General features: G+C 44.0%; 42 protein-coding genes and 1 pseudogene (1 of these 43 running past the window's edge). 28 read left to right on the top strand and 15 right to left on the bottom strand.

Annotated elements, in window-relative coordinates; translation table 11 throughout:
• Nucleotides 1-340: the 3' portion of a D-alanine--D-alanine ligase gene (locus tag AC5RDS_RS09090; protein WP_013613435.1), read on the top strand. The gene continues 641 nt to the left of window position 1, outside the view; 340 of the gene's 981 nt are visible here — the last part of the coding sequence; its start codon lies beyond the left edge, outside the window; it ends in the stop codon at nucleotides 338-340.
• A 17-nt stretch (nucleotides 341-357) separates the two neighbouring features.
• Here AC5RDS_RS09090 and mnmA read toward each other — a convergent pair whose 3' ends face one another.
• The 4 genes from mnmA to AC5RDS_RS09070 are packed head-to-tail and all read right to left on the bottom strand — an operon-like array spanning nucleotide 358 to nucleotide 3,628.
• Nucleotides 358-1,452, bottom strand: a complete 1,095-nt coding sequence (gene mnmA, locus AC5RDS_RS09085) for a tRNA 2-thiouridine(34) synthase MnmA (RefSeq protein ID WP_013613436.1) — start codon at nucleotides 1,450-1,452, stop codon at nucleotides 358-360.
• A gap of 2 nt (nucleotides 1,453-1,454) precedes the next feature.
• A complete protein-coding gene (gene trmB, locus AC5RDS_RS09080) occupies nucleotides 1,455-2,231 on the bottom strand; it encodes a tRNA (guanosine(46)-N7)-methyltransferase TrmB (protein ID WP_118102835.1) in 777 nt (258 codons plus the stop codon).
• Between the two features lie 26 nt (nucleotides 2,232-2,257).
• The gene (locus tag AC5RDS_RS09075; protein WP_195203365.1) at nucleotides 2,258-2,719 is read right to left on the bottom strand and encodes a gliding motility lipoprotein GldH; all 462 of its coding nucleotides are present in this window, start codon (nucleotides 2,717-2,719) and stop codon (nucleotides 2,258-2,260) included.
• Nucleotides 2,720-2,731: 12 nt separating this feature from the next.
• The gene (locus AC5RDS_RS09070) at nucleotides 2,732-3,628 is read right to left on the bottom strand and encodes a S66 peptidase family protein (protein WP_118121958.1); all 897 of its coding nucleotides are present in this window, start codon (nucleotides 3,626-3,628) and stop codon (nucleotides 2,732-2,734) included.
• 180 nt (nucleotides 3,629-3,808) lie between these two features.
• Between AC5RDS_RS09070 and metG the strand changes: the two genes are divergently transcribed.
• The 3 genes and pseudogenes from metG (at nucleotide 3,809) to AC5RDS_RS09055 (ending at nucleotide 11,344) form a co-directional block, all read left to right on the top strand.
• Entirely contained in the window at nucleotides 3,809-5,839 is a 2,031-nt protein-coding gene (gene metG, locus AC5RDS_RS09065; protein ID WP_118102841.1) for a methionine--tRNA ligase, read from the top strand.
• Between the two features lie 846 nt (nucleotides 5,840-6,685).
• Nucleotides 6,686-9,371, top strand: a pseudogene (locus AC5RDS_RS09060) (TonB-dependent receptor).
• Between the two features lie 32 nt (nucleotides 9,372-9,403).
• Nucleotides 9,404-11,344: a choice-of-anchor J domain-containing protein gene (locus AC5RDS_RS09055; RefSeq protein ID WP_195457709.1), complete on the top strand. Its 1,941-nt coding sequence runs from the start codon at nucleotides 9,404-9,406 to the stop codon at nucleotides 11,342-11,344.
• Between the two features lie 83 nt (nucleotides 11,345-11,427).
• On the opposite strand, the gene AC5RDS_RS09050 is transcribed toward AC5RDS_RS09055, so the two are convergent.
• Nucleotides 11,428-13,197, bottom strand: coding sequence for a bifunctional metallophosphatase/5'-nucleotidase (locus AC5RDS_RS09050; RefSeq protein WP_013613443.1), 1,770 nt, complete (start codon nucleotides 13,195-13,197; stop codon nucleotides 11,428-11,430).
• A gap of 122 nt (nucleotides 13,198-13,319) precedes the next feature.
• On the opposite strand from AC5RDS_RS09050, the gene AC5RDS_RS09045 reads away from it, so the two are divergent.
• Nucleotides 13,320-14,726: a NupC/NupG family nucleoside CNT transporter gene (locus AC5RDS_RS09045; protein WP_013613444.1), complete on the top strand. Its 1,407-nt coding sequence runs from the start codon at nucleotides 13,320-13,322 to the stop codon at nucleotides 14,724-14,726.
• On the opposite strand, the gene AC5RDS_RS09040 is transcribed toward AC5RDS_RS09045, so the two are convergent.
• The 6 genes from AC5RDS_RS09040 to prmC form a co-directional block, all read right to left on the bottom strand.
• Entirely contained in the window at nucleotides 14,691-16,016 is a 1,326-nt protein-coding gene (locus AC5RDS_RS09040; protein WP_013613445.1) for an MFS transporter, read from the bottom strand. The genes AC5RDS_RS09045 and AC5RDS_RS09040 overlap by 36 nt on opposite strands.
• Nucleotides 16,009-17,331 (bottom strand): SpoIID/LytB domain-containing protein, encoded by a 1,323-nt coding sequence (locus AC5RDS_RS09035; protein ID WP_013613446.1) that lies wholly within the window; start codon nucleotides 17,329-17,331, stop codon nucleotides 16,009-16,011. The genes AC5RDS_RS09040 and AC5RDS_RS09035 overlap by 8 nt, the downstream gene beginning before the upstream one ends.
• Before the next feature lie 13 nt (nucleotides 17,332-17,344).
• On the bottom strand, nucleotides 17,345-18,283 hold the full coding sequence (locus tag AC5RDS_RS09030) for a DUF4922 domain-containing protein (RefSeq protein ID WP_022159846.1): 939 nt from the start codon (nucleotides 18,281-18,283) through the stop codon (nucleotides 17,345-17,347).
• A gap of 21 nt (nucleotides 18,284-18,304) precedes the next feature.
• A complete protein-coding gene (locus AC5RDS_RS09025) occupies nucleotides 18,305-19,678 on the bottom strand; it encodes a glycosyltransferase family 2 protein (protein ID WP_118102847.1) in 1,374 nt (457 codons plus the stop codon).
• 264 nt (nucleotides 19,679-19,942) lie between these two features.
• Nucleotides 19,943-20,425, bottom strand: a complete 483-nt coding sequence (locus AC5RDS_RS09020; RefSeq protein ID WP_013613449.1) for a regulatory protein RecX — start codon at nucleotides 20,423-20,425, stop codon at nucleotides 19,943-19,945.
• 12 nt (nucleotides 20,426-20,437) lie between these two features.
• Nucleotides 20,438-21,310, bottom strand: a complete 873-nt coding sequence (prmC, locus tag AC5RDS_RS09015) for a peptide chain release factor N(5)-glutamine methyltransferase (RefSeq protein WP_202194649.1) — start codon at nucleotides 21,308-21,310, stop codon at nucleotides 20,438-20,440.
• 63 nt (nucleotides 21,311-21,373) lie between these two features.
• Here prmC and cls point away from each other — a divergent pair, with 63 nt between their 5' ends.
• The 4 genes from cls (at nucleotide 21,374) to AC5RDS_RS08995 (ending at nucleotide 27,671) form a co-directional block, all read left to right on the top strand.
• Entirely contained in the window at nucleotides 21,374-22,828 is a 1,455-nt protein-coding gene (gene cls / locus AC5RDS_RS09010) for a cardiolipin synthase (protein ID WP_013613451.1), read from the top strand.
• 53 nt (nucleotides 22,829-22,881) lie between these two features.
• On the top strand, nucleotides 22,882-25,359 hold the full coding sequence (locus AC5RDS_RS09005) for a bifunctional UDP-N-acetylmuramoyl-tripeptide:D-alanyl-D-alanine ligase/alanine racemase (RefSeq protein ID WP_118108250.1): 2,478 nt from the start codon (nucleotides 22,882-22,884) through the stop codon (nucleotides 25,357-25,359).
• 204 nt (nucleotides 25,360-25,563) lie between these two features.
• Nucleotides 25,564-26,700, top strand: coding sequence for a hypothetical protein (locus AC5RDS_RS09000; RefSeq protein ID WP_147379261.1), 1,137 nt, complete (start codon nucleotides 25,564-25,566; stop codon nucleotides 26,698-26,700).
• Entirely contained in the window at nucleotides 26,697-27,671 is a 975-nt protein-coding gene (locus AC5RDS_RS08995; RefSeq protein WP_118113201.1) for a Kelch repeat-containing protein, read from the top strand. The genes AC5RDS_RS09000 and AC5RDS_RS08995 overlap by 4 nt, the downstream gene beginning before the upstream one ends.
• A gap of 44 nt (nucleotides 27,672-27,715) precedes the next feature.
• Here AC5RDS_RS08995 and AC5RDS_RS08990 read toward each other — a convergent pair whose 3' ends face one another.
• Nucleotides 27,716-27,886 (bottom strand): TlpA family protein disulfide reductase, encoded by a 171-nt coding sequence (locus tag AC5RDS_RS08990; RefSeq protein WP_175315724.1) that lies wholly within the window; start codon nucleotides 27,884-27,886, stop codon nucleotides 27,716-27,718.
• A 189-nt stretch (nucleotides 27,887-28,075) separates the two neighbouring features.
• Complete coding sequence (locus tag AC5RDS_RS08985; protein ID WP_118102855.1) at nucleotides 28,076-29,020, bottom strand: 2-hydroxyacid dehydrogenase; 945 nt, start codon at nucleotides 29,018-29,020, stop codon at nucleotides 28,076-28,078.
• Between the two features lie 209 nt (nucleotides 29,021-29,229).
• On the opposite strand from AC5RDS_RS08985, the gene AC5RDS_RS08980 reads away from it, so the two are divergent.
• The 4 genes from AC5RDS_RS08980 (at nucleotide 29,230) to AC5RDS_RS08965 (ending at nucleotide 34,030) form a co-directional block, all read left to right on the top strand.
• The gene (locus AC5RDS_RS08980) at nucleotides 29,230-30,795 is read left to right on the top strand and encodes a glycerol-3-phosphate dehydrogenase/oxidase (protein WP_013613468.1); all 1,566 of its coding nucleotides are present in this window, start codon (nucleotides 29,230-29,232) and stop codon (nucleotides 30,793-30,795) included.
• A gap of 108 nt (nucleotides 30,796-30,903) precedes the next feature.
• On the top strand, nucleotides 30,904-32,391 hold the full coding sequence (glpK, locus tag AC5RDS_RS08975) for a glycerol kinase GlpK (protein ID WP_113028585.1): 1,488 nt from the start codon (nucleotides 30,904-30,906) through the stop codon (nucleotides 32,389-32,391).
• A 17-nt stretch (nucleotides 32,392-32,408) separates the two neighbouring features.
• Nucleotides 32,409-33,146, top strand: a complete 738-nt coding sequence (locus AC5RDS_RS08970) for an MIP/aquaporin family protein (protein WP_022160619.1) — start codon at nucleotides 32,409-32,411, stop codon at nucleotides 33,144-33,146.
• A 110-nt stretch (nucleotides 33,147-33,256) separates the two neighbouring features.
• Entirely contained in the window at nucleotides 33,257-34,030 is a 774-nt protein-coding gene (locus AC5RDS_RS08965) for a DeoR/GlpR family DNA-binding transcription regulator (RefSeq protein WP_013613471.1), read from the top strand.
• Nucleotides 34,031-34,065: 35 nt separating this feature from the next.
• Here the strand turns inward: AC5RDS_RS08965 and AC5RDS_RS08960 are convergent, their stop codons facing one another.
• Entirely contained in the window at nucleotides 34,066-34,833 is a 768-nt protein-coding gene (locus tag AC5RDS_RS08960) for a YaaA family protein (protein WP_013613472.1), read from the bottom strand.
• A 231-nt stretch (nucleotides 34,834-35,064) separates the two neighbouring features.
• Here AC5RDS_RS08960 and glpA point away from each other — a divergent pair, with 231 nt between their 5' ends.
• The 10 genes from glpA to AC5RDS_RS08910 all read left to right on the top strand — a co-directional run bounded on the left by glpA (nucleotide 35,065) and on the right by AC5RDS_RS08910 (nucleotide 48,718).
• The gene (gene glpA / locus AC5RDS_RS08955; protein ID WP_022160621.1) at nucleotides 35,065-36,696 is read left to right on the top strand and encodes an anaerobic glycerol-3-phosphate dehydrogenase subunit A; all 1,632 of its coding nucleotides are present in this window, start codon (nucleotides 35,065-35,067) and stop codon (nucleotides 36,694-36,696) included.
• Nucleotide 36,697: 1 nt separating this feature from the next.
• Nucleotides 36,698-37,954 (top strand): glycerol-3-phosphate dehydrogenase subunit GlpB, encoded by a 1,257-nt coding sequence (glpB, locus tag AC5RDS_RS08950; RefSeq protein ID WP_046402317.1) that lies wholly within the window; start codon nucleotides 36,698-36,700, stop codon nucleotides 37,952-37,954.
• A gap of 8 nt (nucleotides 37,955-37,962) precedes the next feature.
• Nucleotides 37,963-39,183 (top strand): anaerobic glycerol-3-phosphate dehydrogenase subunit GlpC, encoded by a 1,221-nt coding sequence (gene glpC / locus AC5RDS_RS08945; protein ID WP_013613475.1) that lies wholly within the window; start codon nucleotides 37,963-37,965, stop codon nucleotides 39,181-39,183.
• 354 nt (nucleotides 39,184-39,537) lie between these two features.
• On the top strand, nucleotides 39,538-40,878 hold the full coding sequence (gene glpT / locus AC5RDS_RS08940; RefSeq protein WP_013613477.1) for a glycerol-3-phosphate transporter: 1,341 nt from the start codon (nucleotides 39,538-39,540) through the stop codon (nucleotides 40,876-40,878).
• 8 nt (nucleotides 40,879-40,886) lie between these two features.
• A complete protein-coding gene (locus AC5RDS_RS08935) occupies nucleotides 40,887-41,828 on the top strand; it encodes an HAD family hydrolase (RefSeq protein WP_013613478.1) in 942 nt (313 codons plus the stop codon).
• Nucleotides 41,829-41,881: 53 nt separating this feature from the next.
• The gene (locus tag AC5RDS_RS08930) at nucleotides 41,882-43,033 is read left to right on the top strand and encodes a porin (protein WP_041557022.1); all 1,152 of its coding nucleotides are present in this window, start codon (nucleotides 41,882-41,884) and stop codon (nucleotides 43,031-43,033) included.
• Nucleotides 43,034-43,073: 40 nt separating this feature from the next.
• Nucleotides 43,074-44,042 (top strand): YncE family protein, encoded by a 969-nt coding sequence (locus AC5RDS_RS08925; RefSeq protein ID WP_013613480.1) that lies wholly within the window; start codon nucleotides 43,074-43,076, stop codon nucleotides 44,040-44,042.
• A 457-nt stretch (nucleotides 44,043-44,499) separates the two neighbouring features.
• Nucleotides 44,500-45,843: a glycerol-3-phosphate transporter gene (gene glpT / locus AC5RDS_RS08920; protein WP_202194645.1), complete on the top strand. Its 1,344-nt coding sequence runs from the start codon at nucleotides 44,500-44,502 to the stop codon at nucleotides 45,841-45,843.
• A 24-nt stretch (nucleotides 45,844-45,867) separates the two neighbouring features.
• Nucleotides 45,868-47,322 carry a glycerophosphodiester phosphodiesterase family protein gene (locus AC5RDS_RS08915; RefSeq protein ID WP_494222309.1) on the top strand — a complete coding sequence of 485 codons (1,455 nt, stop codon included), beginning with the start codon at nucleotides 45,868-45,870 and terminating at the stop codon, nucleotides 47,320-47,322.
• A 37-nt stretch (nucleotides 47,323-47,359) separates the two neighbouring features.
• The gene (locus AC5RDS_RS08910) at nucleotides 47,360-48,718 is read left to right on the top strand and encodes a porin (RefSeq protein ID WP_046403010.1); all 1,359 of its coding nucleotides are present in this window, start codon (nucleotides 47,360-47,362) and stop codon (nucleotides 48,716-48,718) included.
• Nucleotides 48,719-48,833: 115 nt separating this feature from the next.
• Here AC5RDS_RS08910 and AC5RDS_RS08905 read toward each other — a convergent pair whose 3' ends face one another.
• On the bottom strand, nucleotides 48,834-49,424 hold the full coding sequence (locus AC5RDS_RS08905; RefSeq protein ID WP_118113206.1) for a 6-bladed beta-propeller: 591 nt from the start codon (nucleotides 49,422-49,424) through the stop codon (nucleotides 48,834-48,836).
• A gap of 641 nt (nucleotides 49,425-50,065) precedes the next feature.
• Between AC5RDS_RS08905 and mfd the strand changes: the two genes are divergently transcribed.
• The 5 genes from mfd (at nucleotide 50,066) to AC5RDS_RS08880 (ending at nucleotide 57,424) form a co-directional block, all read left to right on the top strand.
• Nucleotides 50,066-53,380 (top strand): transcription-repair coupling factor, encoded by a 3,315-nt coding sequence (gene mfd, locus AC5RDS_RS08900; protein ID WP_118113207.1) that lies wholly within the window; start codon nucleotides 50,066-50,068, stop codon nucleotides 53,378-53,380.
• 26 nt (nucleotides 53,381-53,406) lie between these two features.
• Nucleotides 53,407-54,141 carry a type III pantothenate kinase gene (locus AC5RDS_RS08895; protein WP_013613487.1) on the top strand — a complete coding sequence of 245 codons (735 nt, stop codon included), beginning with the start codon at nucleotides 53,407-53,409 and terminating at the stop codon, nucleotides 54,139-54,141.
• 114 nt (nucleotides 54,142-54,255) lie between these two features.
• Complete coding sequence (locus tag AC5RDS_RS08890) at nucleotides 54,256-55,581, top strand: tetratricopeptide repeat protein (RefSeq protein ID WP_494222308.1); 1,326 nt, start codon at nucleotides 54,256-54,258, stop codon at nucleotides 55,579-55,581.
• A gap of 41 nt (nucleotides 55,582-55,622) precedes the next feature.
• A complete protein-coding gene (lptC, locus tag AC5RDS_RS08885; RefSeq protein ID WP_228026209.1) occupies nucleotides 55,623-56,174 on the top strand; it encodes an LPS export ABC transporter periplasmic protein LptC in 552 nt (183 codons plus the stop codon).
• Nucleotides 56,171-57,424: a hemolysin family protein gene (locus AC5RDS_RS08880; protein ID WP_013613490.1), complete on the top strand. Its 1,254-nt coding sequence runs from the start codon at nucleotides 56,171-56,173 to the stop codon at nucleotides 57,422-57,424. The genes lptC and AC5RDS_RS08880 overlap by 4 nt, the downstream gene beginning before the upstream one ends.
• Nucleotides 57,425-57,671 lie beyond the last annotated feature (247 nt).

Raw genomic sequence — 57,671 nt, 5'->3', positions numbered from 1 at the left:
GGTTATGCCTGTCGCCGAGGTCGTTCCCAAAAAAGAATTTTTCGATTACGAGGCTAAATACGATGCAAAAATGTCGGATGAGATTATTCCCGGACGTTTTTCTGCAGAGATTACCGGCCGGATTCAGGATATGGCTTCCGAGGTATATGACATCCTGCGGTGTGAAGGAATCGTCCGTATCGACGGTTTTGTCCGGGGGGAAGAAATCATCATGTTGGAAGTCAATACCACGCCCGGTATGACCGCCAACAGTTTCGTCCCCAAAATGGTCCGTGTCATGGGTCTCCCTTTACGGGATGTGATCACCGGGATCATTGAAGAGAAGCTGAAAAGGCTATGAAGCTAAAGGCTTTTAGCTTATAGCCTTTTACCTTCTATCACCCCTCCCCCCACAACGTCTTCTCCTTCATAGAATACGGCGCTTTGGCCGGGGGTGATGGAATCCATGGTTTCATGAAAGACGACGCGCAGGCGGTTGTCTTCCGGATATAAAGAAGCTTTCTTCCCTTCATTCCGGTAGCGGATCTTGGCGGTGACTTCCAGCCCGTCGGGGATTTTTGCGTATTTCATGAGGTTGATCTCTTTGGCAAAGAAAGATTTTCCTTGCAATTCTTCCTTTGTGCCTAGTACGACCGTATTATCTTCGGGATGAATGGCTATGACAAACATCGGCTGGCCTAAAGCGATACCCAGTCCTTTCCGCTGTCCTATCGTATAGTTGGGGTATCCCTTGTGTTCGCCCAGGCGTTTACCACTGGTATCGACGAAGTTCCCCGGGCCGTATTTTTCCGTATAGTTTTCGACCTGTTCGGCCAGAAAAGTCCGGTAGTCATTGCCGGGAATGAAACAAATCTCCTGACTTTCCCCTTTTTTAGACAGTTTTTCATATCCGTGATCAAAAGCGATCTGCCGCACTTCGGGTTTGGTCAGTTCGCCCAGTGGGAAAAGCGTACGGGATAGATTTTCTTGAGTCAGGGTCCAAAGAAAATACGTTTGATCTTTCGAGAGGTCTGCTCCTTTCCGCAGATACCGGCGTCCATCCTGGTGACCGATGCGGGCATAATGGCCGGTAGCGATATAATCGCATCTCATTTCGTTGGCCGTCTCGATCAATTTCCCCCATTTGATCGTCGAATTGCAGATGACACAAGGGTTGGGAGTGCGTCCTTGCAGATATTCTCCGATAAAATTGGTGATCACCGTATCTTTAAATTCTTGCCGGATATCCAGAATATGGTGTTCGAATCCCAGTTCCTGAGCCATACGTTTCGCTTCGAACAGAGAATCGACGCTGCAACATCCCTTTTCTTTCTCCATGCATCCCCGGGATATATTGTCGAAAGTACGGTAAGTTACGCCTACCAATTCGTATCCTTGCTCTAGTAATAACATGGCGGCGACCGTACTGTCGATACCTCCGCTCATAGCCATCAATACTCTCTTCTTTTCCATTTTCAATTATTCCTGATTGCTTTATTTCCGTGAACGAGGTGACTGTTCATATAGCGTGTTTCGCTGTGATAATCGTCTTTTTCTATTTCTACGTCGGGCTCGGTCAGAGGGATGTCTTCTCCTAAAGAAAAACGGAGATATTTGATCTGTTTCCCTCTCGATAGCCACTGTTTTTCATAAAATGTTTTAATGCTCAAAATTTTATCTTCCCAGCCGCAGCCGTACAGGTCTTCGGTTCGGACTTCTACCGGTAAGTGGTTGAGTTCGATCAGAGCCGAGGTATATCGGTATAAAAACAGGCTGTCCGTTTTCAGATGGATCACAGCTTGTGGGGCCAGTATTTTCCGGTAGAGACTCAAAAAACGGGTCCCGCTAAGGCGTTTACGGGCTTTAGCCATTTGAGGATCAGGGAAGGTAATCCAGAGTTCTGCAATTTCTCCCGGAGCGAAAACCGATTCGAGCATTTCGGCATACATACGCAGGAAAGCTACATTATTCATTCCGTTTTCTACAGCTGTTTTAGCCCCTTTCCACATACGGGCACCCTTGATATCCAGTCCGATAAAATTTTGTTCGGGATACAATTTTCCCAGTTCGACCGTATATTCTCCTTTGCCGCACCCGATTTCCAGAATGATGGGATGATCGTTATGAAAGACCTCCTCATTCCATTTTCCCTTCAGGGGGTAATCCGTACGAAACACCTCTTCATGCTTGGGCTGGAACACATTGGGTAATACTTCCATTTCTGCAAATCGTGCCAGTTTTTTCTTTGCCATCTTTTTTCTATGAATCTGATTAATCCTTATCCCTGAGTTTGCACTTTCTCGATCTTTATCCCTACATCTTTTACTCCGGCCATTTCTTCCATCCGCATGCCTTGTTCGATCCGGAAGATTACATTTCCTTGGGGAAGAGTCACCGGATTACGATTGATCGGTTGTTCCAATGTTTTAATGCTGTTGCCTTTTCCCAACCAACGGCCGTCGGGTTCTGCTATTTTCAGGTTTACCGTATCGGATAATTGCTCTTGTCCGTGACTGCGGGTAGAGACGAAACACCAAAGATTGGCCATCTCGTAATCGGTGGTATGCCGCAAACAGAGTTTCACTATATATTGTCCACTGTCCGGGATGTCGGCTGTAAATTCGACGATATGATACCGGTTCCAGACTTCGTCGGGTTGTTCTTCATATTTTTCGAAGACTGCCGATGATTGGCAAGCTCCCATTAAAATAACCGATAGGAAAAAGATGTATTTTCTCATTTACAGGCTTGTTTAATCATTTTGAAAATGGATGGTAGTTCCGGTAGCACTGATCTCCATTTCGATCGTCGAACCGATGATCAGAGGAAAATTGTTCTCTGCATGTCCGGCCGGAAAACCGAAACAGATCGGATAAGTATAGTCGGCGAATACTTCTTGTATGATTTCATAAGCATCTTTCCCGAAATTGAGCCCTTTCATTTCTGTAAAGTCTCCGACAATAAGTCCCTGAAGTTTTGAAAACTTATCCGTTAGCTTCAGGCTTTGTAGCATGCGGTCGATCGAATATAGATTTTCCCCTACATCTTCCATAAATAGAATAGAACTTTGGTGTTTACATTCCAATACCGAAGAACGCAGACAATGTAAAAGAGTCAGATTTCCACCCGTCAGTTCGGCCTGTACGATCCCTTCTCGGTTGAACGGATGGGGAGGAAGCCGGTAAGAAGATATTTTCCCGAATAAAAATTCTTTCAGTCGTAATAAGGCTGCCGGATTTGTTGAGCGAAAACTTTTAGGCATAGGGGCGTGCATGCTTTCAATGCCCAGCGTGTTGAGCTTCGAATGGAAAACGGTAATATCGCTGAATCCGATAAGCCATTTCGGGGAACCTTGAAAAATAGAATAATCCAGTTGTTCGACAATGCGTAAACTGCCATATCCGCCACGGGTACAAAATATGGCCCGGATGTCTTCGTCATCGAGCGCCCATTGCATATCCTGCAGGCGTTGTTCGTCCCGGCCTGCAAAATAGCCGTAGGTAGCTGCCGCGTTCGGGCCTACGATAGGATTCAGTTCCCAGGAACGTAACACTTCTACCGCATCATGTATCGATAGCGGATCGATGATACCTGCCGGAGAAACCAGGGCGACTTTATCGCCGGATTGAAGATATGGTGGTCTGAACATACAGTAAAATTAAAAAGTAATAAGCTATAGGCTAAAAGCTATAAGCTATAGGCAGAAAGCGATAAGGCTTTTCGGGTGCGAAGATAAGTAATTTTCAATTTTCAATTTTCAATTTTCAATTATTTCTTACCTTTGCACACTGCAATTTAAGATTTTGAAACTGAAATAACAAGAAGAGATATGGCTAAGTTCAAAAGGAATCTGATCACGACGGCATTACCTTATGCTAACGGGCCTGTGCATATCGGTCATCTGGCCGGTGTTTATGTTCCGGCCGATATTTATGTGCGCTATCTGCGGCAAAAAGGAGAAGAAGTAGTATTTATCGGTGGTTCGGATGAGCATGGAGTGCCCATTACCATCAAGGCTCAAAAAGAGGGAGTGACTCCTCAGGATATTGTTGACCGTTATCATCAAATCATCAAAGATTCTTTCGAAGAGTTCGGTATCTCTTTCGATATCTATTCCCGCACAAGTTCGAAAACACATCATGAATTGTCTTCGGCTTTCTTTAAGAAGTTATATGACGAAGGAAAATTCATCGAGAAAACTTCTATGCAGTTCTATGATGAGAAAGCCGGACAGTTTTTGGCCGACCGCTATATTGTAGGGAAATGTCCTCATTGTGGGAATGAACGGGCTTATGGCGATCAGTGCGAGGCTTGTGGTACCAGTCTGAATGCTACCGATCTGATCGATCCTGTATCGGCGGTTACCGGTAATAAACCGGAACTTAAAGAGACGAAACACTGGTATTTACCTTTGGATCGCTATGAGGATTGGTTGAAAGAATGGATTTTGGAAGGCCATAAAGAGTGGAAAAGTAATGTTTACGGACAATGTAAATCGTGGTTGGATAATGGTTTACAGCCCCGTGCCGTGACCCGCGATTTGGATTGGGGGGTGCCCGTACCGCTCGATGAAGCGAAAGGAAAGGTGCTCTATGTCTGGTTCGATGCTCCTATCGGATACATTTCTGCAACGAAAGATCTGACTCCGGAATGGGAAAAATATTGGAAGGATCCCGAAACCCGGATGATCCATTTTATCGGGAAAGATAATATTGTATTCCATTGTATTATTTTCCCTGCGATGTTGAAAGCAGAAGGTAGTTATATATTGCCCGATAATGTGCCGGCCAATGAGTTTTTGAATCTGGAAGGAGACAAGATTTCGACTTCCCGGAATTGGGCCGTATGGTTGCATGAATATTTGCGTGACTTCGAAGGCAAACAGGATGTGTTGCGGTATGTGTTGACAGCCAATGCTCCCGAAACCAAAGACAACGATTTTACCTGGAAGGATTTTCAAGCCCGGAATAACAGTGAGTTGGTGGCTATTTACGGCAACTTCATCAACCGCGCATTGGTGCTGACGCAGAAATATTTCGGCGGTATAGTGCCTGAGCGCGGAGAATTGACGGATTATGATAAAGAAGTATTGGCTGAAATTCCTGAGATTATCAGCCGGGTAGAGAAAAATCTGGATAATTTTCACTTCCGGGAAGGACTCAAAGAATGTATGAATCTGGCCCGTTTGGGAAATAAATACCTGGCCGATACGGAACCCTGGAAATTAATCAAGACCGATGAAGCCCGGGTGAAGACTATATTGAATATCTGTTTACAGATTGCGGGGGATCTGTCTACTTTGACCGAACCGTTTATTCCGTTCAGTGCGTCGAAATTGAGGGATTTCCTGAATATAGCTCCGATCGCCTGGAACCGGATGGGAGATGAGGTGGTACCGGCAGGGCATCGGCTGAATGAACCGGGATTATTGTTCGAGAAGATCGAAGATGAGCAGATTCAGCGACAAATCGATAAATTGCTGGCTACTAAAAAGGCCAATGAGATGGCTAATGCACAAGTAAAACCGGCGAAAGAAAATATTTCGTTCGATGATTTTGCTAAACTGGATATACGTGCCGGAAAAATCATTGCTGCCGAAAAGGTGGCGAAGACGAAGAAATTAATGAAGCTGACGATCGATACCGGTATAGATACCCGCACGGTCGTATCCGGAATCGCTGAGTATTATACCCCTGAAGAAGTGATCGGGCAGCAAGTGAGTATCCTGGTGAATCTGGAGCCTAAAGCGCTCAAAGGCATCGAGTCGCAGGGTATGATTCTGATGGCTGAAAATGCCGATGGTTCCCTGGCTTTTGTCCGTCCTGACAAAGAGGTGAAGAACGGTTCCGAAATCCGTTAAAGAATCATCCGGGGACAAAGTACTCTATTGTTCCCGGATGATATATATCTATTCCAGTCGAAGGGAGAAATAGACAAAACGGGGCAGTTTGAACTTTTCCTGCCATTGCTTCGGATCTGTTTTTGCATACCGGAGACCGCAAAAATCATAAGCATCCATGATTTCGGCAGACTTTTCAATTTTCAGGTAGTAAATCGTCGAAAGACGCTCTATTTTGTTTACAATACGGTTTGTAAAAAACAAGAAGGCGCAACTGATTGCGTCTTCTGTGTTTTTTAGGGAGACATTTCCTTGAGACTTTAAAATTGAAACAGGCAGGGATTTTTGAAAAGAAATTATTATATGTGCGTCTGTGTGGTGTGTGCGTGGTGTAAATATCCCGTGGTATACCTTTTCGTCATTTTAAAGAACTGCTTTGGAAATCAGCTTGTTTTATAAACTTCCTCTCCCCGTGGTGTGTGCTAAATCATGGAGTTATACGCCGAAAAATGAGAAACAGTTACAAAATGCCGGATTTTTTTGAATGAAATGTGCTTGTTTTTTTATAATCATTTGTTTATTAATGTTTTATATGCCGGTTGCCAACAAAAAAAATAAACCGGATAGTTTGGCTTTTCTCTTTTTTTGTCTTAAAAGAATCGATATAGCTATTTTGTAATATTAATTCTATATTTTTACGGCGTCGAAACGGTTATTATTATAAAAAGTTTTGACTTTTATATGTTTGTGTTAAATATTTAATGTGATTTTGTTTTTATATATAAAATTATACGTTCGTTTTTAAAGAGCGTTGGTAGTGTGAAAAATAGAGTTAAATCATTTATTAATATTAAGAGATGTTATTGTATGAAAAGTTTATTTACTAAGGCTTTATTACTTATGCTCTCTTTGTGCCTCATGTCGTTTATGACGGTGGCTCAAGGGACGATTAAAGGAAAAATTGTTGATTCTCAAACGAAAGAACCTTTGGTTGGGGCGACAGTGATGCTGGAGGGTACTTCGGAAGGCGTAGCTGCCGATCTGGATGGTAGTTTTACCTTGAAGACCGGTCAGACGGGCAAACAAACCTTAACTTTCCGTTGTGTCGGTTACAAAGAATTGAAAAAAGAGGTGACTTTGGGAAAAGAACTGAATTTAGGAACCATTGCTTTGGAAACCGAATCCATCGGTTTAGGTGACGTGACGGTTACTGCTTCGGTAGCTGTTAGCCGGAAGACTCCTGTGGCTGTAGCTGTGATCGATCCGGTAGCCATAGAAAATAAACTCTCCACTCAGGAGTTTCCTGAAATTTTAAAATCTACACCTAGTATATATGCTACGAAACAAGGCGGAGGATTCGGTGATTCCCGGGTAAATGTACGTGGCTTCGAAAGTGAAAATGTGGCCGTTATGGTCAATGGAGTGCCGATGAACGAAATGGAAAGCGGTAAAATCTACTGGTCGAATTGGGCCGGACTTTCGGATGTTACCCGTTCGATGCAGGTACAACGCGGACTCGGTGCGGCTAAGGTGGCTGCCCCTTCGGTAGGAGGTTCTATCAATATCGTGACCAATACGACCGACGTCAAAGCCGGAGGAGGTATCTCTTACGCTGTGGGAAACGACGGATTTAATAAGATCGCATTCAATGTTTCTACCGGTTTGCGTAACGGGTGGGCGATTTCGATATTAGGTGCTAAGAGCTGGGGAAACGGTTATGTACAAGGGACCGAGTTCGAAGCGTACAGTTATTTCGGAAATGTATCCAAGCAGATCAATGACAAACACATGATCTCGCTGACCGTATTGGGGGCTCCCCAATGGGCATAATCAGCGAAATGACAATCTGTTGATTTCAGAATGGCAGAAACATGCCAATAAATATAAATTCAATGCTGTTTATGGATTCGGACTGAACGGACAGCGGAAAGTAGCCGGATATAATAAATTCCATAAACCTCAGATTTCTTTGAACCATTACTGGACGATCAATGAAAAATCCAGTTTGTCGACAGCCTTATATGTGTCTATCGGTCGGGGAGGCGGTTATCGCGGACAAGGAAACAGTACTTATAAAAACAGCTGGTATGCTACGGCTTTGGACGGAACGTTGAATACGCAATTCCGGGCTGCTGACGGGACATTCGATTATGCAGCCATTTATGATTTGAATATGAAGAGCGAGAACGGTTCGCAGATGGCGATGTCCAATAATATCAACAACCATGAATGGTACGGTTTGTTATCGACTTACACCACTCAGCTCGGTCAGTATTTTAATGTATACGGCGGTCTCGACCTGCGGTATTATAAAGGAACCCACAAAGCTGTCCTGGTGGATCTTTATGGAGGAGATTATTATGTCGATTCGGAAAGCCGTAAAAATGTAAAAGCTGAAAATAATGCGTTGGCACAAGATGCGAACTGGAAGAATGAGAAGTTGAAAGTCGGTGATGTCGTATACCGGAACTACGATGGTTTTGTTACGCAGGAAGGAGTATTCGGACAAGTAGAATTCAACCGGAATGCCCTGGCTACATTTATTGCCGGTTCGGTATCCAATACGATGTATTGGCGTTATGACCGTTTCTATTACGACAAAGCACATGCAAAATCAGGTAAAGCCGATTTCTGGAGTGGGACGGTCAAAGGAGGTGCCAATTATAATCTGGATGAACACAACAATGTATTTGCCAATATCGGTTTTATTTCAAAAGCTCCTTTCTTCGAATATGCCGTGTTCCTGAATAAGGAAAATAGCAACGAGCTGAATAAGGATGCTGTGAATGAAAAGATCTTCTCTGTAGAATTGGGATATGGTTTCCGTTCTCCGGTATTCACCGCTAACCTGAACCTCTATCGTACGGCCTGGATGGATAAGAGTATGGGAGCCAGTGTCACTTTCCAGGATTCTGACGAACGGGGACGGATCAATATGACGGGGGTAGACGCTTTACATCAGGGAGTAGAGCTCGAGGTAACGGTGAAACCTGTGCGTAATCTGGAGCTGACAGGTATGCTGTCATTAGCCGATTGGCGCTGGAATAGCAGGGCTACCGGTTATCTATATAATGACCAGGGAATACCTTTGACCAAAGATGGGGTAGTGACGACAGAAAAGAGTAAAGAACATGCGAAAGTGGATGTCGATTTGAAAGATGTGAAAGTCGGCAACTCGGCACAGACGACTTTTGCTTTCGGAGCCAATTATCAGGTGTTGAAAGGTTTGAGATTGGGAGCCGATTATACCCATTGGGCTCGTAATTATGCCAAATTCAAGCTGCAGGGAAGTGATTTATCCAAGGAATTGGGTAAAACGATGAAATATGATACTCCTTGGAAAATTCCGTCTGCCGGAAGTATGGATGTGAATATGAGTTACCGTTTCCCGCTCGGAAAAGTTTGGGGAATCATTTCGGCTAATGTAAATAACGTATTGGATCAGGAATATATTTCCGACGCAGAGGACGGTACGACACACGATTGGACGACAGCACAGGTATATTATGGATTTGGCCGTACTTATTCCGTACGTTTCAAAATAACTTTTTAAAGATAGTAATGAAGTTTATAATTGGAAAAATGATGAAGAAAATATATATCCTCAGTACAATATGGATGGCTTTCATCGTGGGGGCATGCGATTATAATGATAAGAATTTCGATGGCCTGGATGATATCGTGAAGCCTGCGAATGTGGTAAAAGAGAAATATACCTTGGTTGAAGCGGATTATGCGGCTATCAGTGACAATAGCACGAATAAGAGTATCGCTAAAAAAGAAGGTACCGATAAGGCGTTAGCTGCAGTGAAAACCGATTTGTACCTTAACGAAACGGTTCCCGGCCCGACTTATCTGCCGGCATTTTTGGCGGCTAAGTATTTTACTGCCGATGAAGGTTCGAGTGTGAAAGTAACTTATAGTTACCGGGAAAATAAGTCCGAATTACTTTCAGCCTATTCTTCGATAAAATCCTATAAAGCTGGGAATAAGGATTATCGGGCAGCACACGGAAACGCAAAGTTCGTACCTTACCTCAATGAGAATACAAAAAATAAAGTGGCCGATCTATTGATCAACGGGTATGAAGAGCCCGAAGAGGGAGATGTCGTTTTAGTCGAATATAGATATAATGCACAAAGTAACAATACTTTGGAGACCCCACAACTTTGGGAGAATTTTGAAGATCTCGGGACGGGTAATTTGGCCCGGCTGAAAGATTGGGGATCTGAAAAAGATTGGTTCGTCAGCTCTACAGGAGGCACACAGTGGAAGGTGACTGCTTATAACAACAATCAATACGTACAGTATTCTGCTTATAAGACGGAAGGAGAGTGCGAGGCTTGGATGGTTACGCCGGAAATGACGGTCGGTGCTGACGATAAACTGAGTTTTGATGTTTGTGTCGGAAACTGGAATGCCGATTGTCTTACGGTATGGATTTCGGAAGATTTTGACGGCAAGGACGTAAAAAAGGCAACCTGGACTGATATTACTTCTCATTTTACTATTCCGAGTGCACCCGCAAAAGGATACGGTAGTTTCGCTTCTGCCGGTACTTTTCCCCTGGCACAATACGGTGGTAAAAAGGTGTTCGTTGCTTTTAAATATTTAGGCGACGGAGTGAACAAAAAGACTACGACTTATCAGATCGACAACGTGATGATCGGTTCGAAAATTCCGGAAGGAGAGGGATTGAAAGCAGACGTGGCCTTCGATTTGAAGGTGTTCGACGGAAAGAAATGGAATAATGCGGATAAGAATGTACTTGTTTTGTCGGTACAGGACTATAAAGAAATGGGACAAAACCAGTATTGTTTCTCCGAAAAAGTTCCTGCTGCGGATTATTTGCCGAATTATTTGGCAAAGGTAATCGCTTATCCGGTAGATCAGGAAAACCGTGTGGTGGTTTATCGCTACAACAATGGCAAAGAGGTGAAGAATTATAGCGATGAATATACCTATTCCGCTGCGACTGGCAGATGGACGCTGAATACCCGGATTGTCGACCTCACACAACAGTATGTCTTTGCCGGTGGTGTCTGGAAATTCGATCCGAGTATGACAATCACGCTGGAAGCTGTCAAAGGAAATGCAGAGTCGGCTGCTTTCTATCAGGCTATCGTGGATTATGTCGGAAAGACTTTCGGTTCCGATTACTATCAGACGCGTTATACCAATGCCGAATTTTATTACGGAGCTTCTTCTTATCAGAATAACTTTAGTTTTTATCCTTATTCTTGGAGGGAAAGTAATAAGGCCGGAGCTGCCGCGTATCAGCATCTTTCGGATGAAGAGCTGACTGCACTGATGTTCGAACGTCTGCCGGAAGCGGTTCGGATCGGTTTGGAGGCTATTTACAGTGATGCCGATGTGGTGACGGGCGTCGAAGTGACCTATACCGTCAACTTCTCGATCTATGGGATCAATGGTACGAAAGATACGACGGTGTATACCGTTAAATATGTGGTGACCGGTAAAGCTGAATTCGAATATGTCGAAGATTCTTTGAAAGCAGTCGGGTAGAGCATGGCACTTTCAATCATAAAAGACGGGACTCGTGATGAGCCCCGTCTTTTGTGATTCATTCTGCGGAGTGATGAAGTAACTCAATGGCTTTCGTATATGATTTTATAATCCCGTTTTTTGCCTGCCTGAAACCAGGCCTCCGGAATGACTTTCCAATCGTTGCGGCAACGCGGAGTCAATACTTTCTTTTCTTTAATGTATTCCGTGATATAGTAACGCACATCTTTGTCCCAGATTTTTAGTATCCGCTGATTGATATCCGCTTTTGTCCATCCTACTCCTTGGGTAAGATGCCCGCCTCCTCCGTTTCCCCGGTAGGAATTGATCGCAACGGTGTAAGTGCTGTCGGCATGGAAAGGGCGGCCGTCGCTCAGGGAATGGATTTCTACCCGGTTGCCGGGTTGCCGGCTGACGTCTACTGTGTATTTGATTCCGGCTGCACATGAATAGTTGAAATAGTCGGCGGCTAATACATAGTGACCTTTGGGGTTGCGAACGATATTTCCCTGTTCATCCTTTTTGAAATTCAACAAATGATCTTGGGCAGAAGTCATGGTGTTATATTGCAGTTGATAAGCATATTCCAGGTAGCGGTCGATTTCCTGTCCGGTGAATTTCATCAGGTAAAGTCCGTTTTCGTATTTATAGAGATTGAACATGTCCCGGATGGTAATCTCGCCTTGGGCGATTTTAGCGTCCATTTGCAGGACAGTACTGAACGAAACGTCTGCCCGGGTTTCCCGGAGTTGGGCATTATGTATGAAGTCGGTAAAAGCCGAAGGACCGAACAGGCCTTCCCGCCCCGATAATGTTTCGGTAAATTCGCCGATGGGAGTGTCGATATAGGCTTTCACCTGATTCAGGGCCGGTGTGAATTTCCGGAGATAAGCCGTATCCCGTGGGGCTTTCGCCGGATCGATCAATTCGGCGGTATAGGTCTTGTCGTAATGTCCGGCGTGCCGGGTCAGGCTGACGGTGATCTTGCCTAAAGCCCGGGCATGCGAACGGGCATCCACGATCAACACTTTATGTCCCGCGTCGTTTGTGATTTCTTCTACCTTTTCCTGATGATCATGGCCCGAGACGATGATATCGAAACCCTCTACTTGCCGGGCCACTAACATGGTGGCATTTTCATTGCGGGGAGTGTCTTTGTTTTCACCGGCATAGTTGTAATTGTAACCGGCATGAAACAGGCCGATCAGCAGGTCGGGGTGTTCTTTTTCCTGAATCAGAGGTACCCATTTCCGGGCCGTCCCGATCATATCTTCGAATTCGATACCGTCCCACAAATGCTGGGGAAGCCATTTGGGAATACCCGGGGTGATCATTCCTAAAACGGCTATTTTGAGTCCTTTGCGGTGGAGTACGGTGTAAGGCTTGAAGTAAGGTGCTCCGGTTCGGGTATCTATTGCATTCGCTGCTAGCCAGGGAAAGTGAAATTCTCCGGCCACTTTATCATAGACCGGATGGCCTGCCTCGATATCGTGATTGCCTACGGCAGCGGCATCGTAACCCAGATCGTTCAGGACCTGGGCGGTAATATTGGTCTGAAGGGTATCGATATAATTGAAATAATAGTTGGAAGGTTGTCCTTGAAGGATATCACCCCCGTCTAATAGAATATACTCCCTGTCACCCGCTTTACGCTCTTCCGAGAGATAACCGGCTACCCCGGCCAGACTGTATAAAGTAGGGCGGTTTTGCTTTAAATCGAAGTCAAAAAGACTACCGTGTACGTCGGTAGTACAGTAAATGGTGAGTGTCGCTTTGTCCGGCTTCCGGGTACAAGAAATAAAAAAACAGACGACCGAACAGATACACCACAGAATGAAAAATAAACGTTTCATGTATAAATCGGATTTGATATTAATGATATGGATAAAAAACATGGCAATGTATAAAAAAAAGTTATACTCCCCCCTTTTTTATTCATTTTTTAGGGTTAAATTGCAGCTCTAAAATCTGAGTTATGAGTGGTGTGTTAAAGAAAGCTTGCTGGCTTTTGCCTGTATTGTTTGTGGTGAGCCCTGTGTTGGCTCAGCAAGGTGGTGGTATACAATCGGCTGCTAATATTGAAAGTCATATCTCTTTCATGTCGGTATTCCGGGGATTACTGGGGATTGTTTCTTTGTTAGCGATCGCCTGGTTGTTCAGTAAAGACCGGAAAGCTATTTCCTGGAAAGTGGTGGGGATCGGTTTGGCGATGCAGTTGGTATTGGCTGTCGGAATTCTTTATGTCCCGGCTGTACAGGCTATCTTTGAATTTTTCGGTAAGATCTTTATCCGTATTCTCGACTTTACGCGGGATGGAAGTATTTTCTTGTTGGGGGATCTGATGGATACCACCAAAGCGGGATATATCTTTGCTTTTCAGGTGTTGCCTACGATTATATTCTTTTCGGCTCTGACCTCCTTATTGTTTTATCTGGGCATTATTCAGAAAGTGGTTTATGCAATGGCTTGGGTGATGACTAAGCTCATGAATATCTCAGGGATGGAATCGTTGTCTGTGGCCGGAAATATCTTTTTGGGACAGACCGAAGCTCCGCTGATGATTAAAGAATATCTCGACGATATGAGCCCTTCCGAGATTTTTCTGGTGATGACCGGAGGAATGGCGACGATAGCCGGAGGAGTATTGGCTGCCTATATCAGTTTTTTAGGTGGGGAAGATCCGGTACAACGGTTGATTTTTGCCAAACATTTACTTGCTGCTTCAGTGATGGCTGCTCCGGGGGCTGTGGTTTTCGCTAAAATGTTGGTACCCCAGACCCGGCAGGTGAATAATAATATTCAGATTTCTAAAAATAAGGTCGGTAAGAATATTTTGGATGCCATATCCAATGGGGCGGCCGAAGGGGTGAAATTGGCTGTCAATGTTGCCGGCATGTTGTTGGTATTTGTGGCTTTTATCGCTTTTGCCAATTATCTGTTTACAAAATTCGGTAGCCTGACAGGAGTAAACGAGTGGATTGCTCAGGTTACCGACGGACGAAGCAAAGAACTGAACTTACAATTTATTCTGGGATATGCGATTTCTCCGTTGATGTGGCTGATCGGTATCGCTCCTCAGGATATGATCCATGCCGGTAGCCTGTTGGGGCAGAAGATCATTATGACCGAATTTATCGGATATGTCGATTTGGCCAACCTCAAAGCTGCCGGAGCTTTTGCTCAGACAAAGTCGGTCATTATGTGTACCTACTTCCTTTGTGGATTCGCAAACTTTGCTTCGATCGGTATCCAAATCGGCGGAATCGGTGGTTTAACTCCCAAAAATAAACCTCTGCTGGCTCAGTTCGGAATGCGGGCATTGTTAGCAGGCACACTCGCTTCTTTATTATCGGCTACTGTTGTCGGAATGATTATCGGTTAAGTTTTTTCTGACCAGATGGGTAGCCCAGAAACTGGGTATCGTACACAGCATGATCCAGACGAAAAAAGCCCGGTAACCGATCGATTCTTCGATCCAACCCGATATCATACCGGGGAGCATCAGGCCTAAAGCCATGAAACCGGTACAGATCGCATAATGGGCGGTTTGGTGTTTGCCGTTGCTGAATAGCATCATAAAATAGGTGAGGGAAGTGAATCCGAAACCATAACCGAATTGTTCGATGGCGACGCAGCCCGATATGATTCCTATACTTTCCGGTCGGGCGAAGGAGAGATACAGATACACGATATTGGGCAGGTTCATGGCAATGGTCATGGTCCATAGGCAGGACTTCAATCCCCGCCGTGCCATAGCGATTCCTCCGACAATTCCTCCGATCGTCAGGGCGATGACGCCGATCGTACCATAGATAAAGCCGACTTCTGCCGTAGATAGGGCAAGCCCTCCGGTAGCCGGAGTATCCAGCAGGAAGGGAGAAGTGATTTTCACCAACTGCGCTTCGGCGAACCGATAGAGCAGGATGAAGATCAGGGCACTGACGATGTGTTTCTTTTGGAAGAAAGAGGTGAAAGTACCTAGAAATTCTTTGAATACTCTTCCGGCAGAGGCTTGTTGAGGTGGAAGGGTACAAGTATCCCGCCGGGGGTGGGGTAAAAACAAATAGTGATAAACGAACAGAAGGGCAAACAGGATTGTCAGCAGGTAAAAAGTCAGCGACCAGGCTTGGGGGATGGCTGCGGTTTCCGGCATCTCCCTGGCGTAGCGTTGTTCGAGCCAGCCGGCGAACATTACCAGTATACCCTGGCCGAAAATAACCGCAAAACGATAAAAAGTATTGCGGATACCGACGAAATAAGCTTGTTTTTTTTCATTTAACCCTAACATATAAAATCCGTCGGCAGCAATATCGTGGGTGGCCGAACTGAATGCCAGCAACCACATGAAAGCCAGGCAATACCGGAAAGCCAGGGGGCCTTGGATCGTCAAGGCGATTCCTGCCAATCCTGCACCGACCAGGATTTGCATGACCACGATCCACCAGCGTTTGGTTTTCAGCAGATCGACCAAAGGGCTCCACAATGGCTTTATCACCCAGGGAAGATTCAAACCACTGGTATAAAGGGCGATATCGGTATTCGACATGCCCATGCGTTTGAATAGAATGACTGCAACGCTCATGACGACGACGTAGGGAATACCTTGGGCAAAGTATAGAGAAGGCACCCATTGCCAGGGAGAAACCGCTTTGTTTTCTGTTTTCTTATTCATACATTTTTATTAACTCACACCCTTTGAAATAATGTTGTAAAATGGCCTTATAATTATAGCCCCGGGCTCCCATCACTGCGGCTCCTATCTGACAAAGCCCGACTCCATGCCCCCAGCCTGCACCGTGGAAAGTGAATATTCCATCCTGCTTTTCGACGATAAATGCCGAACTATATAGATGGGATTCTGAGAAAGCTTTCCGGATGATCAATTCTTTACCTATGACCAGCGTCTTTTTGTCTCCGGTGATTTTTACACGGATCAATCTGCCCGATACACCTCGCTCGATGGGCTGAATATCCCGGATCGTACCGAAATCGATACCGATTTTCCGATAGACCAATTCCGATAATTGTTCGGCCGGATAGCTGACTTGCCAACGGAAAAAATGCTGGGTTTCCTGGTCATAGTCGTTCAATACCTGTGACAATATTTGCCGGTCGGTTGTATGGCAGAAAGCAGGCGGGAAAGAAAGGATCCACTTCCGGGCTGTCTGTTCATCCCGTAAGTCTCCGGTTTCCAAATCTTCGGGTGCGTCTGTGATCTTATCCAGATAAGGATGTACTACCGGTTCCCAGGTATTGTCGAAGCGTTCGGTGGCTCCTCCGCAGCATTTTGAAAAGCGGGCGTCACAAATGGTTCCTTCGTAGGTAAGTACTTCTCCCCGGGTAGCTTCCAGCGCTTCCCGGACAGCAGGGGTATAGGCTTTACTGATCCCTTGATAACGTTGACAATGATCGTCGGCGCAGACATCGAAATGGGCATGGTCTTCCCGGTCGTACCAGCGAATGTATTCTTCCTGATCCACCCGGCAAGAGCTGTATGTGCCCCGTACTGTTTTGGCTTTATCGATCTGAGCGAGCAGCCAACTCCGGGAAATAACGGCGTGGGCTTTCAGAAATTCAGCTGACGAGGTGGCACGCATTTCAGAAGATATCACACTGAGTAGATAGTCTTCCAAAGAAAGGATATTTATCGCTGTCAGGTGTTTTTGTTCGTCGATGATTTTTAGCTTCCCCTTAAACTTTTGATTTTCCTTACGTTCCCAATGAAATTGAATACCGATGACGACATCGGTTAAATCGAAGTCGGAAGTCGTGTCGTCTTCCGGTTCGAACGTCAGAGGTAAAGAAACCGGTTCCCGATGATCTGCCTGACTTAACAGGTAACCGTCCTCTGTTTGCCGGATGTTATATGCTCCGGTATATTTTTTTCCTGTAGTCCGGCAGGTGAAAATTCCGTTCAGCCGGAAACAGATTTCCGGTGAAAACAGGATACCGACTTCCAGTTGTGGGAGGTGTGAATATTTCTGCATAGGCAAGGTTAACTTATAATCGGATTAATTCTTTTTGTATCGCTTCCCAGCTATCCGGGCCGGCGGTTACCTGACTGAACATATCGGTCAATAAACCGGCTGAATATTTCCGGAAATCTTCTTCCCGGGGAGAAATGATCAGGCCGGCCATATCGACACATCCCGGACTGAACAATATTTTCTCCGTTCCCTCTGCATAAAATTGCCGGGGACGGCGTGTGCGGCGGGGAAAAAGACAAACGGTCCATTGACAGTTGTCGAACCAGCCGAGCAGGTTGATCATCGGTTCTTCTTCGAACGGAATGGATCGGCCGATGATTTCCATGGTCTGCCGAAAGAGAACCGAAAGGAGATGGGAGTCGGAAGCTTGTAAAAGGATCACTTCGCGAAGATAGTCCTTTAATATAGAAACCGAATAGTAGTCTTTTTTTACCAGATAACGGCGGAGCTCTTCATTGGCGGCATCTTCTTCCAAAGGCATAAGATGCCGCGGGCACATTTGAAAGTGAAAATGGTCCGGGGCAGAAGCGCCGCAAGTGGGACCGTTATAAAATAAGGTATACCCCTGAAAATCGAAAGTGAGATCCAGCAGGTCTTCAAATCGTCCCCCGATGCATTGAGGTTCATGGTGGCGGGAAGGTACCGTAAAATGACGTTCGAAAATGGGATAGGGATTTATAAAAATAGAATAACGATCGTTGTAACGGATTCCTTTTTGCGCTTCCGGCATATGCTCCCGGCATAGAAAACATTTCCGGTTCTGTAATGTCCGGACATCTATTCTGGCATTGGTAGAAATCATTCTGGCTGGATTATACTGGATCCGGAGACGAAAAAGATCGAATGGAATATCCCGGTAGACGGCTTGTTGCAGATCGGTATAATTTTTTTTAGCCAGTTCGAATTCCTGAAGTTGGCCGTTATAGAGTTGAAGTAAATCTTTACTATTCATGAAATTAAAAATTTATTCCGGTTATTTCCCGGAAATTCGGGCCTGGATTTCCAGGGTCCTGATTTTGTCTTTATAAAAATTATAGTTGTTCAGTTGCTGTATGTCCAGATCGTGATCTGAATTTTCTTCCCAACGCCGGCATAAATACAGGGGATCGTAAATACGGGCGATGGGGTATTTTCGTGAAATGGCCAGGGCGGTTGCATAGTCTTCGCCGTAGCTCACATTCGGAAATTTGATTTGCCTTAACACGGGAGTGTAGAATGCCCGTGGTGCGCCGAGCCCGTTTATGCGCAGGGCATTGTTACGCCCGTTGTCTGGAGTCCATTCCCGGTGGGCGATAAGCCCTGGCGGAATTTCTTCCAACTTGAAATCGACCATCTGATAGCTACCGATCACCATGGCACAATTCTCCTGATAGAAGGTGTCGACGATACGTTGTAATACATGACAGTCCTTATACAGATCGTCGCTGTCGAGTTGTATGGCGAATTTACCGCATTCCGGTAATAGGATCGCTTCCGTCCAGCATCCTCCGATGCCTAATTCGGTGGAAGCGGGGATGTGATGAATCAGATTGGGGTACCGCCGGGACAATTCTGTCAGAATCTGACCGGTGCCGTCCGTAGAGTGATTATCTACTACAATGACATTAAAAGAAAAATCAGTTTGTTGCTGCAAGGCCGATTCTACAGCTTCCGCAATGGTACGTTTGCGGTTTCTGACGGGAATAATCACAGAGGCTTCCCGGGCGAAATTCTCCTGCCCGAAGTCTATACGCTGAAATTCGGGAGCTAACCAGGCTCCGATCGCCTGGAGGTGGGCTGTACAAACGGCTTCCATCTCCAACTGCACTTCCCGGTTGGCCGGATCGACATAATCGAACTGTTTTTCACCGGATAACCGCAGATCGGTGGGCTGTACGGTATAAAGGGTTTCCGGTATATGTACGATTTTTCCTAAACGCGAAATACTTAACCTTAATTCGTAGAGAGCTGCAAAACGGTAATCGGTATTCATTTGAGCGACTACTTGCTGAAAACTGTCGTTACGGAATAATAATAGTTGCCCGAAATCAAAATCGTTCCGTATACTTCCGGTTTGATATTCCAAGGTGGGATGGTGTATTTTTTTGCCTTGCCGGATTTCCTGGTAATCACTGTAAAACAGTGCTCCGTCATTACTTTCGGCTATCTGGTACATGCGCCCGATTGCATAAGGATGCAGCTCGATGGGAGAAGTACCGGTATAGAAAAGGATATAATCCGAATCTGCCTGCCTGGCTATTTGTTGTAAAGCAGGGGTGTCGGTAAAAGAAGATACGACAGTCGTTTTTACTGGTTCGGGACTTCGAAAAAGTTCTTTTTGCAGTAAGAAGGCATGAATTGAATACATATTTCCGGAATTTTTCGTTCAAAACTATAAAAAATAAAAATCAAAACTAATATCCGGTGAGACAAAAAAGTAAATCCACTATAAATTGGAAGAAACGGAGAATTGAAGTTTGCTCTGTTTCCTCCATTGTTCTCAGGAATGGTTCATAGAAGTCAGTACCCTTCTTGCGGGGGCGCCTTCTTGACGGAACCGGAGTGGCCCGTTCGGCCGCTGAAGTAGTTGTAAAAAAATATTGCAGGGGCCATCGGCTTTATGAACTGATTTCTACGAATTTTCTGCCTCTTCGTCTGTATGACCGGGTAAGCGTTGGAGGCATCGGTCGATCACCTCATAGCCGAATCCGCGGCTTAATCCGAAGCGGATCAGTTTGGCTTTTCGTTTATAAGGCTCTTCGCCGGCCAGGGATTTCATTTTTTGTTTTAACAGAGTGAGACAGGCTTCCTGATAGGTATCGGTATCCAACGCTTCTAATACTTGGGAAATGAGGTCCGGATCGATTTTTTTACGATGGAGCATAAGGGCTATTTTCTGTTTTCCCCAATGGTTGAACCGGAACTTATCTTCGGCATAGGCTTGGGCATAACGGGCATCGTCGATGAATCGATGCTGATGCAGAAAAGTCATAATCCGGTCGATTTCTTTTTCAGGTATTTCCCATTTGACCAGTTTTTCCTGGATTTCCCAACTGCAATGTTCTTTTTTACTGCAGATAGCGGCCGCTAAGCTTAAGGCTTTCTCTTTATTCATCTCTATCCGATATTAGTTATGCCGATTTCCTGTTTGTGCCGGCTTTTCACTTTTCACCATTCGTTCTTTCCCATAAAAATCTTTTCGTAATTCGATATTCCTGTAGCCATATCGGCTCAGCAGGGCTATCGTTTCCTGGCCGAAGGCTTCGTTGATTTCGAAAAATAAAAGTCCTTGAGGGTGTAAGTGGGTCAGTCCGAATTCTGCTATGGCCCGGTAAAACAGGAGTGGATCTTCGTCGGGGACAAATAAAGCCTGATGAGGTTCATGATCGAGTACTTTGGCTTCCATCGTTCCTTTTTCGCTTTCCCGGATATAGGGGGGATTACTGACGATCAGATCGTAAGTGTCCCAGGAGGCGGTTTGGGGGTGTAGGATGTCGCGGAGAAGGAATTCCGCTTTAACGCCGTTCAGTATTGCATTTTCCCGGGCCAGCTCAATCGCTTCCGGAGAAATATCGACCCCTGTGACGTGAGCTCCTTGACACAACCGGGCCAGGGAAATTCCGATACAACCGCTTCCACTCCCGACGTCGAGCAGGCGGTTGCCCGGCTTGAGCCATTCTCCCACCCATCGGACCAATTCTTCGGTTTCCGGACGTGGGATTAAAGTCGAGGGGGACAGTTTGAATCTTAAACCGGCGAACCCGGTTTCTCCGAGGATATACTGTATCGGAGAACCGGATTTCAATAAGCGAACGATTCCGATAAATTTATTTATAAAGCTTTCCTCTAAAATTTCGTTTTTTCTAAGATGGATGTCTATATTTGTATAATGCAAAACATCCATGTAAATGATCTTGCAGATACATTCGATTTCATGTTCGGAATATGAATCTTTTAGTTCCTGCAAAGCGTATTGGGATAAATGATGGATTGTATTCATAATACAAAGATAAAATTATTTGAAAATTGAAAACTGAAAACTTTTCCATTTTTTATATTTTTTATGTCCTGGTTGCAAATTATCATATATGTTTTAATCGCCCTGTATATCCTTACTGTGGCCAGTGTGGTTTTTAATGTGATTCTTGAAAACCGGAATCCGGTGCGAACCTTGGCATGGATTATCGTCCTGGTGACCGTTCCGTTGGTCGGTTTCCTTTTCTATCTCTATTTCGGTGTGAATTACCGGAAAAATAAGATGTTTTCGATGAAAGGCCTGGGCGATATGAAATGGCTCCAGTATATGAGCGAAGATCAGAAACAGCTGATCCGGAAATCGGAGTTTTTGAAAAAGCGGGAGACGGTAGAAGTGCGGAAGCTGATGACTTTATTGTTGAATAATAGTAAAGCTTTATTGACCCGTTATAATCAGGTCGAAATTTTGAATAATGGCGAAGAGACATTTCCGGCTTTATTCGGGGCTTTGAAAAATGCCAAAAAGTTTATCCATTTGGAGTACTATATTATCGGAGAAGGGAGATTGGCTACTGAACTGAAGGAGATTTTACTTCAAAAAGCTGCCGAAGGAGTCGAAATCCGGATCATCTACGATGATGTGGGATCATGGAGCTTGTCCAAGGAGTTTATCCGGGAATTGAGGAAATCCGATATACAGATTTATCCCTTTTTGCCGGTACGTTTCCACCATTTGGCGAATAAAGCCAATTACCGGAACCATCGGAAAATTGCCGTCGTGGATGGAGAAGTGGGATTTGTCGGGGGGCTGAATATCGCCGATCGTTATATGGACGGAGTACCCGGAATAGGCATTTGGAGAGATACCCACCTGAAAGTGACCGGGGAAGTCGTGACTTCGTTGCAGGTGATTTTCCTGATCGACTGGTATTTTGTCCGGCAGGAATTGTTGTTGGATAAGAATGAATACTTGCCCTACCATCAGGCCGATAATAATGTTATCGTGCAGACGGTTACTTCGGGACCGGATAGTGACTGGGCTTCCATTCAGCAGTCTTATTTTACGCTGATCAATATGGCGAAACGATATGTTTTTATTTCGACACCTTATTTTATGCCCGGAGAGACGACATTGAATTCCTTGAAGACGGCTGCAATGAGCGGGGTGGATGTCAGATTGCTGTTGCCTCATAAGTCCGATTCCTGGCTGACACATTGGTGTACCCGTTCGTATGTCGAAGAATTGTTGGAAGCCGGTGTAAAGATTTATTGGTACCAGAAAGGGATCAATCATAGTAAGGTAATTATTGTTGACGGCAGTGTGGCCAGCGTCGGGACGGCTAATATGGATTTGAGAAGTTTTGAGCAGAATTTCGAAGTAAGCCTGATCATTTACGACCGCGAAGTGGTGAAAAAATTAGCGGTAGATTTTATGAAAGATTTGAAAGTCAGTACCGAGGGAGCGATACAAAGATGGAAATTCAGGACGAAACGGGAAAAAGTGTGTGAATCGGTGGCGCGTTTGTTTGCACCGGTACTTTAAAAAAGTAAAAGGCTATAAGTATAAGTGGGAGGGGGGAAAAGAGGAGATATTATATGTTCAGAGTGAATGAAACGAAGTGTATGTTTAGTAGTAAAGAAATTTTAAGGATCTTGGATTGCAAAGCCTGTGAGGTAAAGGACTTTGAGATTACAGAAGTAAGCGTGGATAGCCGGTCGGTGAATAAACCCGAGTCGACTTTATTTTTTGCTTTAAAAGGAATTAATCATGATGGACATGATTATGTAGAAAAATTGTATGAACAGGGGGTAAGGAATTTTGTGGTGACCGGGCTGAGAGCGGATTTTCTTCCTTTGTCCGGGGCTAATTTTTTTGTCGTCGATGAGGTTTTACCGGCACTTCAGCAATTGGCAGCCTGGTATCGCGGTCAAATGAAGGCTGAAGTGGTCGGTATCACCGGGAGTAATGGAAAAACGATCGTCAAAGAATGGTTATATCAGTTATTATCGGATGAACCGGGTATTTATCGCAGTCCCCGCAGTTACAATTCACAGGTCGGAGTCCCTTTGTCTTTGTTGGGTATGGATGTTTCTACCCGTTTGGCCATCATTGAAGCCGGAATCTCTCTGCCGGGAGAGATGGGTAAGTTGCAGGCAATGATCCGGCCTGAGATCGGGATTTTTACGCATTTGGGAGATGCGCATGGAGAGAATTTTGAATCCAGACAACAGAAATTAGCGGAGAAAGCCATATTGTTTCGGGATTGCCGTTGTATTATCGGAAGGGAAGGGGAGGCTTTGGACTATATAGCTAGCCGGCTTCGACCGGATGTAAAAAAAATGATCTGGGGAAGTGGGAAAAATGCAACTGTCCGGGTTGAAGAGAAAGGGAGCACTGCCCATGAACGCCTGGTAGCCGTCGGATATGAGCATGTTGCGTTTACTTTGTCTATACCGTTCCCGGATGAAGCTTCTTTTGAAAATTGTATGAATGCCGTATGTGTTTTATTGCTGGAAGGGATTTCTCCGGCTTTTATCGCCGAACGGGTAGCCCGTTTGCAGCCTTTGGCGATGCGGATGGAAATAAAAGATGGTATAAATCGTTGTGTATTGATCAATGACTACTATAATTCGGATGCCGCTTCGTTTCAGTTGGCATTGAATACCCTGGCTATGCAGGATGCCGGGCGTGAGAAAGTCGTGATTTTGTCTGATTTCGTGGATACGGGAACCGGTGAGAGAGAGTTGTACCGGGAGGTAGCGTTGTTGTTGCGAAAGGCGAAGGTTTCTTTATTTATAGGTATCGGGGAAAAGTTAAGCCGGTATAAACCTTATTTTTTGGTCCCCCGCTGTCGTTTCTACAAGGATACGGATAGTTTCCTGCGCCAAGAGAACAGGGAGCAGTTTAAAGATCAGGTGATTCTGATTAAAGGTGCCCGTAAGTTCCGTTTCGAATATATCGCCGGTTTTTTACAGAAACAGTCCCACGCTACCGTGCTCGAAGTTGATTTCGATGCAATGGTGCATAACCTGAATTATTTCCGTTCTTTGTTGCCCCGGAAGACGATGATCGCTGTTATGGTCAAAGCTTTTTCTTATGGGAGCGGAGCCGGGGAAGTAGCGAGTTTGTTACAATATCAGGGGGTAAATTACCTGATGGTGGCTTTTGCAGATGAAGGAGTAGAGTTAAGAGCTGCCGGAATAACCATACCTATCGGTGTCATGAATCCTGAACCGGAGGCTTTCGATCATATGATCGAATTTAATCTGGAACCGGAGATTTATTCTCTCGAATTACTGGAGGCTTTCGACCGGGTCCTGACCAAACATGGCATAGAAAAATATCCTGTACATTTGAAATTGAATACCGGGATGAATCGTTCCGGCTTGGATCCGGAAGATCTGCCCGCTTTGCTGAAGTTTTTCGAAACGAAACGGAAAGTCATAATCCGTTCCATGTTTTCACATTTGGCCGGGAGTGACGAAGCCCGACACGATGAGTATACGTTGTTCCAGATCAACCGTTTTATTGAAATGACGAAAGAAGTCCAGGCCCGTTTCGATTATCCGATTATCCGGCATATTCTCAACTCCGCCGGAATAGAACGGTTCGGACAGTATGCTTTCGATATGGTCCGTTTGGGTATCGGATTACATGGGATCAGTGCCGTGGGGGCACCGTTATGGCCTGTCAGTAGCTTTAAGACCTATATTGCGGCAGTTCGTCAGGTGAAGGGAGATCAGACGGTAGGATACGGACGGAAGGGTGTATTGGGCCGGGATACCCGTATTGCCGTTATTCCTGTCGGCTATGCGGATGGGCTCGACCGCCACCTGAGCTGCGGAGTCGGTGAAGTATGGATCGGAGGACAAAGAGTTCCCATTGTCGGGAATATCTGCATGGATGCCTGTATGGTGGATATCACCGATACGGACGCACAGGTCGGGGATGAGGTGGAAATATTCGGAAAACATATTTTGGTGACCGAGCTTTCCGATAAATTAGGTACGATCCCCTATGAAATATTGACCAGCGTGTCTCTCCGCGTGAAACGAATTTATTTTAAAGATTAAAGCAAACGAATCATCATACTCTTTTATTGTTGCCTGATAAAAATTAGTAATGGTAAAATTTGTGGTTTCTAATTAGGGCTGAATTCTGCTGATGGGATTAGCTCTGATTTTTATATCAAAAAGTTTTATGAAATAAAAATAATCGATTTTTTTGAAAATAGAAAATATATTATATATTTGTTGGATAATCTTTATAAATTTGATATGAAAACAAAAATTTTTTTAATAGCGCTAATAAGTGCTGTAATGTTTTCCTGTTCAGAGGAAGAAATTGATAGATCAGATAACAAAGAAAAAAAATCTGAAATCCAAGTCACAAATAATTTGCTGGTTTTTCCCAATGAAGAAAGTTTGGTATCGGCTTTGAATAACGATTTACCAGATCCAATTAAAGCCTCTTTTAAATCTCAAAGAAGTATTTTCGATACTTTAACCGAGCGAGAATATCGTCGTGCTTTATTTCTAAGAAATCTTTCTGATGAAGAATATTACAAAGTAGACAGACATTGTGATTATTATCGTGAATTATTAAAAACAAATTTTATTAAAGAAACAAATTTAGACGACGGAACCCAATTATATCAATTAAATCTATGTATGCCTACTTATTCAAATGTTTTGAATGAAGATGGATTTTTTGCTATTGGAGACACCATTTATCAAATAACCCCTAATCAATACAAAATATGGAAAAATGGGGATATTAATAATTATCAGGAATTAATTGAAATTACAGAAACTGATTTGTCTAAAAATATCTATGTTTATAATTTTAATGATTCGCAAAATGCAATTAAAACCCGTTCATTATTTCCTCTTTATAATATAGATCAAGAAGTTGCTTATTATACTTATTATGATCCGACACTTTCAAATAATCCGGCAAATGGAACATGCAGAGGAATTTTGACATTTTATGATAAAACAGGTTTATCTATACCTAACTACACACGAAATGTTTATATTCGAATTAGTTATCAGGAAAAAACAGATGGTAGAAACTATTCCTTCAAAAAGGTGGGGTATGAATTGGAAAGTTGGTTTGATACTTATGTCGATAAAAAACCTGCTCCAAAAATGGAATTATACGCAAACGGTACTAGTCAAGATGTCTGGTATACAGTTTATTTCCCTTATGGAATGTTAGTAGAAGGTCAACAGACTCAAACAGCAGGAGACCAATATTGGAATATAGTTGAATATTATCTCAGGGTATATTTTAAAGGTGAAAAGGTAGGATCAACAGCTTTTAAAGGTAAAAGGCAGGAACCCCTTTCAGGTACATTTTACTATACTCCATTTGATGGAGCACTTAGATTAACCGAAATGCTACCGGAATGAAAGTAATTTTCTATATTTTAATTTTTTGTCTTTTCCTGATCTCATGTAACGACGATGAGGAAAAGATAATTCCTTCTTTGGTTGGGAAATGGGAAGTGGTAGATTCTTATTTTTACACTAATAGTAACCAAGGTATCTGTTTCTCCATAGGAGATTCTTTGTATATGGGTTTAGGAATTCCCTTTTCATCTTCCTATAGCTCGCCCAACGAGTTAAGGCGGTATACGAAAACAAGCTATGGGGAGGCGATGAAAGATTTTCCGGGTAAACCCCGGATCGGGGCAGTTGCATTTACAATAAAAGACAAGGCATATATCGGTCTGGGCAAGTCTATCACTGATGAAAAGGAATACTATAAAGATTTTTGGGTGTATGATGCCACAAGCAATAGTTGGGATTCCCTGACATTTGAATTTCCGGGAGATGCTGTGGTGGATGCTGTGGCTTTCTCTTTAAACGGCATGGGATATGTCGGAACCGGTTTGAAAGCTAATGGACTATATTCCGGTGAATTTTATCAATTCGATCCTCAATACGGTTGGGGAGGGAAAGCCAATATGGTATTGCCGAAAGCAGGAGCCACTACATTTCAACTCAACGGAACCGTTTATCTTTGTTTCGGACACAGCAGCTACGAAGATTGTCGGGATGTTTATCGATTCGACCCGAAAGAGTTCCGTTTTATACCGTTGAATTCGCTTTTGCCTGACAAGTATCCGGGAATTACACGTTCGTATGCATCTTCATTCGTGTTGACTGTGGACGGGCAGGAATATGCTTATATTGTAGGTGGTGACTTAGGATTAAGCGTAGCCCCACCCTATTGGTATTGTTGTCGGTACAACTATCTGAAAGATGAGTGGGAAGAAACACCTTCCATGCCCAGATCCCGTTCTCATGTAACAGCATTCGTAAAAGACAATGCCGGATATGTTTGTTTTGATGACATCGTCTATAAGTTTGTTCCTTAGTGTTATGCTGTCCGCTAAAATAACTGCTTTAGCGGACAGCAATATTATTTTTCTATCAGTTCCCTTATGTTTTTCTCCAATTCCCCGATCGTAGTCGGTTTGGCGATAATCTTGTGATTTTCGTCGATCAAAAACATCGAAGGAGTAGCGAAAAGATTATAGTCGTTTGCTATTTCACTGTCAAAACTGCCTTCTGTGATATTTACCCATTCCAAATGTATTTTGTGAGCGTACAGGTAAGGTATCTAAGGCAAATAATGCTCCGTTATAAAACCGTAATAGAATGGGTTGAGAATCGGCCGGTAGATTTTTCACCTCTAATCTGACCCGATAATCTTTGCTCCATCCGGTAAATGGCAAAAGACAAAAAAGACGATGAATAATTTTAACATACACTTATCGATTTAAAGAACCTGATTTTGTGGGGTATTGTTCAGCCACATTTCGATATTCCTGATTACGATATTCAGCCGGGTTTCAAAAGCTTCCCGGGTGGCGTAGCCCATATGCGGCAACATCAGTAGATTAGGTGCATTAAATAATTCCAGGTTCAGAGGAAGCGGAGGTTCCTGATCGTAGACATCGACGGCTGCTCCGGCTATTTGTCCTTTTTTCAGGGCATTGTAAAGCGCTTCCTGGCTGACGATGGGTCCCCGGGCGGTGTTGATCAGGACAGCATGTGGTTGCATGAGTGCAAATTCGTTTGTCCCGATAAATGCTTTGGTTTCCGGGTTCAAGGGAAGATGTACCGTAATGATATCCGATTGACGCAGAAGGGTATCTTTGTCCACCTGGGTGATATGAGGAAGGGCCTTGGGGCTGCGGTTATAGCCTAAAACCTTGCATCCGAAAGCGTTGGCTAACAGAGCTACCCGTTGGCCGATGGCTCCGAGCCCGACGATACCTACTGTTTTTCCGTGAAGTTCGCTTCCCAGGACTCCCTGCCGGTCTCCGCCGATACGGAGAATGGCATCTCCGCCTACCATTTTTCGGTACACGGCGATCATCATTCCGATCGTTAATTCGGCTACTGCTTCTGTAGAGTAACCGGCGGCATTACAAACCGTGATACCCCGTTTTTTACATGCTTCCAGATCGATATGGTCCACTCCGGTAAAGGCTACAGAGAGCATCCGGAGCTTCGGACAATTTTCAAAGAAATGTTTCCGCAACGGAATATTGCTGACTACGACAACTTCGGCATTTCGGGCTCTTTCGATCAATACCTCTTCATTCTCATTCCGGTCGTGATAAAAAGTGACTGTATGTCCCTGGTTTTTCAGAGTAGCCAGACTTTTGTTTATCGTGCATTCGCACATTCCTAACGATTCGACAAATACGATATTCATACTTACATACTTTTAATGCTGTGTTCTTTCCGGGTAAAACTACAACGTGTTTATCCCAGATGTTTTGGAGCCTCTAAAATAGTGAATATTTTGATAAAGTATACGGATCGTTTTATTTTGAAAACCAGGAAGACCCTGTATTTTTCTGACAGAAAGAGATACTTTTTAATTTATTTTTCGTACAAGGTTATAAATCAGATAAAATAACTATGAAACGAGAAGATTTATTATCCAAAATCTCTGATCCGTCCAAAGTCTGGGATGTTGTCGTTATCGGAGGAGGTGCAACCGGTTTGGGAGTTGCCGTAGATGCAGTTACAAGAGGGTATAGTGTCGCTTTATTCGAATGGGAAGATTTTGCAAAAGCAACTTCCAGTCGTAGTACCAAGTTGGTGCATGGAGGAGTCCGGTATTTGGCTCAGGGAGATGTTTCATTGGTATTGGAGGCTTTGTACGAAAGAGGATTACTCCAACAGAATGCTCCGCATCTGGTAAAAAATCAATCTTTTCTGATTCCGAATTATCGTTATTGGGATAACTTTCTTTATACAGTCGGACTGACGATATACGATATCCTCGCCGGCCGTCTTAGTCTGGGGCGTTCTAAATATGTATCCAAAAAGAAGACTACGTCTTATTTACCGACGGTCCGGGTGGATGGTTTGAAGGGAGGGGTAGTCTATCATGACGGTCAATTCGACGATTCCCGCCTGGCAGTCAATCTGGCTCAGTCCTGTGTCGAAAATGGCGGATGTCCGATCAACCGTATGAAAGTAACGGCGATATTACACGGATCCGATGGCCGGGCAAGAGGGGTGAAGGTTCAGGATTTGATGAACGGGCAGGAATATGAAGTGAAAGCCAAAGCGGTGATTAATGCGACCGGCATCTTTGTGGATAGCATTATGGAAATGGATGTGCCGACTCACGAGCATATGGTGAAACCGAGCCAAGGGGTACATTTGGTCCTGGATAAGTCGTTTCTGCAAAGTGATTACGCTATCATGATCCCCAAGACCGACGATGGCCGGGTATTGTTTGCCGTGCCCTGGCATGACAAAGTGGTTGTCGGAACGACCGATACTTTACGGGAACATCCGGAATTGGAGCCACAAGCTCTGGAGTCGGAAATCGAATTTATCCTGAATACGGCCGGACGTTACCTGACTCGTAAACCTCAACGGAGCGATGTCCTTTCGGTATTTGCCGGATTACGTCCATTAGCGGCTCCCAAAAAGGAAGGTAAAAGTACGAAAGAAATTTCCCGGAGTCATAAGATTTTTGTTTCTGAAAATAAGCTGATTACCATCACCGGAGGGAAATGGACCACCTATCGGAGAATGGCTGAAGATACGGTGGATAAGGCGATCGAATTGAATCTGCTGGAAAAGAAAGCATGTGTGACAAAAAAATTCAGGATTCATGGTTATCAATTAAATCCGGATCTCAATAATCATTTGTATATTTATGGCTCGGATATTCAGGCGATCAAAACCTTGATGCAGTCCGATCCGGCTATGGCCGAAAAACTGCATCCCAAATATGATTACACTGTGGCCGAGGTGGTATGGGCGGTTCGGGAAGAGATGGCATTGAATGTTGAGGATATACTGGCCAGGCGTGTCAGGTTATTGTTCCTGGATGCCCGGGTGGCTGCCGAAGTTGCCCCTAAAGTGGCCCGGATCGTTGCCAAAGAATTGGGATACGATCAGGCTTGGATCGATGGGCAGGTAAAAGAGTTTACCGATTTGGCCGGACACTATATTTTAGAGTAAAACGTATATTTGAAAGTTACAGCGGTTTTAAAGGCGGCAAGGGGTTCAGGAGTTAAGTTAACCGCTGTAACCCTTGTAACTGAAAAAGTATATTATAATTATTCAGGAATGTCAGAACAGTATATTTTATCGCTCGATCAGGGAACCAGTAGTTCCCGGGCAATTGTTTTCGACCACGATGGTGAAATCAAAGCTGTGGCTCAGCAAGAATTCCGGCAGATATTTCCTCAGCCGGGATGGGTGGAACATCATCCGCAGGAAATCTGGACCTCCCAGGCTTCTGTGATTGCCGGGGCTATTGCTTCGGCCGGTATTAACGGATTGGACATCGCTGCCATCGGGATTACAAATCAGCGGGAGACGACGATTGTATGGGATCGGGAGACCGGACAACCGGTTTATAATGCTATCGTCTGGCAAGACCGCCGTACGGCTTCATACTGTGATGCTTTGAAGGCTGAGGGGAAAACCGAATTTATCCGGGAGAAGACCGGATTGATCATAGACGCTTATTTCAGTGCCACTAAAGTCAAATGGATTCTGGATCATGTCGAGGGGGCAAGGGAAAAAGCCGAAGCCGGAAAGCTTATTTTTGGAACGGTGGATTCCTGGCTGGTCTGGAAATTGACCCGTGGGGAAGTACATGTTACGGACGTCACCAATGCTTCCCGTACGATGCTTTATAATATCCATCGGCTGGCCTGGGATCCGGAATTATTGGAACTGTTCGGTATTCCTGCCGCGATGTTACCTGAAGTCAAGACCTCCAGCGAAATATATGGACACACGAAAACGACCCTCTTTGCCCATAAAATACCGATTGCAGGCATTGCCGGGGATCAGCAGGCTGCCTTGTTCGGTCAGATGTGTACCGAACCCGGAATGGTAAAGAATACTTATGGAACGGGGTGTTTCCTCTTGATGAATAGTGGTGATAAACCGGTTGTCTCGAAGAATAATCTGCTGGCGACCATTGCCTGGAAAATCGGAGAAGAAGTGACTTATGCCCTCGAAGGAAGCATTTTTGTCGGCGGGGCGATCGTTCAGTGGTTGAGGGATGGTTTAGGGATTATCCGCTCTTCGGGCGAGGTGGAGACTTTGGCACATAGTGTGCCGGATGCCGGTGGGGTTTATTTTGTACCGGCATTGACAGGCTTGGCCGCTCCCTATTGGAATCAGGATGTCCGGGGAGCTATTTCGGGTATTAGCCGTGGAACGACAGCCGCTCATATTGCCAGGGCTGCCTTGGAGGGAATCGCTTTTCAAACCATGGATGTGGTCAATGCCATGATCCGGGATGCCGGTATCGAATTGAAAGAATTGCGGGTGGATGGAGGAGCTGCTGCGAATAATGTGTTGATGCAGTTTCAGGCCGATATTTTGAATACCACGGTCATACGACCCAAGATCATCGAGACCACAGCCCTGGGGGCTGCTTATCTGGCCGGTTTGGCGGTAGGTTATTGGAGCGATATTCATGAAATCCGTCAACATTGGCATAAAGAAAAGGAATTTATTCCTTCCGGAGAACAACAGAAAATGGAAGAACTGAAAGAGGGATGGAGAGATGCTGTCGATCGGGTGCTTGAACGATAATTGTATATTGGCTTGCTATGACGATTTCTTTATTCACAAAATGTCTGTTCGAATTTATCGGTACTGCTTTGCTGATCCTGCTGGGAGACGGAGTGGTGGCCAGTTCATTACTGAAGCATTCCAAAGGTTTCGGCGGAGGCTGGGTGGTGATTACTTTTGCCTGGGGATTTGCCGTCATGTGTGGGGCATTTGTGGCCGCTCCCTACTCGGGAGCTCACCTGAATCCGGCTTTGTCTATCGGTTTGGCGTTGGCTCATACTTTTCCCTGGGCTTATGTACCTGCCTATATTATAGCGCAATTGGCCGGTGGATTTTTGGGAGCTGTTCTGGTCTATGTTTTCTATAAAGATCATTACGATGCAACAGAAGATCCCGATGTGAAATTAGGTACTTTCTGTACGATGCCTGCAATCAGGAATATCCCCCGTAATCTGATCTGTGAGGTCATCGGTACTTTTGTGTTGGTTTTTGTCATTTTGTGTCTGGCTATCGATGGGAATACGCCTGAGGTCGGATTGGGATCTGTGGGATTGTTTCCGGTGACTTTCCTGATTGTCGCTATCGGTATGTCTTTAGGAGGAGCTACCGGTTATGCTATCAATCCGGCCCGGGATTTGCCTCCCCGTTTCGCTCATTTTGTTTTACCGATCCGGGGTAAAGGGAGTAGTGGATGGGGATATAGCTGGGTTCCGGTTTTGGGTCCTATCCTGGGGGCCTGTCTGGCTGCCGGGTGTTATAAAATAATTTTTCCTTGACTTCCAAATCCTATTCTGAGTAATTATTTTTACCTTTGTTAGCTCATTTGGTGTAATATAAGGTGAAGTGTCTGAATGTTCAGCCCTTTTATACGAATTTAAAAACTGGAATGGAAAAGATCATGTCATTGTCTGAAAGACATCAAAAGATTTTAGAATTATTAAAAGTAAACGGAATCGTTTCAGTAAATAGTCTTAGCCGGCAATTGAATGTTTCTTCGGTGACGATCCGGAAAGACTTGGGATTACTGGAAGAAAAGAAATTACTATATCGTTCACACGGAGGAGCTATTCAGATCGATCCCTATATAGCCAACCGGCATGTGCAGGAAAAAGAAAAACAGTTTCCGGAAGAAAAGAAAAGGATTGGTATGAAGGCTGCCGAAATGCTGACTCCCAATGACGCTATCATTATTGCTTCCGGTACTACGGTATTGGCTTTTGCCCGCTGTATACCTCCGGAGGCTCAGCTGACCGTACTGACTTCTGCGATGAACGTTGCCATGGCTCTCCTGAATTGTCAGCAGGTGGAAGTGATTCAGTTGGGCGGTATTGTCCGGCATACCTCTTCGTCGGTTACCGGAGAATATGCTTTGCGGATGTTGGAGAATTTTTCCGGGACGAAGCTTTTTCTGGGGGTAGATGGAATCGATTTAAAATATGGACTGACTACCACGAATTTTATGGAAGCCAGTGTAAATCGTGCGATGATCGATGCGGCGCAAAAGATTATTGTCCTGACCGACTCTTCTAAATTCGGCCGGCGGGGGTTTGGAAAGATCTGCGAACTGGATGCTGTCGACCAGATTATCACCGATTCCGGCGTATCTCCCAAAGTGGTCCGGGAATTAGAGGAGTTGGGGATTAAGGTGTCGATCGTCTAAGGAGCTTTATTTTTTATGTCGAAGATACAAGTGATTTATTCCAATACAAACGGCAATGCCTCTGCTTTCGCGTGGACGATTTCGGGCCGGTAATTGAATTCTTCGTAGGAAAAAGCAGTTAGTTCTTCTTTAGTCGTCAGGCGATTTTGAAGGATATAGCGGGTCATGGCACCACGACACATTTTGGCATATACGACAATGGTTTTCAATTTGTCTTCTTCACGAATGAAAAATTGAGGTTCCAGGACTTTCACTTCCCGTCTGACCCGTTTCCAGTCGAACAGACGGGTCATTTCCTCTGTGGCAAGATGCACCAGGCAGCCATCGTCCTGCTTTACTGAATCGATCAGCACATCGGTCAAACGTGGTTTCCAAAAATCGAACATGTTCCGGTTGTCGTTGTTCGGTAACTTTACGTTACCCTCTAAACGGTAGTTTTTGATCCGGTCCATAGGCCGGAGCAGGCCATATAAAAAGGAGCAAATCCACAGATGGTTGTTGGCGTAGGCATAATCGGCTTCTGTAAATTCCCAGGCGCGGAGGTGGCGATAGACTATGCCGTTGTATGACAACACGGCAGGCCCGCTGTCGTCGGAATCGAAAAAAGACAGATAACGTAGTTTGTTCAGGATAGCCAGGCGTGGATTACATTTCAGGGCTTTCCCCAATTCCGCTTCCGTGAAGGCCGCTAATTGGAGTGCATGGCGTTCGGCTTCTTCCAGAAACTTCGGCTTTGTCAGGATTGACGGTGAAAGCTCAGGCCTTGTCGTCATGTTTTTGGCACAAGCGAGTAATATCTGCATGGTCTTGTTTTTAGAACTTATACAAAAGTAATAAAATAATCAGGAAACAATAGGCTGTTTTTCCGGGTATTTCAACGTGAGGCCATTCGGTAGATGGTTTTTCGTTTCGGGGAGTAATTGGGATATGGTGTTTCATTTGTTTTCGTTTTGATTGAAAATACTTTCGTTTTTCTTTTGAAATGTTTTGAATTGTTTGTTTCTTTGTGGGTGAAAATATAATTTTCTGCACAAATGAAACAAAATGATATGACCAAGCCATTTGATGTGATTGTAATCGGCGGTGGCGCAACCGGTGCTGGAATTGCCAGAGACTGTGCCCGTAGAGGGATTCGTGTGCTTTTGATCGAGCGATTCGATATATCGACGGGAGCGACGGGACGAAATCACGGTTTGTTGCATAGTGGTGCCCGCTATGCAGTGACTGATCAGGAATCGGCAGAGGAATGTATTAAAGAAAACAGGATTCTTCGGCGGATTGCCAGTCATTGTGTGGAAGAGACCGACGGTCTGTTCCTGAGTTTGCCGGAGGATGACATTCAATATCAGGCAAAATTTGTCGATGCTTGTCGACGTGCCGGAATCCGGGCCGATATTATCGATCCGAAAGAAGCGCTGTTGCTGGAGCCATCTGCCAATCCGGCTATTATCGGGGCGGTAAGGGTTCCCGATGGGGCTGTCGATCCTTTCCGTTTGACTACTTCGAATATCATCGATGCCCGTAATCATGGGGCTGAAATTCTCACTTACCACGAGGCGACGGAATTAATCCGTGAACAGGATCGTATCGTCGGAGTGAAAGCCCTGGATCATAGGACGAAAGAGACTAAAAATTATTATGCTAACGTTGTCGTAAATGCCGGAGGAATCTGGGGACACAACATCGCTAAGATGGCGGGAATAACGGTGAATATGCTGCCTGCTAAAGGTGCCCTGCTGATTTTCGGGCATCGGGTGAATAATATTGTTTTGAACCGGTGCCGCAAGCCTGCGGATGCCGATATTCTGGTTCCGGGTGACACGATTTCATTGATCGGAACCACTTCGAGCAAGGTGTCGTTTGATGAAGTCGACCGGATGTATGTGACTCCCGGTGAGGTGGATTTATTGTTACGCGAAGGGGAAAAATTGGCTCCGGTTCTGGCACAAACCCGTATTTTGCGGGCTTATGCGGGTGTACGGCCTTTGGTTGCGGCAGACGACGATCCGAGTGGCCGGAATGTGAGTCGGGGAATTGTGCTGCTGGATCATGCTGTCCGGGATGGACTTGAGGGATTTATTACGATTACCGGCGGGAAGCTGATGACCTACCGGCTGATGGCTGAGTGGGCTACCGATTTAATTTGTAAAAAGTTGAATGTGAACGTCCCGTGTACGACCGCCAGTGAAAAATTGCCCGGTTCGAGGGAGGATCGTGAAGAAGTGGAGAAAAAGATTATCTCGGTACCCTTGGCTCAGCGAAATTCTTCTATTTACCGGCATGGAGATCTGGCGGAAAGATTTTCCGGGAATGATGTGCTGGAAAATAGTTTAGTATGTGAGTGTGAGGAAGTTTCTGTCGGAGAGGTAAAGTATGCTTTGAATGAATTAGAAGTGCACAATCTGGTGGATTTGAGAAGAAGGACGCGTGTCGGAATGGGTACCTGTCAGGGAGAACTTTGTGCATGCCGGGCTGCCGGATTGATGAGCAGTATGCATAAATATTGTACTAAACGGGCGAAAGAAGATCTGGCTTCTTTCTTGAATGAGAGATGGAAGGGGATGGCGCCTATCGCCTGGGGGGATACTTTGCGGGAAAGTGAGTATACAGCCTGGATTTATGAAAGTGTGTGCGGTTTGAAAATGTCTCAAAAACAAGAAGAGTAATATGAAATTCGATACGATTATAATCGGGGGTGGACTGGCAGGATTGGTTGCCGGTATTTGTTTGTCGAAACACGGACAACGTTGTGTCATTATATCTTCAGGACAAAGTGCCCTGCATTTTTCTTCCGGTTCTTTGGATTTGCTGAATGTGTTGCCCGACGGGACAGAGGTGGCTCATCCTTTGAAAGCTATCGGACAGTTGCAGGAACAGGCGCCTGCCCATCCCTATGTAAAAATGGGGATGGAGGTATTTTCAAGACTGACCGGTGAGGCTGAGCGATTTTTTGAGGAAGTCGGAATCCATATGAGTGGAAGCGCCTTGAAGAATCATTATCGGGTGACTCCGATGGGGACGCTGAAGCCTGCCTGGCTTACCTTGAAAGATCATCCGGATTGTGATGCTGCCGATCGTTTACCCTGGAAGAAAATAGCAATATTCAATGTCCTGGGATTTTTGGATTTCTATACTCAGTTTATCGCGGATGAGTTCCGGAAAATGGGTACTGAAAGTAGGATTCATTCGTTTAATTTCCCTGCTTTGGAATATTTGCGTAAAAATCCTACTGAGATGAGGTCTGTCAATATTGCCCGGATGTTTGAGAAACAGGAAAATCTGGACGAACTGGCCACTTTGTTGAAAAGGGAAGCCGGTGAGGTCGAGGCGATCGTGTTGCCGGCGGTATTCGGTTTGAATCAGGATACAGCCTTGGATTATTTACAAAAGAGGGTTGGAAAAGAAATTTGTCTCTTGCCTACTCTGCCTCCTTCTGTCCCGGGGATCCGTACACAGCAGCAATTACGCAAATGTTTCCAGCAAGCCGGAGGTGTATATATGCTAGGGGATACCGTTTTGCGGGCAGAACAGGAAGGGAATCGGATTAGCCGGCTCTTTTCTTATAATCACGGAGAGATTCCTTTTGTCGGAAAGCATATCATCCTGGCTAGTGGCAGTTATTTCAGTCAGGGATTGATCGCTACTTCCGAACGGGTGTATGAACCTGTTTTTGATTTGGATGTCACTTATCCGGAAGATCGGAATCAGTGGTATGGCCGGAATGCATTCGACCGGCAACCGTATGAAGGTTTCGGTGTGAAGACGGGAACCGATTTCCGGGGGATGGTGCACGGGCAGGTATTGGAAAATTTGTATGTGGCGGGAGCTGTTCTGGAGGGATTTAATCCGATTAAAGAAGGATGTGGTGGTGGGGTTTCTGTTTTGAGTGCTTTGTATGTAGCTGAACAAATTTTAAGTAAATAAAAGAGGTTATGAATCTTCAACAACATAATATTAGTGACAATAATTTCGAACAGTGCATCAAATGTACGGTTTGTACGGTTTATTGTCCGGTAGCGGCTGTCAATCCGGATTATCCCGGTCCTAAACAGGCAGGTCCTGACGGAGAACGCCTGCGTCTGAAGAAGTTCGGTTTTTATGACGAGACCTTGAAATATTGTATCAATTGCAAGCGGTGTGAAGTGGCCTGTCCTTCTAATGTGAAGATCGGAGATATCATCCAGGCGGCAAGGATTAAATTCAGTAAAAAGAAACCGGGAGTACGGGATTTTATTCTGGCGAATACCGATTTGGTCGGGACTCTCTCCACTCCTGTGGCGCCGGTTGTGAATGCAACGCTGGGATTGAAACCGGTAAAAGCGATTTTGGATGGAGTGTTGAAAATCGATCATCGCCGTACTTTCCCGAAATATGCTTTCGGAACTTTCGAAAGCTGGTATAAGAAACAAGTGAAAGAACAACTTGCTTTTCCGAAACAGGTGAGTTATTTCCATGGATGTTATGTGAATTACAATTACCCGCAGTTGGGGAAAGATCTCGTTAAGGTTATGAATGCCCTCGGGATCGGGGTGAGGTTGTTGGAAAAAGAAAAATGTTGCGGGGTGGCGCTGATTTCGAATGGTTTTATCAAACAAGCTCGGAAACAGGCTGATATCAATATCGGTTCGATTCGGAAATCGGTCGTGGATAAAAATATTCCTGTTATTGCCACCTCTTCTACCTGTACTTTTACGATTCGGGATGAATATCCGCATTTGTTGGGCGTGAAGAATGAAGATGTGAGAGAGCAGGTAGAGCTGGCTACCCGCTATATTTACCGCTTGCTGAGTCAGGAAACCGGACAATTGGAGTTCAGAAAAGATAAGAAACTACGGGTGGCTTATCATACTCCTTGTCATATGGAAAAGCTGGGGTGGGCTTATTATTCGATCGAATTATTGAAGTCGATTCCGAATGTGGAACTGGTATTGCTCGATTCGCAATGTTGCGGAATTGCCGGGACTTACGGTTTCAAAAAGGAAAATTACAAGACTTCGCAGGATATCGGTAATTCCTTGTTTAAACAGATCGAGGAATCCGGTGTGGATTATGTCGTAACTGATTGTGAAACTTGTAAATGGCAGATCGAAATGTCTACTTCTAAATGTTGTAAACATCCAATCTCGGTCTTGGCGGAAATGTTACAGGATTGAAAGAAATAGTTTTCTGGGAGTTGACCGGCCGGAGGCTTGTTTCCCGGTCGGTTAGGTTTGAAAACCATGGAGTGTGTTCAAAAATCGGGGATTTGTTTGTTATAAAACATCTTGTGCGTGATGAACTTTGAGTTCGAAAGGGTGTTTTTCGAAGCGAAATATTCGCACCGGATATTTTTAAATAAATTTACCAAAAATTTTCATAATTTTTTTTGGATATATGGAGTTTTTATCTACTTTTGTTTCGAAATGAAGATGTTTTATTTCATTTCAAAATAATGTGCGCCGAAAACGTTGTAATAACGAAAGTGATAGGTTTTTCTTAGAAACAATTTGAATCTTAAACTAATAGCTATGTGGAGTTTTTTAAAACCAGAGCCTCATCGGCCCTTGTTGTCAAAAGAAAAGATTGATCCGACGTATAAGCGTCTGCGTTGGCAAGTATTCATCGGTATCTTTATTGGATATGCAGGCTACTATTTAGTTCGGAAGAATTTTTCTCTTGCTATGCCTTATCTGGTGGATATGGGATTCGATAAAGGGCTTCTCGGGGTTGCTATTTCAGCTAATGCTATTGCCTATGGATTGTCTAAGTTTATTATGGGTGGGGTTTCAGACCGTAGTAGTGCCCGTAAATTCTTGCCCTTGGGGTTGACATTGTCGGCTTTAGCTACTCTTTTATTAGGTACGAAAGTGGGAGTTTCTTCCATCGTCTCTATGTTTATTTTGCAATTTCTGATCGGTTGGTTTCAGGGGATGGGATGGCCTCCGTGTGGCCGTGTTATGACGCATTGGTTTTCACAAAACGAAAGAGGAACGAAAATGTCTATCTGGAATTGTGCTCACAATGTAGGTGGTGCTTTGATCGGTCCGATGGCTGCCGGTGGTTTGGTATGGTTCGGTTCCTGGCAAGCCGGTACATTCTGGTTTCCGGCGGTGGTGGCTTTGATTATTGTGGTTATCGCTTATTCGTTGATCCGGGATACTCCGCAATCTTGTGGTTTACCTCCTATCGAAGAGTATCGGAATGATTACCCTAAAAATTACAGTGCTAAATCGGAGGTTGAACTGACGGCTAAAGAGATCTTTTTCAAATATGTTTTGAATAATAAGACTTTGTGGTTTATCGCGCTGGCCAATGCTTTTATTTATCTGATCCGTTACGGTGTATTGGATTGGGCCCCCACCTATCTGAAAGAGGTGAAGGGATATGATATTACAGAAATCGGTTGGGCTTATTTTGTTTATGAATTTGCTGCTATTCCCGGTACGATCGTATGTGGATGGTTGAGTGACAAATTGTTCAAGGGACGCCGTGCTTTAACGACCATGATCTATATGGTTTTGATCGCTGTTTCGATCTTTGTTTACTGGCAGTTCAGTGCTACTCCGCTGATGGATAGTATTTGTCTGATTGCTATCGGTTTCTTGATTTACGGACCGGTGATGTTGATCGGGGTACACGCTTTGGATCTGGCTCCTAAAAAGGCTGCCGGTACGGCTGCCGGATTTACCGGGTTCTTCGGCTATTTCTTTGGAACGGCCCTGTTCGCTAATATCGGTTTAGGTTATATCGTGCAGCATTTGGGATGGAATTGGAACTTTATCGTTTTGTTGGGTGCTTGTGCTTTAGCCTTCCTGTTTATTGCATTTACTTATAAAGAAGAACAATATCTGGTTAAAAACAAAAACTAATTAAATCCATGATTAAGAAGAATTTAACGAGTAGTATCATCCTGGTGATGATGCTACTGATCACCCCCTGTGTCTCTGCACAAACCTATCGGCAGATCAAAGGATGGTCAAAAGAAGTCAATGATCGGCTGGAAGATTTCCTGAATTCGACCATTACGATGAAGATTCGGAAAGTGGCGGTTTTCGATGGTGACGGTACGGTTATGGGACAGGTACCTCATTATTTGGCGGATGAAGCTTTATATCAATATGCCGACGAACATTTTAAAGGAAAAACGGATAAGTTTTCGAAAGAGAAAATGGCGATCCTGAACCGGATGGTAAAAGATGGAAATAATGTGGGGAAACCTTATGTCGAGGATCGGGTGCATTTTTTGGCAGGACTGACGCCCGAAGAAATTCTCGAAATGGGATATGCATGTTACCAGACTTCTTACCGGAACAAGTTCTATCCGGAAATGAAACAACTGATTGCCAATCTCAAGGAATATGGATTCGAGGTTTGGATTTTGACCGCTTCTCCGGAATTTTTATATCAGAAATTTCTGGCCGAAGAACTCGGTATCCCGGAGGTCAATATCCTGGGGGTAAAATCGGTGGTTGTCGGCGGTAAATTGACAGATGATATCATCTTACCGATTCCGCAGGATGACGGTAAAGCAAATGTGATCCCGACCTTTATTAAAACCCGTCCTTTGGTTGTCGGAGGGAATAGCCGGGGAGATATGGATATGCTCAATCAGTCTTGTGGATTGAAGATTGTGGTGAATCCGGACGATAAAACAGTGCGTGGGAAAGAAGACGGGCCGATGAACGGTTATACGGTAAAAGGCTATTGGGAAAAAGAAGGGGCTTTGATCGTGAAATGTCATGATGTCAGGGAACCCGGTCTGCGTTTCCATACAGAAGAATGGGGAATCCGCGAAAATGTATCTAATCCGAAAGAATAATTCAGGAATAGAATTATATAATTGATTTTACGTATAATTTATTTGATGTTACTATGAAAAAAAATTTTCTATTAAACGTGGTAATGTTGTGCTGTGCTTTATTTGTAGGTACATCAGCATGGGCAAAAACTGAAGACGGGGAAGCTGCTGCTAAAAGCGAACCGGTGTCAGCCAATGAAGAAGAATTATTGAACAAAATTCTTTCTAAGTTACCGAAAGTATCCGGTTATATTCAGACCGGTTATAATTATGGAGATAAGAACGGGGATAACAGATCTTCTTTCCAGTTGAAGCGTATGCGGGTACTTCTTGACAAAAAGATCTCCAATACGTTTGACTTCCGGGCTCAGTTCGAATGTTTTTCCGGTTCTACCGATGGCGGGGCTTACAAAAAGAAAGTCATTACTGTGATGGACGCTTTTGTCAGTGCTCACATTAACAAAGCCATCAACTTCCGGGCAGGACAATATTATCTGCCGCTGGGTTTCGAGAACTACGATATTTCTCCGGCTACTTTGGAGACTGTAGATTTCTCTAATATCTGTTATCGTATGGTATGCCGGAATGCGATTTCTTCTGCCGATCTGATCGACTATGGACGTGATCTCGGTGTGATGGCTTACGGTGATCTGTTGCAGAATCAGGAAAAAGGATTCAGCTATTTGAGCTATAATTTATCTTTGACCAACGGTTATTTGCCTACTTTGAACGATGACAACAGATGTAAAGATTTCGTCGGTCGTCTGACTTTCCGTCCTGTAAAACAGTTGAGTATTATGGGATCGTACAACTACGGTGAATACCAGGGTAAAGTCGGAGACGATGTTAAAAAATATCTTCCGATGAATCGGGTGATTGCCGGTGCCTGGTATTTCGACCCGAACGGTCTCGATCTGCGTGCTGAATACGGCCATATCAAAAGTAGCGAAGCTAATGTAGAAGAAGACGGTTTTTATGCTTTGGCCGCTTATCGCTTCGGAAAATTCCTGCCGGTAGTACGTTACGATATGTACCGCGATAAAACCAACAAGACCTCTGCCAACAACAGAGATGCTTACCTGGTGGGTTGTACTTACGAATTGATCAAGAACCTGAAATTCCAGGTTAACTATATCCACTCTATCTATACCGATAAAGTGAAAGATGCAGGTACGCGGACAGGAAACGGAAATAGTTTGCAAATCATGCTTTTGGCTAAATTCTAAGATTTGATTTACCTTTATTAATATCCTAAATTCCTTTATTATGAATAAATTATTTTTTGCAATGGCACTGCTTTTTGTAGGCATGTCAGTAAATGCACAACATCTCGGTTCAGAATACCGGTTGAAAAAAGTGATTCCGGTTGCCGGACGTCAGGGAATTGCTATCGATAGCAATTACTACTATGTTTCCGACACCAAAGTACTGTACAAATACGACAAACAGGGAAATCTGGTGATGAAGAACGATCAGCCGTTCCAAAATCCCGAAATTGCCAACCACTTCGGTGATATCGATATCTACAATGGAGAAATTTACTGCGGTATTGAAAAATTCGAATACGGACGTGGTTATAATATCGCCGTATCGATTTACGATGCAGAGACTTTGAAATGGAAACGCGATCTGCCTTGGTCTCCTGAATCAGGACAAGTAGAGGTTTCAGGTCTTGCTGTTGATCGGGAGAAAAATATGGTTTGGATGTCTGACTGGGTAGATAGCCGTTACGTATATTGCTATAGCCTGGAAACCGGACAGTACTATACCAAAATGCAATGCCGTCCTACTCCGTACTGGTGTCAAGGTATTTTCATCGCCGATGGAAAAATGCTGTTCACCTCTGATGATGGCGAATCTTTGTACAATATTCCTGATAATATCTATGTGGCTGACATCTCTGAAGTACACTTTACCGGTTTACAAGACGGAACTGAAGTGGTGAAAGAAACTCCGTTCAGCGTAAAACTCGATAAAAAGGGAAAACCTGTTATGCGTAAAGGTAAAATTGCAGGTGGTGCAAAAGCCGGAAGAGTTGAATTATTCCGCGAAATGAGTGATTTCCGCCGTGCAGGTGAAATCGAAGGACTCTCTATTGACCCGGTAAACGACGACCTCGTTGTATTGAACAACCGTGGTACACTGATCGTTCTCGGTATGTCACAGGGTCCGTTCGCTGAAGAAGGGTATACCGGTGAAATTCATGAACTTTATATCTACGAGAAAATTAAATAATTGTAGGGATAGATCCTGAATGATCTGAAAACAATTACTTTCAAATGAGATGAACGAGGTCTGTAGAGACCTCGTTTTTTAATTTATGCAGGAGCAGCTGTTTTAATCTGAGTCTCCTAAAAAATTCATAATTGACATATTGGCATCTAAAATAACAAAGATGTGCTGTAATTGATTCTTTTTTTGCCAAGTAGTGCAAACAGTAGATATCGGGTTTTGTACCGGAAGATCCTTGGAACAGGAACGAGGGGCCGCATAGGCTCTCCGAATACCCGACCGGTGGTGTATGACAGAAACATTCGTTCATTTGTCATTGAAACAGTGACCGATCTGAATCTTCTTCGCTTTAACCTCCTTCTCTTTATTACGTAAAAAACGAAACATTAAAAGTTTAAATAACGTAAAATTTATCCATAAAGACGGAGATGGGTAATTTTTTATATTAAAATAAACAAATATGTGGAGTTTTTTAAGACCGGAGCCTCATAGGCCCTTATTGCCGAAAGAACAGATCGACCCGACATACAAACGTTTACGGGTACAGGTTTTTATCGGTATTTTTATCGGATACGCTGGTTATTATTTAGTTCGTAAGAACTTTGCGCTGGCGATGCCTTACTTGGTGGAAATGGGGTTCGATAAGGGACTTTTAGGAGTTGCTATATCAGCGAATGCCATTGCTTACGGACTTTCTAAATTTTTAATGGGTGGAGTCTCTGACCGTAGTAGTGCCCGTAAGTTTTTACCCTTGGGATTGACTTTGTCTGCTTTGACGACTTTAATTCTGGGTACCCGGGCCGGATTGTCGTCTGTCGTGTCGATGTTTATCCTGCAGTTTTTAATCGGTTGGTTTCAGGGTATGGGTTGGCCTCCTAGCGGACGGGTGATGACACACTGGTTTTCGCAGCATGAACGGGGGACGAAAATGTCGATCTGGAATGTGGCCCATAATGTCGGTGGGGCTTTGATCGGACCGATGGCTGCCGTGGGGATGGCCTGGTTCGGTTCCTGGCAGGCCGGTACCTTCTGGTTTCCTGCTAGTGTCGCTTTGGTTATTGTGGTGATCGCTTATCTGCTGATCCGCGATACCCCTCAGTCTTGTGGTCTGCCACCTATCGAACAATACCGTAACGACTATCCGCCCAACTATAGTGCCCAGTCGGAAGTGGAACTGACGGCCAAAGAAATTTTCTTTAAATATGTATTGAGTAATAAAATATTGTGGTATATCGCTATCGCTAACGCTTTTATCTATCTCGTCCGCTATGGAGTGCTCGATTGGGCACCTACTTATCTGAAAGAGGTGAAAGGCTACGATATCAAAGAGATCGGTTGGGCTTACTTTTCTTATGAATTTGCCGCTATCCCCGGGACGATTTTCTGTGGTTGGTTGAGCGATAAAGTCTTCAAGGGGAGGCGTGCTATTACGACCATGATTTATATGGTCGCCGTCGCCATTTTTGTTTTTGTCTATTGGGAATTTAGTAAAACTCCGCTGATGGACAGTATCTGTCTGATCGCCATCGGTTTTCTGATCTACGGCCCGGTAATGCTGATCGGGGTTCATGCTTTGGATTTAGCCCCTAAAAAAGCGGCCGGTACGGCTGCCGGATTTACCGGATTTTTCGGTTATTTCTTCGGGACCGCCCTCTTTGCTAATATCGGTTTGGGATATGTTGTTCAGAATTTGGGCTGGAACTGGAATTTTATCGTGTTATTGGTGGCCTGTGCCCTGGCGTTCATCTTTATTGGATTCACGGCAAAGGAAGAACAATATCTAGTGAAACAAGCAAAACAATAATCACTTTATTTAAAAATCACAACTATGATTAAAAGATGGGTTTATGTAGCATTGGCATTCGGATTAGGTATGTCTGCGATGTCATGTGAAAATCAGAAATTTAATGATGTGAAGGTGGATGTCGACCGGGTACATGTCGATGAGCTTTCACCTGAAATGATCAAAGTGCGCGACTATGTTCCCGAATATGCGGTTATTGCACATCGGGGCTCTACTTTCTGGACACCCGAAGAAACGGAATCCGCCTATCGGTGGGCGAGAGAAATCGGTGCGGATTACCTGGAATGCGATATGCAGGTGTCGAAAGACGGAGTGGTACTGGCACTACATGACGATAACCTGAAACGGACCACTAACATCGAAACGGTTTTCGGAGAAACACTACCCCGGGAAATCCGGAAGAATTATTATATGAAAATCGGATACTCGGAGACAGAAGCCGAAGAAAAGGTAAAAGCGGATGAAGCGAATTTTGTTCCTAACTTACCGGCTTATTATACTTACGAAGAACTGCTGATGCTCGATGCCGGTAGTTGGTTCAATAATGAGAATCTCGAAGAAGCCCTGCCCGGATTGGCTAAAGAAAAGCAATATATTTCCACACTGGAAGACCTGATTATGTATTCGAAAGGGTATCGGTTGATCCGGGACCGCAATCAACCGGGAATGCCCCGGCAATATTCCATTGTCGGGAAAACAGGGGAAACGATTACCAGTCTGAGCGGTACTGCCGATATTGTGAAATATGATTTCGGGTATGAAATCGATCCGGTATGGGAAGCCGGAAATAAGAATATCCCGGGAATCTATATCGAATTTAAAGAACCCTGGCTGAATCCCAAAGGATTCGAACAGATCGTGTATGATGTACTGGCCAATACGCAGGATATGAATATTATCGAAAAACCGGAACCCGAGGACACGCCTTTTTATATCAACAACGGGACGATTAATGTAGGAAGTACCAACGGTAAAGTGATCCTGCAAACCTTCTCTTTGGAAAGTTTGGTCCGGGTGGCCGAGGTATTCCAGGGCAAAGTTCCCATGTGTTTCCTGTTGTGGAAAGGGACCGGTGCTACCGATCTCACTTATGACGATCCGCTGGGATATGCTTCTTTTATCAACCTGGGCGTAAAATATAAAGCACATTTTATCGGACCGTGTATCGCGGGGGCTCCTAATGATTATCCTGAATTGGATCAACCCTGGCAGGATTACCTGATCCATCGGGCGAAGATGAAAAACCATCCTTATACTTTCGATACCTATGATCAGATGGCGAAGTATTTCGGACAATATAATTTCGGCGTAGCCGACGGAATGTTCAATCCTCCCTATTTGGATGCTTTATTTACCAACCATTCCGATATGAGTATCAACTATATGATTACGCACGGATGGCGGAAGAGTCCTGCTTCCCAGACCCTGGTCGATGCAAGGGAAGTATTGAGAAAATTGGGATACTTAGATAATAATTAATTAGGGTGAATTTCAAAACTTTGTAAAAATGAATCAGATGAAAAAACAAATATTTTTCCCCGCCTTTTTGGTTGCGATCTTTTTATGGTCCGGGAATATTCAGGCTCAGGTTGAAGATGTGGCCAATCCGCTGTTGAAATATGTCAATCGGAACAATGGACTCAGATTTACTGCCGGAGGCCGTTTGTTTACCGATGTAGCTTATTATCATTCCGAATATACGCCGATGAAATCGGGGGCTGCTATTACCGATGCACGTATCCGTACTTCATTGAAATACAAACAATTCTATTTTTATGCCGATTTCGATTTTTCTAAAGGTTCTTTCAAACAGAAGAATATTTTCGGACAATACAACTTTAAAGAGAATTACCGGGGGGTACAGAGTGTGAAAGCCGGTTATTTTTGCGAGCCTTCTACGATGGCTTACAATACGAGTCTTTATAACTATCATTTTATTTCCCGTCCGGCAGTCGTCAATGCTTTGGCGCCTGGCCGAAGTCTGGGGATTACTTATAAGTTTTTCAATCAGAAGGTGTTGGCCGATCAGGGTATTTTTGCCGAAAATAAATACAATGATCAGATCAGCGGATTTCAGGGGTTTAGTCTGAGCGGTCGTTGGTTGTATAAGGTGATCAACGACGATTATATGACGCTGCATGTCGGATTGGGATTGCGTTACTCCCGGATAAATACCGGACGGGTAGTCGATGACGATGCTTTTAAAACTGAAGTAACTATAGAGTCGGCCATGGAGACTTATGTGGATGCGACTACAAAATTTCTGAATGCCGATGTCGCCTGGGCTAAGAATATTCTCGATCTGAATCCGGAACTCTTGTTTAAGACCGACCGTTTGTTCGTCCGCGGGGAATATCTGTATAAACGTTTGTACAAAGACCGGCCCGATTTTGAATTATTCACCAATCAACTGGGAGGAGTATGGAGTTGGACGACGCTGGATGCCTGGAAAGCCGGTAACCCGATCCGCAGTACCAAATTCGACGGTGGTTATGTAGAAGCCGGCTATCTGATCATGGGCAACCGTTATACCTACAACGACGAATACGGTTTACTGGACGGTATGAATGAAAAGAATTCGCTGGAAATCGTCGCCCGTTATAGCATTGTCAATCTCAACGATATCAATAAAGGAGATTTTTTCCTGATCGGAAAGCATGTTTTCTACCCGGGCGGAGTCGTTTCGGATTATCCTCCTGTCTCGACGAGTATCGGAGGGGGTAAAATGCAGGCGGCTACCGTCGGTTTGAACTATACACTGAATCAGTATATCAAGGTGATGGGGGAATACAAATACAGCCGTTTGAGTAATGTGTATTATCCGATGGATAAGAATTTCCATGAATTGCAGATGCGGTTGATGGTTTCGTTTTAGTTTTACCGGACAGCAATGATAAAAATCAGCGAGATACTGTCAGGAAACAGTATCTCGACAAATATACTTTTTAAGGAATGCCTGTCTGGATTTTTGCCTTATTAGCCTCCTTATGTTAAAATGATGTATATAAAACAGAAACAGGATCTCCGGCGGTTGTAAATGCATTGATGGCCGGTGGGGTTATGTGATAAAAGGTTAGGTCGTCTTTATAATGATTATTGTTTAAAATGATTTTTTTCCCTGACTTTTTAAAATAATAGACCAAAAACGGCATATCATCTAAAGCTTCACATTCAAAAATAAAATGGATATACTTGTCATTTTCGTAATAACGATTCATGTGTGCTATATCCGGTTGTAGAAAGTATATACCTTGAGGTGTTTTTTCTAATTTGCCATTATACGCGAACTCTTGAAAATCAATGTATCGGGCTGGGATTAATTCTTGCTCTGTAACTCTGTATAGCATTTGTTCAAATTCTCGCTGCCATAATATTTCATTATTGCATTTGGTAAATGGTTTTAGAGGCCGGCAGTTGTAATGAGGGTCATATTTTAAGTGTGAGTTAATCCGTTTTTTATTGCGATAATCCCAAAGTACGACTTGGTCTTCAAATGCAGCTCCATTAAAAATAAGTATCGAATCATTTAGTATTTCAAAAGAGTCGGCAAAAAAAGGTAATTCTTGCAGAGCAATTGGCATCCCGTTTAATTCCTGATCCTTCGCAAATCAAATCCAATGGCTTGGTGCTAAATTTGACTTTATAACAAGCATTTGAGCCTTGTCGGGTAGGAGTACACTGTTCTAAATTACCATCGGCACGGCATTTCAAGGAAAAGCCTGATTTGTTATTGGGACATGTACAGCTTACTGATTTTAGTCTATCTCCTTTGTTGTATCCTTCATCTTGTGCCAGTGCTTCCACATTGTAGCCAAGCATTTGTTGTAAAATTAGAGCGATCAAAACTAATAAAACTTATGATTTGGCTTAATAATGTAGCTGTTATTAATATTAGAAGCTAGCAAGACGAATCGTTGGGTAAAGTCTTTCAACCAGCTATTTTTTTTTCTTTTGGGTTTAATATTGTTTATCACAATAAAAATATGTCAATTTTAATAAAAACAAAAAATATTCTCAATTATTTCAAATATTGAAATCAAGTATTTTTTGTCCCTATTTGTAATATGGGAAGTAACTGTATCACGCATTCTGTTCCGCAATAGGTTTGTTGTATACAGTATGGATGTATCCTGTTTTCTAAGGGAATCTGACTTTTTATTTTTCTGCTGTGTAAGTTTTGCCACATTATTTTTACCTTTGTCGAAATCAATTTAGAAGAAAATTGAATACAAAGGATTTACTGCAAAAATATCTCTCTGCCCGGGCGGTGAAAAAGTTAACGGAGCTGTTAACTACCCGTAGTGACCGGAAATACAGACTTGTCAACAATGCCGGTTCGGTGACTTCCCTGATTGTCGGAGCCATGCGTATCACCCGGCCGGGGTTGAGGGTCGTTGTGCTGAACGACCGGGAAGAAGCTGCCTATTTTTATAATGATATATTGGCTTTGGCCGATGAAAAACAAATCGCCTTTTTGCCTTCTTCTTATCGCAGGATGATTAAAGAGGAAGAGAAAGATAACGATTCGGTCCTGGTGCGTACCGAAGTACTGAATAATATCCGGAATGGCGAAGTCGATACTTTGATTACTTATCCGGAAGCATTGGCTGAAAAGGTCGTCGACCGGGAAGTGCTTTCCCGCATGTCGATGGTGGTGAATCAGGGAGATGCCTTATCGATTTCTTTTATCGAAAATCTTTTGGTAGAATACGGGTTCGAACGGAATGATTTTGTCTATGAACCGGGACAGTTTTCGATCCGGGGGAGTATTGTGGATGTGTATTCTTTTGCAGAAGAACAGCCGGTCCGGATAGATTTTTTCGGAGATGAGGTCGAATCGATTCGTTTCTTTGATATCGAGACCCAGTTGTCCGATAAAAAGACCGGGAAAGTATCGATCGTTCCTGATCTCAGTGGCAAAACAGAGGCCGGAGGATTTAAACATACGGACTTGAGTTCCTATTTCTCTGTTAAACCGGTCTGGTGGATCAAAAATGGGATGTTCCTTCACGATAAAGTGAAAGCTTTATATGCCGAAGCCGGGGAAGAGCTCGTCACTTCTGCCGAAGGACTGATGAATTATCTCGAAGATTGCCATGTGGTGGAATGGGGACCGGATATGTATTTCCGGGGAGAAACGATAGACGTAGCCTGTGAGCCTCAGCCTCCGACCAACAAGCATTTCGATTTGCTGGCAGAGACTTTGCAATCCCGCCAAGCCAACGATTACCGGTTGTATATCTGTTCGAACAATGAAATGCAAATCCAGCGTATCCGGGATATTTTTAAAGATAAAGGATACGAAATCGGTTTTACCTGGCTGGAAGGCGTAATACATGAAGGATTTTCGGATTCGAATGAAAAGATTTGTGTTTATACGGAACATCAGATTTTCGATCGTTATCATAAATACCGCCTGCAGACTACCCGCATCCGGCAGGGGAGGGAATCGATCACCCTGGGAGAATTGCAAAATTTGCATCCGGGGGATTATGTCGTGCATATCGACCATGGGATCGGACGATTCGGCGGACTGGTCAAAATCAACAACGATGGCAACGAACAGGAAGCGATCCGGCTGGTATATAAGAATAATTCGGAATTGTATGTCGGATTGCATTCCCTGCATAAAATATCCAAATATAAGGGGAAAGACGGTGTTCCTCCTGTCGTGAACAAATTAGGAGGAGATGCCTGGAATAAACTTAAACAGAAGACTAAGTCCCGGGTAAAAGATATTGCAAGGGAGTTGATCGCCCTCTATGCCCGCCGCAAGAAAGAAGCTGCTTTTGCTTTTTCTAAAGATAGTTATTTGCAGGAAGAAATGGAAGTGTCGTTTATGTATGACGAGACTCCCGATCAGATAAAAGCGATCGAAGCGGTAAAAGCCGATATGGAAAAACCTCAGGTAATGGACCGCCTGATCTGTGGAGATGTGGGATTTGGGAAGACTGAAGTTGCAATCCGGGCCGCTTTTAAGGCTGTGGCCGATAGCAAACAGGTGGCTGTCCTGGTGCCGACGACTGTTTTGGCTTATCAGCATTACCATACTTTTTCCAGGCGGCTGGAAGGCATGCCTTGTCGGGTGGAATATATCAGCCGGATGAAGAAACCCGGAGAAATTAAGAAAATCCTGAACGATCTGAAGGAAGGCAAAGTAGATATCATAATCGGTACCCATCGGCTGACCAGCAAAGATGTCGTATTTAAAGATCTGGGATTGTTGATCGTCGATGAGGAACAAAAATTCGGAGTCGGGGTAAAGGAAAAACTGAAGACCCTGAAATTGAATGTAGATACCCTGACTATGACGGCGACTCCGATCCCGCGTACTTTACAATTTTCATTGATGGGAGCCCGCGATATGTCGATTATCCGTACTCCGCCGCCTAACCGTTATCCCATTGTAACGGAATTGCACCGTTTCGACGAGCAGCTGATCAAAGAGGTGATTCTTTATGAAATGGCCCGTAACGGTCAGGTGTTTTTTATCCACAACCGGGTCGAGACCATCCGGGATATTCAGGGCATGCTGCAACGGATTGTCCCGCAGGTGAAAACCTGTGTTGCACATGGACAAATGGAAGGCGAAGAACTTGAAAAAGTGATGCATGATTTTGTCCGGGGCGATTACGATGTTTTGATCGCTACGACTATTATCGAGTCGGGGCTGGATATTCCGAATGCCAATACGATGATCATCAACCAGGCCCAGAATTATGGGCTTAGTGATCTGCACCAGCTGAGAGGCCGGGTGGGACGTTCGAATAAAAAGGCTTTTTGTTATTTATTGACCCCTCCTTTGGATACGGTTAATTCGGATGCCAGGCGCCGGCTGAAAGCGATCGAAGATTTCAGCGGTTTAGGAAGTGGTTTTAATATAGCGATGCAGGACCTTGATATCCGCGGGGCCGGGAATATCCTGGGAGCGGAACAGTCGGGATTTATTGCTGAAATCGGTTACGAAACCTATCAGCGTATATTGAATGAAGCTCTGCTGGAATTACGCGAAGAAGAGTTCCCTGGAATGGAAACGCCTCCGACCGAACAAAAGCAGGCTTACGTTGCCGATTGTGTGATCGAATCCGATTTCGAAGTATTGATTCCGGATACCTATGTGGAGAATATCAGCGAGAGGATCCGGCTGTATCGGGAGTTGGACAATATTCCGGATGAGGCTGGCCTGGAGAAATTCGGGCAAGAGCTGAAAGACCGTTTTGGCGAAATTCCGGCACAGGTGACCGGATTGATGGAAATTGTGAGGATGAGACGCCGGTGTATGGATTTAGGGATCGAGAGATTATTGGTGAAGAATGGGAAAATGATCATGTATTTTGTCGGCGAACAGACTTCTCCTTTTTATCAGTCGGCCTTGTTTGCCGCTATACTGAGGTTTGTGCAGCTGCAAATTTTGCCTTGCCGGTTCAGTGAAAAAAATAATAAATTATCGCTCGTGTTTACAGAAATTACGAATATTATGAAAATGTCGCGTTATGTGCGGGAGATGTGGGAGAAAACAGAGGCAGGTAACAGATGATAGATCAGAGATTTGAATTTTAGGCAATGAATTTGGTAATCGATATCGGGAATACCCGTAGTAAATATGCTTTTTTTCAGGAAGACCGGCTGATCGGGGTAAACTATCGGTTGGATTCGATTCTTGAAGACATTCGGGTATGGAAAGAAAAAGGGGAAAAGGTTTGGATATTTCTTACCGGAAGTGGTCATATCGATTCCGAAATGCAGCTGGCTATAAAAGAGCAAGCCGATTACTGGCTGGAAGCTTCGCCTGCTTTGGAGGTGCCGTTGAAAATCGGATACGCTACTCCCGAGACCTTGGGATTCGACCGGATCGCTATTTGTGTCGGAGCAAAGAGTTATTACCCGGGGGCTTCCCTCTTGGTGATCGATTCGGGTACCTGTATCACTTATAATTATGTCTCGGCCGAGGGCGTGTTTCTGGGAGGAAATATTTCTCCCGGATTGGAAATGCGTTTCAACGGACTGCACCGGTTTACAGCCCGCCTGCCTTTGGTGACACCGACAGAAACCTATGGAGGAATAGGACAGTCGACAGAAGAAGCTATCCGGAATGGCGTGATGTCTGGTATGCTTTTTGAGGTACAACAGTATATAGAATGCTTTCTCGGACAATACCCGGAAGGACATGTGTTGATTACGGGGGGAAATGCACATTTTTTGGAAAGACATCTGACTCCGGATATTTTATTTTGTAAATATCTTAGTTTTGTAGGATTGAATGAGATCTTGAAATATGTTAAAAAGTCGAACTATTAGCTAAAATACAGGTGTTCCCTGTATATTAAAAGAAAAATAGTGATATTTTTGCAGAGTAAGCTTAGATAAGTAACTAACAAAACATTAAATACATCGGTTAAAAAAGATAAGATCATGAAAAAGATTGTGGCTTTAGCATTCGGTATTTGTCTTATGGGAGGGGCAGTCAGTGCGCAGACACTCGACTCCAAATACGGACTGGATAGTGTGAAAACGTTGGAGAATGCTTCTATTTATTCAGAATTTCTTAAACAAAAAAATTATAAGGAAGCTTTGCCTGCCTGGCGGTATGTTTTTAATAACGCTCCCAAGTTTCAGATGCTTACTTATACCAAAGGGGAAGATCTGTTGATCAATATCTATCAGCAGACAAAAGATAAGACTTATGTGGATACCTTGATGATGTTGTATGATCAATGGGCGAAATATTTTGGGGATCATCAAAGGTATGGAGAAGGTTATATTTTGGGAAAGAAAGGGGCTACTTTATATCGTTTCGGAGGGGATGATACTAAAAAAACAGCTTTTTCTTATTTGGCTAAATCATTCGAGCTCGAAGGTAATAAAACTCACCCGATCACGGTGCAAACCATGTTTTTCGGAGCCGGGGATCTGCTGAAAAAAGGAGAACTGTCGAAAGATGAATACATCGCTCTTTATATGAAAGTTTCCGGTTTTATCGATGATGGAATCAAAAATACCAAACAACCCAAAACGGTTGAAGCGTTCAAAACGATGAAGGGGAATGTGGATGCTATGTTTTTCAATGCCGATGTAGCAGATTGTGAAACCTTGAATAACTTGCTTTCTGCAAAATACGAAGCCAATAAGGAAGATGTCGCTAACTTGAAAGAGGTGGCTTCTCTGTTACGGCGGAGCGAATGTGTCGATTTGCCTTTATATGCAACTGTAGCTGAGCAATTGTACCAATTGGATCCGACTGCTGATGCGGCTTATAGCTTGGCTATCATGTTCCTGAAACGTCAGGAATTCGATAAAACCGAAGGTTATCTGAAAGAAGCGATCGCGAAATCCGAAGATAACGAGGCTAAAGCTGAATATTACCTGAAAATGGCTCAGTTGCAATTGGCTAAAAAGCAATATCAGGCGACTAAGACTAATGCGCTGGAAGTGCTGAAACTTAATCCGAACAACGGAACCGCATTGATGCTGATCGGAAAAGCCTATGCCAATTCGGCCTCCAATTACGGAGAAGACGATTTTGACCACGCATCCGTATTCTGGGCTGCTGTCGATAAATTCCAAAAAGCAAAACAAGTGGATCCTGCTATGACAGAAGAAGCGGATAAATTGATCGGAATTTATTCCCAACATTTCCCGAGTAAAGACGAGGCTTTCTTCCGTAGTGTTACCGATGGAGCAACCGTTAAAATCGGTAGTTGGATCAACGAATCGACCAAAGCACGTTTCAGAAAATAGTAAGTCGTATATTAATGAGTGTTTCTTCACGTATACTTTATATGAAAAGCATTATTGTTCTTCTGGGAGCAATAATGCTTTTAGCATGTAAAAATGATATCAAAGAAGTCAATGCATTGGCTGAGCGGGAGAAACGTCCCGATATGACCGGTGAAAACCTGGAATTGGTCTATTCCGATTCTGCCCGGATCAAATACAGGGTATTGGCCCCGGAATACATAAAAGTAAATAGGGAAAAAGAAAAATATGAAGAGTTTCCGAAAGGAATCCATGTACTTTCTTATGATCCTGCAGGAAAGATGATCGGTTCGATTAAAGCGAAATATGCCAAAAAGCTGGAAGATGAAATGCTTTGGGAGGCGCGTAATGAAGTGGTGATAATCAATGCAGAGGGGAAAAAGCTCGAAACCGAATTACTCTATTGGGATATGAAAAAAGAATTGATCTATTCCGACCGTTATGTCAAGTTGAGTGCCGACGGACAAATTATCGAAGGTAATAACGGCTTCCATTCCGATCAGAATCTGAATCATCCGGTGTTTGAGAATATTTCAGGTAGTATCGAAGTTGAAAAGCAACAACGTAAGCAATGACAGCAACCCTTTCGGTGATATTGATTTGTCTTCTGTTATCTGCATTCTTTTCGGGAATGGAGATCGCTTTCCTGACTTCTAATAAATTACGGATCGAGATCGATAAGTCTAAAAAAGGAGTCACTCAGGCTCTCATCGATCTGTTCATTTCGCATTCCGGGATGTATATTACGACTTTATTGGTAGGTAATAATGTCGTCATGGTGATCTACGGTATTTTTATGTCCGATCTGCTGGTCAAACAGTTCGAATTTTTACATTTATCGATCGGGGTCGAACTGTTTGTCGAGACCCTCGTTTCGACTCTGATCATTTTGGTTTTTGCTGAATTTTTGCCGAAGACCGTATTCCGCTTACGGTCTAATCTGTTTTTGAAGTTATTTTCTGTTCCTGTTTTTTTGTTTTATCTGTTGTTTTTTCCGTTGTCTTATTTTTCGGTGTGGTTAGGAGGATGGTTGCTGCGGATTTTTACCGGACGGAAATTAGGGCATAAAGAACCCAACCGGGCTTTTGGAAAAGTAGATTTGAACAACCTGATCGAGGAAGGAGAAGTCAATGCTCGGCAGGAGGAGGAAATGCACGAGATCAAACTTTTTCGGAATGCACTCGATTTTTCCGAAGTGAAGCTGAGGGAGTGTATCGTTCCCCGCCCTGATGTCGTAGCCTTGTCTATCGACAGTTCGATCGAAGAGTTGACCCAACTCTTTATCGATACCGGATTGTCCCGGATTTTGATTTATAAAGAAAGTATCGACGATATTATCGGTTATGTTCATATATCGACTCTTTTCAAAGATCCTCCGACGATTGCCAAAGCGTTGAGCCGGGTATTGATCGTACCTGAGACGATGTCTGCACAACGGCTGTTGAATTTGTTTATCCGGGATCAGAAAAGTGTTGCCGTTGTCGTCGATGAGTTCGGTATTACGGCCGGGATCGTTACTATCGAAGATATTATGGAGGAAATTTTCGGAGAGATTGAAGATGAACACGATCACCTCAATTTGAAAGAAGTGATGATTTCCGAACAAGAATATATCTTTTCAGGACGTTTGGAGGTGGATTACTTAAATGAAAAATATCACCTGGATCTGGAAGAGCGTGAAGAGTATGAAACGCTTGCCGGTTTGGTGTTGTATTTCAATCAAAGTATTCCTCAGGAAGGGGAAACTATTGTTGTAAATAATTTAACATTTAAAATATTGAGTGTTAAAAATGCAAGAATAGAGGAAATCAAAGTGTGTATGTGATTTTTTATCTTTTTTGCCGTAGAATGCTAAATATAGGTTAGGGGGAAAGGGAATGTGCATTAGGTGTTGTTTTCCTGATGAAAAAATGAAATTTTCGAATACGAACAAGACCTGTGGAATTAGCATAAGGCGGCCGTTCGGAAATAGGTAGGGATATTCAGTAAATGTCCCTATAAAATACAATGGCATATGAAGATGCCCCAGTATAATCACTTCATATGTCATTTTTATTGTCATTTTTCTGTAT

It is taken from the genome of Odoribacter sp. (assembly GCF_985060555.1).
Note: the sequence above shows the minus strand (reverse complement) of the source record. Positions and strands in the feature narration are given on the sequence as shown.

Excerpts from the sequence above, each read along its gene's own strand:
- glpT (WP_013613477.1), top strand. The coding sequence starts at position 39,538 with ATGTGGAGTTTTTTAAAACCAGAGCCTCATCGGCCCTTGTTGTCAAAA.
- AC5RDS_RS09035 (WP_013613446.1), bottom strand. The coding sequence starts at position 17,331 with ATGCAGAAATATTCACACCTCCCACAACTGGAAGTCGGTATCCTGTTT.
- AC5RDS_RS08970 (WP_022160619.1), top strand. The coding sequence starts at position 32,409 with ATGACGATTTCTTTATTCACAAAATGTCTGTTCGAATTTATCGGTACT.
- glpB (WP_046402317.1), top strand. The coding sequence starts at position 36,698 with ATGAAATTCGATACGATTATAATCGGGGGTGGACTGGCAGGATTGGTT.
- mnmA (WP_013613436.1), bottom strand. The coding sequence starts at position 1,452 with ATGGAAAAGAAGAGAGTATTGATGGCTATGAGCGGAGGTATCGACAGT.
- AC5RDS_RS08995 (WP_118113201.1), top strand. The coding sequence starts at position 26,697 with ATGAAAGTAATTTTCTATATTTTAATTTTTTGTCTTTTCCTGATCTCA.
- AC5RDS_RS09070 (WP_118121958.1), bottom strand. The coding sequence starts at position 3,628 with ATGTTCAGACCACCATATCTTCAATCCGGCGATAAAGTCGCCCTGGTT.
- metG (WP_118102841.1), top strand. The coding sequence starts at position 3,809 with ATGGCTAAGTTCAAAAGGAATCTGATCACGACGGCATTACCTTATGCT.
- AC5RDS_RS08980 (WP_013613468.1), top strand. The coding sequence starts at position 29,230 with ATGAAACGAGAAGATTTATTATCCAAAATCTCTGATCCGTCCAAAGTC.
- AC5RDS_RS09040 (WP_013613445.1), bottom strand. The coding sequence starts at position 16,016 with ATGAATAAGAAAACAGAAAACAAAGCGGTTTCTCCCTGGCAATGGGTG.
- trmB (WP_118102835.1), bottom strand. The coding sequence starts at position 2,231 with ATGGCAAAGAAAAAACTGGCACGATTTGCAGAAATGGAAGTATTACCC.
- AC5RDS_RS09030 (WP_022159846.1), bottom strand. The coding sequence starts at position 18,283 with ATGAATAGTAAAGATTTACTTCAACTCTATAACGGCCAACTTCAGGAA.
- lptC (WP_228026209.1), top strand. The coding sequence starts at position 55,623 with ATGAAAAGCATTATTGTTCTTCTGGGAGCAATAATGCTTTTAGCATGT.
- AC5RDS_RS09025 (WP_118102847.1), bottom strand. The coding sequence starts at position 19,678 with ATGTATTCAATTCATGCCTTCTTACTGCAAAAAGAACTTTTTCGAAGT.
- cls (WP_013613451.1), top strand. The coding sequence starts at position 21,374 with ATGTCCTGGTTGCAAATTATCATATATGTTTTAATCGCCCTGTATATC.
- AC5RDS_RS08925 (WP_013613480.1), top strand. The coding sequence starts at position 43,074 with ATGAATAAATTATTTTTTGCAATGGCACTGCTTTTTGTAGGCATGTCA.
- AC5RDS_RS09055 (WP_195457709.1), top strand. The coding sequence starts at position 9,404 with ATGAAGAAAATATATATCCTCAGTACAATATGGATGGCTTTCATCGTG.
- AC5RDS_RS09020 (WP_013613449.1), bottom strand. The coding sequence starts at position 20,425 with ATGAATAAAGAGAAAGCCTTAAGCTTAGCGGCCGCTATCTGCAGTAAA.
- AC5RDS_RS08895 (WP_013613487.1), top strand. The coding sequence starts at position 53,407 with ATGAATTTGGTAATCGATATCGGGAATACCCGTAGTAAATATGCTTTT.
- glpC (WP_013613475.1), top strand. The coding sequence starts at position 37,963 with ATGAATCTTCAACAACATAATATTAGTGACAATAATTTCGAACAGTGC.
- AC5RDS_RS09050 (WP_013613443.1), bottom strand. The coding sequence starts at position 13,197 with ATGAAACGTTTATTTTTCATTCTGTGGTGTATCTGTTCGGTCGTCTGT.
- glpK (WP_113028585.1), top strand. The coding sequence starts at position 30,904 with ATGTCAGAACAGTATATTTTATCGCTCGATCAGGGAACCAGTAGTTCC.
- AC5RDS_RS09045 (WP_013613444.1), top strand. The coding sequence starts at position 13,320 with ATGAGTGGTGTGTTAAAGAAAGCTTGCTGGCTTTTGCCTGTATTGTTT.
- AC5RDS_RS09000 (WP_147379261.1), top strand. The coding sequence starts at position 25,564 with ATGAAAACAAAAATTTTTTTAATAGCGCTAATAAGTGCTGTAATGTTT.
- AC5RDS_RS08910 (WP_046403010.1), top strand. The coding sequence starts at position 47,360 with ATGAAAAAACAAATATTTTTCCCCGCCTTTTTGGTTGCGATCTTTTTA.
- AC5RDS_RS08880 (WP_013613490.1), top strand. The coding sequence starts at position 56,171 with ATGACAGCAACCCTTTCGGTGATATTGATTTGTCTTCTGTTATCTGCA.
- AC5RDS_RS09005 (WP_118108250.1), top strand. The coding sequence starts at position 22,882 with ATGTTCAGAGTGAATGAAACGAAGTGTATGTTTAGTAGTAAAGAAATT.
- AC5RDS_RS08905 (WP_118113206.1), bottom strand. The coding sequence starts at position 49,424 with ATGCCAATTGCTCTGCAAGAATTACCTTTTTTTGCCGACTCTTTTGAA.
- AC5RDS_RS08960 (WP_013613472.1), bottom strand. The coding sequence starts at position 34,833 with ATGCAGATATTACTCGCTTGTGCCAAAAACATGACGACAAGGCCTGAG.
- AC5RDS_RS09075 (WP_195203365.1), bottom strand. The coding sequence starts at position 2,719 with ATGAGAAAATACATCTTTTTCCTATCGGTTATTTTAATGGGAGCTTGC.
- AC5RDS_RS08915 (WP_494222309.1), top strand. The coding sequence starts at position 45,868 with ATGATTAAAAGATGGGTTTATGTAGCATTGGCATTCGGATTAGGTATG.
- AC5RDS_RS08890 (WP_494222308.1), top strand. The coding sequence starts at position 54,256 with ATGAAAAAGATTGTGGCTTTAGCATTCGGTATTTGTCTTATGGGAGGG.
- AC5RDS_RS08985 (WP_118102855.1), bottom strand. The coding sequence starts at position 29,020 with ATGAATATCGTATTTGTCGAATCGTTAGGAATGTGCGAATGCACGATA.
- glpT (WP_202194645.1), top strand. The coding sequence starts at position 44,500 with ATGTGGAGTTTTTTAAGACCGGAGCCTCATAGGCCCTTATTGCCGAAA.
- AC5RDS_RS08965 (WP_013613471.1), top strand. The coding sequence starts at position 33,257 with ATGGAAAAGATCATGTCATTGTCTGAAAGACATCAAAAGATTTTAGAA.
- AC5RDS_RS08935 (WP_013613478.1), top strand. The coding sequence starts at position 40,887 with ATGATTAAGAAGAATTTAACGAGTAGTATCATCCTGGTGATGATGCTA.
- glpA (WP_022160621.1), top strand. The coding sequence starts at position 35,065 with ATGAAACAAAATGATATGACCAAGCCATTTGATGTGATTGTAATCGGC.
- prmC (WP_202194649.1), bottom strand. The coding sequence starts at position 21,310 with ATGAATACAATCCATCATTTATCCCAATACGCTTTGCAGGAACTAAAA.
- AC5RDS_RS08930 (WP_041557022.1), top strand. The coding sequence starts at position 41,882 with ATGAAAAAAAATTTTCTATTAAACGTGGTAATGTTGTGCTGTGCTTTA.